Consider the following 57,671-nt stretch of genomic DNA (forward strand, 5'->3'; position numbering starts at 1 on the left):
TATTCTTGGCGGCATCGGCCCCGAAGTGGACAACCTCGTCTTCATGAAGCGGACCGCTGATCGCCTGTTTGGCGATGACTATCGCTGGTCGGTTCTGGGTGCAGGTGGTGCGCAGATGAGCCTAGCAACGACCGCAAGCCAGATGGGCGGCAATGTGCGCGTCGGGTTGGAGGACAGCCTCTTCCTCAGCCGCGGCAAGCTGGCGCAATCCAATGCCCAGCAGGTCGCCAAGATAAGACACATCATCGAAGATCTCGGTTGCGACGTCGCTACACCGGATGAGGCGAGAGAGATTCTGGGCCTCAAAGGAGCAGATCGGGTCAGCTTCTAACTTCGTTCGCGTCAGTCGATGCGCGGCAATGAAGGTTCGCACGAAAAAGGCAGCTCAAGGCTGCCTTTTTCGTTTTCTGTGAGACGATGCTTCACCCGAAAGCTTTCAAGCCGCTTTACGCATAGCGTCTGGCAGTGTTGGTGGAGACGTCTGGCGTGCCTCGTCCCATGCGCGCTACAACCGTTCGCAGCTGTTGACCTGCCGAGCCGAGCTGGAAGCGGGAGAGAAGATCGCTCAGTTTCTGGCTTTCCTGTGCAAGGCCCGCACCCGCGGCATTCATCTCTTCCACCATGGCAGCATTCTGCTGCGTTGCCTGGTCCATGTGGTTCACAGCGGTATTGACTTCCGCAAGCCCGGAAGACTGTTCCTGCGCCGCCGTTGCAATGGCATCCATATGGGCATTGACGACCTGCACAAGTTGCTCGATGGCAGACAGTCCCTCGCCGGTGTCACTCACAAGCTTCACGCCCTCCGACACCGCAAGCGTCGAATTGTTGATCAGCGACTTGATCTCCTTGGCCGCATTTGCCGAACGCTGTGCGAGTTCACGCACCTCCTGGGCAACGACCGCAAAGCCTTTGCCAGCTTCACCGGCTCTTGCAGCCTCGACACCGGCATTCAAAGCCAGCAGGTTCGTCTGGAAAGCAATCTCGTCGATGACCGAGATGATCTGGTTGATCTGGCGCGACGATTCTTCAATCCGCTGCATGGCTGTTACGGCATCGCGCACCACAGCGCCCGATTTGTCGGCGTGGCTGCGTGCATCCCGCACGATATCGCGTGCTTCCGCCGTGCGCTTGGACGTCGCCACAACGTTGGCGGTGATCTCTTCCAGCGCTGCTGCGGTCTCCTCCAACGAAGCCGCCTGCTGTTCGGTGCGCTTGGCCAGATTGTCGGATGCGTCAGAAATCTCCTTCGAGCCGCCGGTGACGGTCGAGACCGAATTTTCGACAGAGACAAGAGCCTCACGCAGATGACGAACGGATGTGTTGAAATCGGACCGCAGCGCCTCGAACTGGGCTGTCATCGGCGTGTCGATCTCGCATTGCATGTCACCCTGTGCAAGCCGACGCAGGTTCGCCGCAAAGGTCCGCGTGGTCTCGTTCAGCCGCTCCTCGGCTTCCGCCTCGGCACGCGCCTGCATTTCAGCCCGCTCCGATTCCGCACGGTTGCGGATCACCACGGCTTCCGCCTCAAGCTCGGCATTGCGAATGGCCGACTGGCGGAACACTTCGACGGCACTGGCCATCTCGCCGATCTCGTCCTTGCGTCCAAGATGCGGAATGCTGCTGTCCTTGTCGCCATCGGCCAATGCGCCCATGCGGTTCGAAATGCCTCGAATAGCCGACGAGAGAGCTTTGAAGACGGAGACGGACAATGCAATCGTCAGCACAATCAAAAGGCCCATGCTGACCAGCATGATCGTGAGCTGGCGGCTGGCGGCATCGATCTTCGTCTGTGCCAATTGATTGAGATTGTCAGCCGTTGCCTTCAACATGGTGCCAAAGGCGTCGCGGCGTGCGTTCATTGCTGCATTCCACGCGCCAAGATCATTCGGTGCGGGCGTATAGGTGACGTTGTTGGCCATATTGTCGACGGTCTTTTCAATCAACTGCCCATCAGGCAACTGCCAGAAACGACTGTAGTCGGCCATCAGATTGGCGGGAACGAATTCCTGCATGGTCTTCACCGAATTCGTGATCAGCCCCTTGCCGTTGAAAAGGTGCTTCAGGTCTTCGATGGCAATGCTGCCTGCCTGCGAATATTTCCGACCCAGCGTGAGGAAAATCAGGTAACCGTTGTTGGTCTGAAGAAAAGCGTAATAGCCACGGATACCGCGGGACAGTTCCGCATCCTCGACGAGATTGCCTGCCCGACCGGCTATATCCAAGCCCACGGAAGAGATGGGCTGCAGATATTTCAACGGAAGGAGCGGATCGGGATCATTGGCATCGACCTTGCTGCGATACTCGGCAAGGTTGGAGAAATTCTGCACCAACTTCGTCTTCAGCCCCGCCAGGAGCGGATCTTCTTTCCCTGCCGGAAACGCCACATCATAGGTGCGCAGCAGCTCGGCATAATCCTGATCGGTCTCCCGTCGCGACGCCGACCTGTCTGCGGCTGTTGCGCCGGCTTCTGCCGGCATGGAGCGCTGAAGCGCCGCACCTGCCCTGGCCACACGCACCAGTTCGACGGCCTTCTGCATCGCCAGGAAATGGCCATAGGCGCTTTGGCTTGCCATGGCACCAAGAATAACGGTTGCAAGCAACGGTACGATGGCCAGCATCGTCAACTGCGTGCGGAACGAAAACACTTTCACAAAACCAAACATTACAATTCCCCTGAACTCCCGGTGACAACCGAGATCCCTTACCCACGAAAATTACTCTCAATTATAGAAATATATATTACGAATAAGCTAAAATTTTCGAAATTAATCGAAACGGCAGAGTTTTAGTGGATCATCATATATGTACGCCTCGGACGTGGCCTTAGGTTTGGCGTTAGCGATTAGAAAAAATCAATAGAATGCGTCTGCTGGAATAAACTTCTACCCTTGGCCTCCTTCATCGAATGGCGTTTCCCAATCGCCCTCGCGCGGGCACTCGGCGGTCTGGCTTCATCGATGAGCTCCGATATTGTCTGGAGGTCTTCGCATGGCTTAGCGGCCGGGCGACTGGACCACCCGGCCCCGAAATATTCAGCATGACAATCAGGATGACGGCATGAGCGGCGCGAATGAATTTCTCTGGTACATCCCAAACGATACAAAGGCGGGCCACCGGGGAGATACGGCCTCTACAGATCACAACAGCCTCGCGACGCTGACATCCCACGCCAAGGCGCTGGAGAAAAACGGCTGGAAAGGCGCATTGATCGGCACCGGATGGGGACGCCCGGACACCTTTACGGTGGCCACCGCGATTGCCGCCCAGACTTCGACCTTTGAGCCACTCGCCGCCATTCGCCCCGGCTACTGGCAACCCGCCCATTTTGCTTCCGCTGCTGCCACCCTCGATCAACTCTCAGAGGGACGACTGCGCATCAACATCGTCTCGGGACGGGATGATCTCGCAGCCTATGGAGACAGCGAGGGTGATCAGACTGAGCGATATTCCCGCACGAAGGAATTCATGAGGTTGGTCCGCAGGCTCTGGACCGAAGAGGATGTGAGTTTTCAAGGGGAGCATTTCCAGGTCAGGCAGTCGACTGCACAGCCCCGAATCCAGCGTCGGGACGACAGGCTCCATCCGAAACTCTACTTCGGTGGCGCATCGGAGGCCGCCGAACGCGTTGCCGCAACGGAAGCGGATATCCAGCTATTCTGGGGCGAGCCGCTGCAATCCATAGAGGAGCGAATCTCGAGATTGAAGGATTTGAGCAAACGGCTCGACCGTGACCTGCCTCCTCTGGAATTCGGGCTGCGCATCACCACACTCGTCAGAAGTTCGACCGCCGAAGCGTGGAGGGATGCCGAAAGCAAGGTGGCCGAGATGGCAAAAGGCAGCGGCACGCGGTGGAATGATCACCTTCAGTCCGTTGCCGTAGGCCAGCAGCGATTGTTCGACCTTCAGAAACAGGGCGACGTACTGGATGACAACCTTTACACCGCCCCGGGACGCGTGGGCGGTGGCGGCGCAGGCACGACCTGGCTCGTCGGATCGGCAGAAGATGTCGCTGCATCACTGCGCAAATATCGGGAACTCGGCATAACGAAATTCATCTTGTCAGACACGCCTTATCTCGCGGAGATCGAGCGACAGGGGCAACAACTGCTTCCACTGCTCAAAGATTAATTTGGTCCGTGGCTCGCGAGCCGATGGACGTCTGTGAGGCGCTCTATCAGGAGGCGTGCGCGAAAACGGCCGAAGCTGGAATGAAATTCTATTAATTCACTAGAAATAGAATGACCGGTCTTCCTTGTTATTGCCTGGGCACCGTAGAGTTTCGGCCACCAGAGACTTCATCTCTGGCTCACTCCTCCCGGGAAGGCGATCAAGACAGATGCCACGCTATGTAATTATTGGAGCCGGTGCGGTTGGCGCAAGCTTGGCGGCGCAATTTGCCTTAACCGGCATCGACTACGTTCTGATAGGACGTGGCGCCCAGGTGAACCATATCAGGCAGCATGGGCTGACCTTCCAGAGACCCGGTGGCTCACGCCAGATCGCGCTGGAAGCGTTCGATGTCGCGGATGCGCCGGAATTGCATTCCGATGACGTTCTGCTGCTCACCGTCAAATCGCAGGATGCCGCAAGCGCGCTGGCTTTCTGGTCCTGGCGGAACGTTTCAGGGACGGATGCGCCGGCAGCAACGGCTGTTCCCATCGTCACGTTTCAAAATGGGCTTGCAACGGAAGCCGCTGCACTGCGAACCTTCGCCAGGGTGTATGGCGCAAGCATTTTGACGCCCGCAAGATTTACGCAGACCGGAACCGTGGTCGCCGCTGGCGAGCCCGAACTGGGAATCGTAACGGTGGGGCGCTTTCCATCAGGAGACGACAAAACCAGCAAGCAGATAGCCACCGACTTGAAAAGAGCTGGTTATCTCGCCGAGGTGACGAATGACATTCGTCGCTGGAAGGCTGCCAAGCTTTTGCACAATGTGGGCAATGTGCTCGAACTGTTCGACGGTGCGGAAACGTTACGCGAGATCGTTGGTGCGGCCATCATCGAGGAAGCCCGGCAGGCGCTCGCGGCAGCGGGCTACACCTTCGCCTCCCCCTCGGAGCGAACAGTCGATATCAGCAACTGGCGTGTCGCACCCGACAGCGGAATCGTGCGCGGTCAGCAATCGACCTGGCAAAGCTTTACGCGCGGCGCCTCGAGCGAGGTCGATTTCCTCAATGGTGAGATCGTTCTTCTCGGTCGTCTCCATGGCATTGCCACGCCCTACAACGAGGTCGTGCAGGCTCTCGCCGGAGAACTTGCCCAGCGCGGCACATTCACAGCACCCCTGCCCCTGGAAGCGATCATCTCACGTCTGGATGGCGTTGATCCGTCACCGCCCGCGCTGGCTGTCGGAACATGATGGAGCTAGCCACCCAATGAATTTCATCCGACAGTTCGAAGCGGAACAATGAGAGAAGCCATATCAGACCACATCATCGCCGCAGCCGGCACCCTTTTCTACCGAGAAGGAATCCGGGCCGTTGGCATCGACAGGATCATCGAAGAAGCAAGGGTCGCCAAGGCAACGCTTTACCGGCACTTCCCCTCGAAGGACCATCTCGTCGCCGCCTATCTGGAAGCGCGCCATGAACGGGTGATCCAGTCTCTGCAGGAGGTACTCTCCAACGCGACGTCCCCAAGAGAGCAGATCAACTCGATCTTCGAGCAACTCTACGAGAAAGCCAGCAGCCCGGATTTCCGCGGTTGCGCCTTCGCACTTGCCGTTGCCGAGCACTGGGATTCCGAAAAAGTCTCATCCGTTGCCCGCACTCACAAAGTCGTGGTGCGAGAACTCTTTGCGACTGTTCTGGCGAAAGCGGGCGGCACGACCGATCTGGCCGCTGCCCATCTTGCACTTCTTTATGAAGGCGCTCTGGCGACGGTCGCTGTCGGGCGGGATGCAAAGGCCGTGCTTGTTGCGCGGGACTGTGCGTTGTCCGTGTTTGACGCAGCCGCCACCTTCCATCACCCCAACCGAAAGCAAGCATAAATGACAAAGACCATCGATTACTTCTTCAGCATCGGTTCACCGTGGGCCTTCATCGGGCTCGAGGCGTTTTCAGCACTAGCGGGCCAGTATGGCGCAGCGATAAAGCCCCATGTCATCCCGTTGATCGAGGAAAATGGCGGCATCTATTCACGCAACCGTCCCGAAATTCGGCGTGCCTACTGGATGAAGGATCTCAAGCGCTGGGCGTCGGTGCGAGGCAAGGTCTTGAACTTCGACAACCGCGCAAGCCTGTCCGATCCGGCACCGGCAGGTGCGCTGGTCGCCGCAGCCATCGAGCGCGGTGACGACTGGCTCGCATTGACCCTTGCGCTTCAGGAGGCGTTCTGGGTTCGCGGCGAAGACATTGGCAAGCTGGATGTTCGCCTGTCGATTGCCGGTGCGGCGGGGTTAGACGGCACGGCATTGGAAGAGCACGCTCAAAGCGAGGCTGCGCAGGCATTTCGCACATCCAGTTACGACGTGGCAAAGACCGCAGGCGTGTTCGGCGTGCCCACCTATCGCTACGAGGGTGAGCTTTATTGGGGGCAAGACAGCCTTCCATTCCTCGAACGCCATCTGAAGGGCGAGAAGCTTGCCGCTTAGCCGCCGACGTGATGAGTCAGGTAGCACGACCGCCTGCCTCATCCGCATGGATGCGTTTGCATCAGAGCCTTCATAATGCTCGCCGCAACAGCACATTCGAACACAGGCGATGGTGAGGACCGAGATGACGTCTTTCAAACCCCACAGTTCTCATTGGGGCGCTTTTTCCGGTCGTGTTGAAAATGGCCGGCTGGAAATCAGGCCGCACGACAATGATCCCTACCCTTCGCCATTGCTCGGCAACCTGCCGGCTGTGGCAGACAGCCCGGTCCGCGTCAGGCGTCCTGCCGTCAGGCGCGGGTGGCTGGAAGCAGCGCATGACCACGCACAGCGGCGCGGCGGGGACGAGTTCGTCGAAATATCCTGGGACGAAGCCGAAGCACTGGTCGCCGCAGAACTGCGCCGGGTCTATCAGACGCATGGGCCGCAATCCGTGTTCGGCGGTTCATACGGCTGGGCGAGCGCCGGCCGGTTTCACCATGCCCAAAGTCAAATCCACCGGTTTCTCAACGTTCTCGGCGGCTATGTGCGCTCCGTCAACACCTATAGTTCGGGGGCGGCGATGGTCATCATCCCGCATGCCCTTGGACCTTACGACAATTTCGACCGCAAGAGCGTTACCTGGGACGCCATTGAACGCAGCACCGAACTCGTATTGGCGTTCGGCGGCATGGCGATCAAGAACGCCGATGTCCATGGCGGCGGTATCAGCACACACACGGTTCGGCAAAAACTGGGCGGGGCCGGACAGCGAGGCGCGCACTTCATCTCCGTCAGTCCGTTGAGAGACGATTTTCCCGCAGAGTTGAGCGCCGAGTGGCTGCCACTCAAACCCGGTACGGACGTGGCACTGATGCTGGGGCTCGCTTACGCCCTTGTCAGTGAACGACTGCACGATCAGGCGTTTCTACGCCGCTACACCGTGGGGTATGACAGGTTCGAGACATATCTGCTCGGCGAAGCCGATGGCGAACCGAAGAGTCCGGAATGGGCCGCATCGATCTGCGGTATCGATCCCGACACAATCCGCAGTCTTGCGCGAAAAATGGCAGGCAGCAGAACCCTGATCACTGTCAGCCACTCCCTCCAGCGGGCCGATTATGGCGAACAGCCGGTCTGGATGGGAATTGTGCTCGCTTCGATGCTCGGCCAGATCGGGCTTGATGGCGGAGGGTTTTCCTATTCTCTCGGCGCGCTCGGCAATATCGGCAATAACCTACTGGCCGTCCCCCTGCCGACGCTTGGCCAGTTTAAAAATCCCGTATCGGACTATATTCCCTGCGCCCGAATTGCGGACATGTTGCTCAATCCCGGCGGCACATTCGAGTACAACGGACATTCACTTCGCTACCCCCACATTCGCCTTGTCTATTGGGCTGGCGGCAACCCTTTTCATCACCATCAGGATATCAACCGGCTGAGGGCAGCCTTCAAACGCCCGGAGACGATCATCGTCCACGAATCCGCCTGGACCTCCACCGCGCGCCACGCCGACATTGTGCTTCCTGCAACGACCACGCTTGAGCGTGACGATATCGGTGCCGCCGATCGCGACCCACTGATGATCGCGATGAAGCGCCTTATAGAGCCTGTCGGCGAAGCGCGTGACGACTTTGACATTTTCGCTGGTATTGCATGCCAACTCGGCCTGGAGGAGCCATTTACAGAGGGGCGCAGCAGCAGAGAATGGCTGGCCTACCTGTATGAAACGACGCGTACTGCACTTGCGTCTCAGGGGCATGATGCGCCCGACTTCGAGACTTTCTGGCAGAGGGGCGAACTCCCGCTTCCAACGAAGGAAGATCAGGGTGGCCCGGCACGGTCGTTTCGACTGGACCCGACTGCCAACCGCCTGCCAACGCCCTCCGGCAAGATCGAAATCTTTTCGGAGACGGTGGAGGGCTTCGGCTATGACGATTGCAAGGGACACCCGCGCTGGTTCCCAGCAAAAAGCGAAGTCTCAGATGAGGTCGCGCTTTACCCGTTCCATCTCGTCTGCAACCAGCCCCACCAACGGCTGCACAGTCAATTGGACTATGGGGCGTTCAGCCGCTCGAAAAAGATCAGGGATCGTGAGCCCGTTCGCATCAACCCGAAAGACGCGCATGCGCGAGGAATTTCTGACGGCGATATCGTCAGGCTGTCCAATGACCGCGGCAGTTGCCTTGCAGCCGCGACCCTGAGCGATCAGCTCATGCCGGGCGTTTTGCAACTCGCAACGGGAGCATGGTTCGAGCCGCAGGATGCCACTGCAGAGAAAACCATGTGCGTTCACGGCAATCCCAATATCCTGACGCGAGATATCGGCACCTCGAAGCTTGCGCAAGGATGCACCGGCCAAATCACAAGGGTTCAACTTGAACGATATGTCGGACCCGTCCCGCCGGTCCATATTTTCGATGCCCCGAAGTTCGGATCTCGGTGAGTGCCAACCCAACATGCCAGGGCAAAATGTCAACGGCGTGCGTCAGTTCGACAAGGCTGAAACACCAATCCAACCAGCAGCGAAAATGGCGATAAATTAATCCCCTAATTCCATAGAAAAAGAACAACCAGTCTTTCTCTCTTTCACGTCGCTGCTAATGTGTTGGCACGATGAACATCTCACAGCAGGGGACTGCGTCATGACTGTAATATGTAGAAGCGGGCGCGCTGCGAGAACTGGCAAGCAACGCTAAACGCGCCAGCCGCAGCAGCACCCGTCAATTCCACATCATCAGGCTTTTGGTCCGCATCGCAAAGATGACGCGGAAGCGGGATGTCGCACGCTTTTTTGCGACCCTTCACAAGCCAGCACATGTTCAAATTCGTCTCCTATCAGGATTGCATATGACCCGAATTCTTCCTCTATTGTCCGTTTCCCGACGTAAACTGCTTGTTACGGCTTCGATTGCGGCATCTGCCGCGCTTTTCCTGTCTGCGAGCGGCCCTTTGACCGCGCAGGCGGCAGACACTCCGCGCGACGGCGGCGACATCACTTTTCTGATCGACAGCCTCGGCGACACCTGGATTCCCAACAACAGCGCCATATCGAGCTTTCAGGGACATATCTGGGGGCATGTTGCAGACAAGCTGCTTTACGTGGATGCCGAGGGCAAGGTCAGCCCATGGATTGCCGAGAAATGGGAGCAAAACGACACGGCGACGGAGTTCACCCTTCATCTGAAAAGCGGCGTAACCTTCTCCGATGGCGAGCCGCTGGATGCAAAGGCGGTAATTGCCAACCTGGACATCTGGTACGCAGGCCGGAAGAACGAGGGCATCAACCCGATCGGTCTTTTCCCGAAAACCTATGATCGTGCCGAGGCAATCGATGCCACGACGGTCAAGGTCTTCTTCAAAAAACCGACCCTTGGTTTCATTCCAACGCTCGGCTACCACGGCTCCATCCTGATCTCTCCCAAGACGATCGCGCAACCTGCAAGCGTGCAGGCAGACCTCAGCAAGACGGCAGGAAGCGGCCCCTATGTCGTCGAATCCTGGAAAGAGGGCGACCATGTCACCCTCGTCAAACGCAAGGACTACAACTGGGGTCCGGCGGCAGTCGGCCATACGGGCCCGGCCTATCTCGACACCATCACCTACAAGCTGGTGACCGAGCCATCATTGCGTGTTGCATCGATCCAGTCCGGTCAGGCCGATGTTGCCTATAACGCTTCGCCCCAAGAGCTGAAATCGCTCAAGGAAGAAGGTTTTACGGTAGCAACCCCGCGCTATCTCGGCTTCGTCAACGGCTGGGCCGTCAACACCAAGCTGCCGCCCTATGACGACGTGAAAGTACGTCAGGCCTTGCAGACGGGCATCAACCGGCAGGAGATCATCGACACCGTCTACACGCCCGACTGGAAGCTGGCGACGTCCTTCATCCAGAGCAACGTGCCGGGCGCGACAGATCACAGTGATCTGCTGGCTTACAGCCCCGACAGGTCGGAAAAGCTTCTTGAAGACGCTGGATGGGTCAAAGGCTCGAATGGCATCCGCGTAAAAGACGGCAAACCCCTGGAGCTGACCATCCATTCCAACCCCTATCTCGCGACGTCGAAATCGGTCGACGAGCTGATTGCGCAACAGCTCGGAAAGCTCGGGTGGAAGGTGAATATCCGGACGTACGACGTGGTGACATTCGGTGAGAAGGTGAAGTTCGGCGGAGCGGCTATTCCGACCTACGAAGTAACGCGCAGCTTCATCGATGCCGGTACGGTGGCAAGCATTCTGACCAATGCCAATAATGGCGAGAACTGGTTTGCGCTGGACGAGCGGGACTCAACGATCAACGACCTGCGAGACAAGATTGCCGGTGCTGGCTCCGTCGAGGAGCGCAAGCCTCTGTTGGACAATCTGCAGAAATACGTGCTGGAGCAAGGCTACTTCATCCCGCGCACGCAGATCGTTCAGCGCATCTATGTGCAGGCTCCAAACCTCAAGGGCGAAGTCTACAATGGCGTGGCTTATGCCAGCTATTACACGGCCTACCTCGCCGAATAGGACTTGAACCCGATAGCAACGTCAAGGAGGTGACGGCATGAGCAATGCCTACCTAACCTACGCCGCAAAGCGGCTCGGCCAGGCGATCGTCGTCATCCTTCTGGCCTATGTCTTCACCTTCGTGGTCGTCAGCATTCTGCCTGGCGACCCGATAACCAGCGTGCTGCGCAATCCTCAGAACGGCTTTTCGGAACAGGAGATTGCCGAAATCATCGCCGCGCAGGGGCTGGACAAGCCGATCATCGTGCAGCTGTGGAACTCGCTTTCGGCGTTTCTGACCGGCGATCTCGGAATGTCGATGCGCTCCAGCCGGCCGGTTGCGACGATGATTGCGGAGGTCTTGCCGTCGACGCTCATTCTGGCGGCATCAGGCCTTGCCGTCGCGCTCTTTCTGGCGTTCGCCGTTGCCTATGGGACGCAGGTCTTGCCTAGAAAATACGGCCAAGGGCTGCTTCGCGCCTTCCCCTCCCTCTTTCTTTCGACACCGAACTTCGTCATCGGCCTGTTCCTCATCCATCTCTTCGGTTTTCAGCTCCGACTGTTCCGCGTGATAGAGCCGGACAGCTTCTGGGCGACCTTCTTTGCCGCCATCACCATCGGCATTCCGTTTTCGGCGCAGATCGCCGAAGTGCTCATCGCCAATCTCGATCACGAGGCAGAGCAGGATTATGCCACGGTTGCTCGCAGCCGGGGCATCGGCCCAAGACGCCTGTTCACGACACATCTTCTGAAACCCGCATCGCTTCCGGTCGTCACCGTCATCGCCCTTACGGTTGGTGAGCTTCTCGGCAACTCGCTCATCACGGAAACCGTATTTGGGCGTACCGGGATCGGCAGTCTGGTGCAGCGGTCCGTCAGCACGCAGGACCTGCCGGTTCTCCAGGCTATCGTCTCTCTCGGTGCCGTCGTCTTCGTCGTGGTCAATCTTATCGCCGATCTTCTCTACCCACTGCTCGACCCGCGGGTAAAGATCATCGTCGATCGCAAACGCCGTCCGTCCGTTGCCGATGATGCACATCTTTCCTTGGAAACGGGAGCAAAGCCATGAGCCTCGTCTCAAATCCAGTCTCCCATGACGGCATCTTCGACAAGATCAGACATCTGAACATCACGCCGACGGTCGCGATTGCCTTTGTCGTCATTGCCATCGTCATCGCATGGTCGATCGCGCCGCAAGTCTTCACCAGCCAAAGCCCTGTCAATGGTGTTCCCGCCGACAAGCTGCTTGCGCCAAGCCTTTCGCATTGGTTCGGGACAGATCACCTTGGGCGCGACCTTTACACGCGCGTCGTCTACGGGACGGCCTCATCGGTATCGAGCGCTTTGGTTGCCGTGGTGATCGGCGTCGTCATCGGTGGTTTGATCGGCCTTCTTGCCGGATTTTTCGGTGGCTGGGTGGATGTCGTCTTTGCCCGTTTCGTCGATGTTCTCCTGTCGATCCCGAAATTCCTGCTTGCGGTTATCATCGTCACCGCCATCGGCTTCGAGACGATCAATGCGGCAATCGCAACAGGCATCTCGGCCATTGCCTTCTTCGCACGCGTTGCACGCTCCGAAGTCATCAAGACGCGTCAGGCCACCTTTGTGGAAGCCGCATTTCTGCTCGGCGGCTCACGCAGCTTCATCGTGCTGCGTCACGTCCTGCCCAATGCGTCGCGGTCTATGTTGCCGCTTGCCGTGCTGCAATTCGGTGAGTCCATCCTCATCATCGCAAGCCTGGCGTTTCTCGGCTACGGCGACCCGCCACCTTCATCCGACTGGGGCCTGCTGATCTCGATCGGCAAGGACTATCTCAAATGGCCCTGGCTCGTTTATGCGCCCGCGTTCGTTACGATCGTGACCGTCCTCTCTGTCAACAGGATCAGCCGATGGCTTCGCAAATCGCACTGAAAAAAGCGCCCACCCAGACACTCTTCGCCATACCCTCCCCCAGTGCGGCGATCCCACTCCTGCGCGTCCAGAACCTTGCCGTCTCCTACGGTCGGCAAGAGGTGGTCCATGATGTGGGTTTCGAGATCGGGCGTGGCGAGAGCCTTGCCCTGATCGGTGAATCCGGTTCGGGCAAATCCACCATCGCCAAGGCGGTTCTGCGGCTTTTGCCCAATGGGGCGACAGCGAGCGGTCAAATCATATTCGACAAGCAGGACGTCCTTGGCCTGTCGGAAAGACGGTTCCGACCGTTTCGTGGCCGGGAAATAGGCTTCGTTCCGCAGGACCCGGGAAATGCTCTCAACCCCGTAAGGACGATCGGTTCGCAGGCTCTAGAGGCCGCAGCCCTCACCGATGAGCGCAATCCGGCCCTGCACCCAGCACTTATTCTCGAAACGTTCGCCAAAGTCGGCCTCGACAACCCGCAACGCGTCTACGATTCCTATCCACATCAGCTTTCCGGTGGAATGTTGCAGCGTGTTCTCATTGCGCTTGCCATCCTGCCACGCCCTTCGCTTCTGGTGGCGGACGAACCGACCTCCGCCCTCGACGTGACCATCCAAAAGCGTATTCTGGACCTGCTGTCGCGCTTGCAGCAGGAATTGGATATCAGCCTGCTTCTCATCACCCACGATCTTGCCATCGCGGCAGAGCGGGCCAACAGGCTGGTGGTTCTCAAAAACGGCGCCGTTCAGGAGGCAGGCCGGACGTCTACCGTCTTTTCCTCACCCTCCTCCACATACGCGAAAAAGCTTCATGGCGACGTCCCGGCGCTCAATCCGAACCGGTACGCCGGACTTCGCGACCCTGGCTTCAGCCGCTCCGGAGACGAGGCAGTTGCAAAAATTTCGGTCAAAGACGTCACCAAACGCTTTGCAGTCGATGGGAAAGTCTTGACCGCGGTCGATGGCATCTCGTTCTCGGTGGCCGCCGGCACGACCCACGCGCTTGTCGGCGAATCCGGCTCCGGCAAGACGACGACGATCCGGCTGCTACTGGGTCTCGAGGAGCCCGAAGCCGGGTCGATCCGGGTCGCAGGCGACACGGTTACCAGCAAGAGCCATTCGTCTCTGATATCCGTCTGGCGGCATCTCCAACTTGTCTATCAGAACCCCTTCACCTCGCTTGATCCCTCATGGAAGGTCGAACAGCTCATTCGCGAGCCTCTCGACCGGTTCAAGATCGGCACGCCCGCGGAGCGCACAGATGCGGTGCGGGAAGCACTTGCAAATGTCGGCCTTGGAGACCACCTTCTGCGCCGCAAACCCTCTGCTCTTTCGGGTGGGCAACGTCAGCGCGTGGCCATCGCACGCGCACTGGTTTTGAAGCCCGACGTCATCGTTCTGGACGAGCCGACATCCGCTCTCGATGTCAGCGTCCAAGCCGATATCGTCGAGGTTCTGCTGTCGCTTCAGGCAAGATTGGGTCTGACCTACGTCTTCGTGTCCCACGACCTCGCCCTAGTTCGACAACTGGCGCACACCGTGTCGGTCATGCAGCGGGGCCGGATCGTCGAGCATGGAAGCGTGACAGAGGTCTTTGCCGCGCCCAAGCATGACTACACGGCCTCACTTCTTGCTTCCATACCCTCGGGCATTGCAGAGACGCGGGAAGCTCCGGTGTCGATCCTGCAACGCGTGCAGCGCAAGGAACATGTCGGGTGAATATTGCGGCACCATCCCCAGACCTTTCAGCGGCGTTTCGGCCCAAGCTGCGGCTCGGTTTCAACACGCGTGTTTCGTTCAACGATGACGATGGGCCTGCCCGCGGGCTGCGAGAGGGAATCGCACTGTTTAAGGAAGCCGAGCGGCTCGGCTATCAATCTGGCTGGGCCTATCAGCGACACTTCGACCATTATCTCTCGTCGCCGCTGCCATTCTTTGCCGCTGCGGGCCAGCATACGCACCATATCACGCTCGGCTCGGCCGTCATTCCGATGCGATACCAGGACCCTATCCTGCTGGCGGAAGCGGCTAGCACGACCGACCTTCTGATCGATGGAAGGCTGGAGCTTGCTCTGTCGACAGGTGCGAACGGGGCTTTTGACGCGGTTTTCGGTGGCGTCGAAACGGACGCACGCACGGAGGCCAAGCGCCGGCAGGCACGTTTTCTCTCTGCTATTGCAGGCGAGGTTCTGCACAGGGTGACCGAACAGGATCGTGGCGCTCCGCTGGGTGCGGAGCTGCGCGTTACGCCGCACAGCCCGACCCTTCGCAGTCGCATCCGGCAGGGATCGGCAAGCCTGGAGTCTGCCATTCAGGCGGCGGAACTGGGTATCGGCCTCATTTCCGGAACGGTTCTGCACGACCACGACGACGGTGAGAGCTTCGGCGAATATCAGGCGCGCATCATCTCGGCATATCGGAACCACTGGCGTCGCCTGTGGAACACTGAGCCGCCGCCGGTGGCCGTCGCCGCATCCGTTCTTGTCGGGACGACCGCTGAGCTGCTGGAAAAATATGCGGCCTATGATCTAGAACGCCGCACCGCGGGTATTGCCGCCTCGCGTCCCAAGGGTGCGCTCGCGCCGGCCAGCGCGCCGCCCGGCGCCCAGATTTCTCCCGTGTTTCAGGGCACACCTGATCAGGTCATCCGTGCCGTGCTGTCCGACCCGGGCCTTGCAGCAGCCGATGAACTCGTGCTCTTCCTGCCTCCAGCGTTCGGACTGACCGACAACATTCGCCTGCTTAGCGATCTGGTAACGGAAGTTGCACCGTCCCTCGGATGGAAGCCTGCGCCTCACATTCCCGAACCAACACAACGCGACCTCTCGGGTTCTCGTTCACGTCCATAGTCAGGCAATATTTTCTACAATATCCATAGAAATAGAAAGACCTGTCTTCCTCGTCAGCCAGCTGGGCTTTAGCTTTCAACCACGATCTCAGAAACACCAAGGAGCTCCCATGGCTGCGGAATTTATCAGTGTCAGCTTTCCCAACGCATCCAACGACCTAACCCCTGTCCCCGATGCTCCGGTCGATCCGCTTTTTCTGGAACGTTATGCGCGCGCGCTGGACGATTACGGCTTCAACTATACGCTTATCCCTTATTCCTCCTCTTCATTCGATCCGTTCACGCTTGGCGCGACCGTGCTGGCACATACCAAGCACATCAAGATCATCGTCGCGCTTCGGCCAAACACAGTCTATCCAACGGTTGCTGCAAAATCGCTTGCGACGCTTGATCAATTGAGTGGCGGGCGCGTTGTCGTCCACTTTATCGCAGGCGGCAGTGACGACGAGCAGGCGCGAGAAGGCGACTTCCTCACCAAGGAAGAACGTTACGAGCGGCAGGAAGAATATATCCGCATTCTTCGCCTGGCCTGGACATCGACAGAGCCATTCGATTTCGACGGAAAATATTATCAGTTCAAGCAGTTCCGTAGCGCCGTTCGTCCGACGAAGGGTCTTATCCCGATTTCGCTGGGCGGTTCGTCCGATGCTGCCTATCGCATCGGCGGCGCCCTGTGCGACATTTTCGGCCTCTGGGGTGAGCCGCTGAAAGAAACCAAGGAGCAGATCGACCGCATCTACGCCGAGGCAGCAAAAGCAGGACGGACGGATCGCCCGCGCATCTGGGTCACCTTCCGCCCGATCGTTGCCGAAACGGATGAGCTTGCCTGGGAGAAGGCACATCGTGTTCTCGACCAGTTGAATGCAAACCGGCAGAAAGGGCTTTCGCGCGCTCCGGTCAATGCAGCGGCACCGGCCAATGTCGGGTCTCAACGTCTTCTCGATATTGCAAAGCGCGGCGATGTCCATGACCGGGCACTCTGGTACCCAACGGTCACAGCCACCAATGCAAGCGGTGCCACAACAGCGCTGGTCGGATCGCCCCGTACCATTGCCGACTCCATCCTCGATTACATCGATCTTGGCTGTGACCTGATTTCTATTCGAGGCTACGACAACTTCAATGATGCCGTCGATTACGGACGATACGTGCTGCCGCTCGTTCGCGAGGGTATCCGCGAACGCGAAGAGGCAAAAAGGAAGGCCGCAGCCTGACGCCCGCCGCCCGGCCTCACGCCGGGCGAGCCTTATATCTTATTTTCAAAAACCGAGACTCTCAGCACATGTGAGCTCGGTTCCGTCATCTGGAAGGTCGTTACCTGCATGTCCTATGATCCCACCGCACTCGACGCAGCCGTGCGTATCGTTGCAGAGGCCGCACCAGAGGCAGATCAGACCGGTCAGTTTCCCTGGACGGGCATTCGCGCCGTCCATCAGGCCGGCCTTCTCGAAAGTACCGTAGCAACACGTTATGGTGGACAGGGCGGCACACTCAGCACGGCAGCGCATATTCTCGCAGCGCTTGGCCGCGGCGATCCGTCCGTGGCACTCATCAGTGCCATGACGATCTTCAACCACCTCGCTCAGGCGACGAAAGCGCATTGGCCGGAAGACCTCTACCGCGAGCTTCTGTCCCAGGCCCGAGACCGGCCCCTGCTGCTGAACGCGGCTCGCGTGGAGCCGGAGCTCGGTTCGCCCGCCCGTGGTGGACTGCCCGCAACGCGCGCGCGCCGGACAGCAGACGGCTGGGCGATTTCCGGCCAAAAGCGCTTCGTAACGGGAGCGCATGGCCTCACCCATTTTCTCGTCTGGGCACACACGGATGAAGTCCAGTCACGCGTTGGAACCTTTATCGTACCGAACGGCTCACCCGGGATCACCATCATCGAAAACTGGAAAAGCCTGGGAATGCGGGCGACAGGTTCGCATGACGTCGAGTTCACCGATGTCGTGGTGCCTACCGAGCACGTGCTGGAGCTTGTCGATCCATCTGTCGCCCAGCAGGACAATCGCAGCCACGCCGCACTTAATCTCGCTTTGACTGCGATCTATCTGGGCGCTGCCGAGGCGTCGCAGGAGGCTTTCATTCGTTTTGCGCACGAGCGTGTTCCCGCAAATCTTGGCCACTCCATCGCAAAGACGGAACGTTTCGTCACACTGTCAGGGGAAATCGACCTTCTGGTGTCGGGCGCCCGCCAGATCATCTTCGGCGCTCTGGATGGTGATCTCGGCAACGCAGAGAAACTGATCCGGGCGAGGCTTCTGGCAGGCAGACAAATCCGCGAGGCCGCTCAGATGGCAGTACGGGGAATCGGCAACCCCGGCCTCAACGCAGATCTCGGTCTCGAGCGGCATTTCCGCGACATCCAGTCTGTCCTTGTCCACGCACCCCAGGAAGACACCTCCGTCTCCATTCTGGGACGCGCAGCATTCGAGCGCTGGAACAGGGTCGAAAGCGAGCGGGCACAGACACCGACTATCGCTATTCGCAAGACCGCTTGAAACACGCAGCGCGCATCCGGTACCGGATCACCTCAAGGATTTTCAATGAGCAACAATTTGATCGTCGGCTTCTCCGGCAACACGACGCGCCCCTCGAGCACGAAGCGTTTCGTCCAAAGCGTCACCGAGACGCTTGCAAGGCAAGTGGGCCTCGAACATCAAGTCTTCGACGTCGAGGATATGGGGACTTCACTTGCGTCCGCACGCTCGGTGGCCGACCTCGATGCCGAGGGACGCCGCGTGCTCGAGACGATCATACATGCAGAAGCGCTGGTCATAGGCTCCCCCACATATAAGGGCAGTTACACGGGGCTTTTCAAACACGTCATAGATCTTCTCGATCCAGCAGACCTGCGCGGCAAGCCGATCATCATAACGGCGACGGGTGGCGGCGATCGCCATTCCCTCGTGGTCGAGCATCAGCTTCGCCCACTGTTCGCCTTTTTCGAGGCTTTCGTCACGCCGACGGCGATCTATGCAACCGGTCGGGACTTTGTCGAAGGGGACCTCTCGCCTGCGATCAGCGCCCGGGTTCGGCAAGCCGTCAATGAGGCGTCTCTTCTCCTCCAACGTCGATCCGACACTCTCGCGATTGCAGCGGAATAGATTCAAAACATTTGCAAAGCCGAGTACACGGACATCGCACACGACGCCGATGACTCTCACAGGCGTGCCGAAAAACTGGCTCTGGCATTATCTTCGGCGGATCTTCTTCTCAAGCGGATGCAGGTAATGCAGCCAGCGCGCAAGTGCCCCGCCAGCGCCCTGTCGCAAAAGGACTGACGGATCGAGGAGATTCTTTTTGCGCTTTCCCGAGAGCCGGTCCTGCCTATGGTCTCCGAACTGAGGCTCGAACTCCCTTACGAATTTGCGGCTGAAGACTATCGTCAAATCATCGATGACTTCTCCCGCGCCGTGCCTGCATTGTCTTTACGGCGATCACCGAACGCTGCCTGATGGCTTGAGGAACAACCATAAAGAGATTTATAGTTTGAAATTGGCACTTAATTTCAAATTTTCGTTCTTTGGTTGTTTTCGACCGAATTATTTTTATTCTCAGAAAAATATAAAATTCCGTTTCTTTGTCCTCCGATATTTTCTTGGCACGTTACCCATCACACACAAAGCGTCGCAACTGCGGTGACGGATGTGTGATGGGTTTGATCGCTGCAGGGACGATGTCGAAGAACACGACTTCTGGGGCAAGCAAGGGGATTGGGAACGTGTCCAAAACTATATCGATTGCATCCGCTCTGACCGGGCTGTTTCTATCGGTCGCATCGGTCAGCACAGCCAGCGCTTCCGACGCGCTGGTGACGGCGGATTGGCTGAAGCAAAACCTTGAAAATCCCAAGGTGAAAATTTTCGAAGTCAGCGTCGACACCGGCGTCTATGAAAGAGGCCACATTCCCGGAGCGGCCAATCTGAACTGGCATACGGATCTGGTGGACAAGGAGCGCCGTGACATTGCATCTAGGGATAACTTCCAGGCTCTGCTTCAAAAGGCTGGTGTTAGCGACGATACGACCATCGTGCTTTATGGCGATAACAACAATTGGTTTGCCGCATGGGGTGCATGGATTTTCGAAACCTACGGTCTTGGCAGCAATGTGAAGCTTCTCGACGGTGGCCGTAAGCTGTGGGAAGCAGAAGGACTGCCACTGGACACCACAGTTCAGTCCGCCAAACAAACAAAGCTTGATCTCGCAGAGCGTGACCCATCGGTCCGTGCGCGCTTCGTTGACGTCGTCGCCGTCGCAGAAGGCAAGCATAACATCAAGCTGATTGATATCCGGTCTGCCGACGAATATTCCGGCAAGATATTCGCCCCGGATGGCGTCAAGGAACTCTCCGTTCGCGCTGGCCACATTCCGGGTGCGGTCAACGTGCCGTGGGGTACAATCGTCAACAAGGACGGAACCTTCAAATCGGCGGAAGACATCAAGAAAATCTATGCGGAAAAGGGCATCGACGGTTCTGCGCCCATCATCACCTATTGCCGTATCGGCGAAAGGTCGAGCCACACCTGGTTCGCGTTGAAGAAAATCCTCGGTTACGACGTGCGTAACTATGACGGTTCATGGACCGAATATGGAAATGCGGTCGGCGTTCCCATCAGCAACCCGACCGGAACGGTGTGGACCGGAAAATAAGCAACCCTATTGAAATGGCGTCAGCGCATCGAACCGGTGCGCTGAAACCCGTGTTTATTGCCGACCGGTGAATCGATGACACTGACATATGGACGTTACGCAGCCGCACTGATTGTAGGAGTGCTGATTGCGTCAAGCTATTGGCTGGCCGCTCAGGACAACGGGCGACAGCTTGCTTTCTCTTTGGCTGCGGGTGCCGCCTTTGGCATCGTGCTCCAGCGTGGTCGCTTCTGCTTTCTCTGCAACCTTCGTGACCTTGTGGAAGGCAGAATGTCAGATGGCGTTCTGTCCATTTTGGTCGCTCTGTTGGCGGGTGTCGTTTTCTACCAGGTCGTCATGATGGCATGGGTGCCGGTGCCTCAGCCGGATCGTTTGCCACCCAATGCGCATATCGGTCCCGTAGGTTGGGTATTGGCGGTAGCATCATTGGTTTTCGGTTTTGGAGCCGCGCTCTCAGGCTCATGCCTCTCCGGACATTTTTATCGGTTGGGCGAAGGTGCGTTTGGCTCAATCATCGCAATCATCGGCGCGGGGTTCGGCTTTTTGCTCGCCTTTTTCAGCTGGAATTTTCTTTACACGCTCACCGTTTTTGATGACGTGCCGATCTGGCTGCCGCATTATCTGGGATACGGTCCTACGCTGGCGTTGTCGTGCCTCTTGCTTTTCGGCCTCATGTTTCTTGTCCTGTCTCTAGACCAATCAAAACCGGCAGTGCCGCCAGCAACTGATGGAAACCATCTCGGCCATAGTTTATCCCGCATCTTCACGAACCGCTGGTCACCAGTCGTCACAGGCCTCCTCGTTGCAGCCGTCAGTGCATTTTCCTATTTTCGCGTCGCACCGCTGGGCGTGACCGCAGAGCTCGGCAGCATTGCCAGAACCTTCGGTACAAGCCAGGGGCTGATACCAGAAACGCTGGCCGGGCTTGATACGGTGCGCGGCTGCATCAGCGCTATCAAGACGACGATCCTTTCGACCAACGGTGTTTTCGTCACCGGTCTGATCGTCGCGAGCTTTGCCTCGGCTCTTGTCGCGAAGCAATTCACGCCATCATGGCCAACATCAGGTGGCATCATCTCGCGGCTGGTTGGAGGCGTGTTGATGGGCTGGGGAGGAATGACGGCACTGGGCTGTACCGTTGGCGTTCTTCTGTCTGGTATCCACGCAGGCGCCCTGTCCGGCTGGGTCTTTCTGGCATTTTGCGCAATGGGAGCGTTCTTTGGCCTGTATCTCAAGCGACGTTTTGCCTGGCCGTGATCTTTGCCGTGCCATGGTGCATCGCGTTACCCAACCCTTAAAAACAGGAAATAGATATTTTCCGTTCGCACGCAAACGTAGAACGAACATCCTTTATTAGTTTACTAAATCCATAGACTAATTATGCATCGGCAATGGACGAGGTCACGATGTACAGTCTCAGTCTCTTGGATAAGAGCCCCATCCCTGAAGGGCAGAACGCCTCCAGCGCTTTCCGCGACACGGTCAATCTTGCAAAACGGGCTGAAGAATTGGGTTATCGTCGCTTCTGGGTGGCGGAGCATCACAACTCGCCTGAACTGGGTGGTTCTGCTCCCGAGGCTCTGGTTGCGTGGATTCTGGCAAAGACCTCGCATATCCGGGTCGGCTCCGGCGGCGTCATGCTTCAGCATTACAGCCCCTATAAGGTGGCTGAAGTCTTCAACGTGCTGGCGTCACTGGCCCCTGGACGGGTCGATCTGGGCATTGGCAAGACACCGGGTGGCCTGCCTCTAGCGACCTCGGCGTTGCAGCAGGCTTACGACCCCACCCGCAAACCTGATTTCGAAACCGCGTTCGCGCAACTCGAAGGGTTCCTATCCGGTCCTGCGCCGGATGAGGAGCAGCGCGCTGGCTTGGCAGCAACACCAAAGCCACCAGTGGCTGCTGAAAAATTTTTGCTCGGTGCCAGTCCAGAAAGCGCGAGGCTTGCGGCCGTAAATGGCTGGAATTTTGTTTTTGCAGGTCATCTGAATGGTGATCCAGAGGTTCTTCGCAACAGTCTGGAGACTTTCAGAACCGTAAGCGGAGGGAAATCCGCCATTCTGGCCCTGTCTGCGCTGGCTGCAAACGACCCTGCGCAGGCTGCAGCGCAGGTAGCCCATCAGCGAATTTTTCGCGTGTTTCTCAGCAATGGCAAGGCGTTCAATCTCGGTCGTCGCGAACAGGCGGAAGAATTCGCCCGCCAGTCTGGCGATACGGATTATCGCATCGAAGAGCGCAAACCGAATGTGCTGCACGGCACGGCGGCGGATATCCACGCGCGGCTTCATAGCTTCGCCAGCGAATACGGGATCGAGGAATTCATCATCGAGCCGCCGCATGTGGGTGCGGATCAAAGGCTTGCGTCAATCGAATTGCTGGCAACGCATCGCCTTTCGGCAGCGGCCTAACAGGTGGCAGGAGACAGTGAAATGACGAAGAAGAAAATCCGTTTTGGTGTCATGCTTCAAGGTCCCGGCGGCCATATGAATGCCTGGCGTCACCCCAAGAGCCCGGTCGATGCCAGCGTCAATCTCAAATTTTTCAAGCACCACGCACTGAAGGCGGAAGCGGCGGGCATCGCCTTTGCTTTCGTGGCAGACGGGCTCTACATCAACGACAAATCCATCCCGCATTTCCTCAACCGCTTCGAGCCACTGACGATCTTGTCGGCGCTGGCCGCGGTAACCTCGAAGATCGGTCTGGCCGGAACGGTCTCCACATCCTACAGCGACCCTTTCACCATTGCCCGGCAATTTGCCTCTCTCGACCTCATCAGCGGTGGCAGAGCCGGATGGAATGCGGTGACGACGCCGTTGGAAGGTACGGCCAAGAATTACAGCCGCAATCACCCAGAGCATGCGCTCCGCTATGAGATCGCCGATGAATATCTTGAAGTCATCAAGGGGCTTTGGGATAGCTGGGATGACGACGCCTTCACGCGCAATCGCGAGACCGGTCAGTTCTTCGACAAGGCAAAGCTGCACACGCTGGGTCACAAAGGCCGCTTCTTCTCGGTCGAAGGCCCGCTCAACATTCAGCGTTCAGCGCAGGGACAGCCGGTCATTTTCCAGGCGGGGTCGTCGGATGCCGGTATCGGCCTTGCGGGCAAGCACGCAGACGCCGTCTTCACCAATTCCGCGTCTCTGGAAGAAAATCAGACCTTCCTCAAACGGGTCAAGCAAAGCGCCGTCGCGCAGGGGCGCTCCGCATCCGACGTGAAGATATTCCCCGGCATTGGCCCCATCGTTGCAGAAACGCAGGAGGCGGCGGAAGAGAAATACGATATCATCCGCAATCTCATCACCATCGATGATGCGCTGGCCTATCTCGGCCGCTTCTTCGATCATCATGATTTCAGCGTCTATCCGCTGGACGAGCCTTTCCCTGAACTGGGTGACATCGGCAAGAACAGCTTCCGCTCAACCACGGACCGCATCAAGCAGCGCGCCAGAGACAGGAACCAGACCTTGCGCGAGGCGGCGCTTGAAGCGGCAACGCCACGAGAAGGCTTCATCGGCACGCCGGACAAGGTAGCAGACGAGATCATCCGCTGGGTGGAAAACGATGCCGCCGACGGCTTCATTCTCGGCTTCCCCGTCATTGCCGAGGGGCTGGATGACTTCATTCGTCTGGTCATTCCGGTTCTGCAACAGCGAGGCTATTTCGAGCCGCATCTGGATGGCCAGACCCTGCGCGATCATCTGGGACTGCCGTTCCGCGAAAGCGTCTATGCCGGCGGATCGACGGCTGCAGATAAGGCCATCGCATAAGACTGACTGATTATGGAAGGTGCGTGGCGCGTCACTGCCATGCAGGAGGTCTAAAACCATGAATATCCACACCAACGGCGCGCGTCACAGCGACGACGCCGAACGGGGAATCCTTGCCTATCTGGACGAGAGCATCGCCATAAGGCGTGATCTTCACCGGCACCCCGAACTGTCGCTGAAGGAAAAGCGCACCTCCAGTGTCGTTGCGCGCTACCTTCTGTCCTATGGTTATGAGGTCACCGAAGGAGTGGGCGGGCATGGCGTTGTCGCCACCCTGAAACGCAGCAAGGGTGACAAGCGCATAGGCATTCGCGCCGATATCGATGCGCTGCCGATTATCGAGGAAACCGGCCTGCCCTATGCGAGCGAGCATCAGGGCGTGATGCATGCCTGCGGGCATGATGGCCATACGACGATCCTTTTGACGGCTGCACGCTACCTTGCCGAACAGTCGAATTTTTCGGGCACGCTGACCCTGATTTTCCAGCCTGCGGAGGAAATCGGCGCGGGTGCAAGAGCCATGATTGCCGACCGGTTGTTCGAGCGTTTTCCGGTCGATGCGGTTTTTGGATTGCACAATTGGCCGGGCGTCAACGCCGGGCAATTCGGCTTCGTCGAAGGACCTGCCATGGCCTCCGTCGATAAGGCCACCGTTCGCATCATCGGCAAGGGTGGCCACGGTGCCGAACCGCATGAGACGGTCGATCCCGTGCTGGCATCAGCCGGTTTCATCACCGCCTTGCAAAGCATCGTGTCGCGCAATGTCGATCCGCGCCAGATGGCGGTGCTGACCGTTGGCTCCATTCATGGCGGCAATGCCTCGAACGTCATTCCCGAAAGCGTGGAGCTGAAACTCACTGCTCGCGCTTATTCTGAAGCCGTGCGCGAAAAGCTGGAGCATCGCCTTGTTGCGCTGGCAAAGGCGCAGGCCGAAAGCTTCGGCGCGAAAGCCGAGGTGGATTTCCATCGCGGCTTTCCACCGGTGCTGAACCATGTGGCGGAAACGGTTTTTGCCCGCACTGTCGCACTACGGCATTTCCCGGCAACGCAGATTGCAGAAGATTTTCAGCCCCGCACGGCCAGCGAAGACTTCGCCTTCATGCTGCAGGAGCGCCCCGGCAGCTATCTCTTCGTCGGCAATGGCGACAGCGCATCGCTTCACAGCCCGCATTACGATTTCAACGACGCCATCATCGCGCCTGCCGCCCATTACTGGGTGCGGCTGGCCGAAACCTATCTTTCCTGACCCTCACCGAAAGCAACATCATGAGCGACAGTTTTCTTTACACATCTGTTCTCGATCCGCGGGCAAAGCCGCTGCTGGACGAATTGCTGTTCGAATATGACAGCCGTTACGGCACGTTTTTCAATGCCGAAGGCGCAAAGGCGGAATTGAGCAAATATCCGCCGGAAGCCTTCAGCCCGCCGCATGGCAATTTTCTGCTGCTGCTGCGGGATGGCAAAGCCATCGGCGGCGGGGCTTTCATGCGCCACGATGACGAAACAGCCGAGTTCAAACGCGTCTGGACACATTCCGCCCATCGCCGTCAGGGGCTGGCAAAAAAAGTGCTGGTCGAGCTTGAGCGCCAGGCCATCCGCCAGGGATATTCCCGCATCTATTTGACCACCGGTTTTCGCCAGCCGGAAGCCGTCGGCCTTTATCTGACCAATGGGTATCGCGCCCTGTTCGATACTGCGGGCGATCTGGAAGCCATCAAATCCCTGCCCTTCGAAAAATGGCTTTCCGTCGCGTCACCGCTGACCTTCGAAAGCCCGGTCGAAACACATGCCGTGAGCCATCACGCTTAGACAGCCACGAAAGGCTTTCCCCATGACGATCGTGTCAGATTTTCAGCACGTTGCAGAGACCAAGCGAAAGGCGGAGCCTATAAAGGGCGACTATTCACATTTTCGCATCGTTCCCGCCCGTTATCCGCTTCGCACCTTCGGCACCGTTCTTTCGGTCGTCATCATCGCCGCGATCTTAAATTCCGTCTTCGGCAATCCGCGCTGGGGCTGGGATGTCTTTGCGGAATGGTTCTTCGCCGAACCGGTTCTCGTCGGTCTCGGCAGAACACTGCTTTTAACGGTGCTGGGCGCCTTCTTCGGCTTTGTTCTGGGAACCGTGCTGGCACTGGCACGCGTGTCCGGTTCACCGCTGCTGGTGGCTATTTCCTGGACCTATATCTGGATCTTCCGGTCCATTCCGCTCATCGTCCTGCTGCTGATCCTCAACAATCTTGGTTATCTCTATGAAACCATCACGATTGGCGTGCCTTATACCGGCATCAATTTCTTCAGCTGGAACACGACGCAGCTGATGACGCCATTTGCGGCAGCGATCATCGGGCTCACCTTGAACGCCGGCGCCTTCTCGTCGGAAATCGTGCGCGGCGGTATTCTCTCGGTCGAACAGGGCCAGCTGGAAGCGGCCGCGTCGCTGGGTCTTCCGCGTCGCAGGCAGTTCTCCAAGATCATTCTGCCACAGGCCATGCGCACCATTTTGCCCAATGGTTTCAACGAGATCATTCTGATGGCGAAGGGGACCTCACAGGTTTACATCCTTGCTTTGCCGGAACTCTTCTACACCATCCAGATCATCTACCGCCGAAATCTCGAAGTCATTCCACTCTTGATGGTGGCGACCGTCTGGTACCTCATCATCCTCACCGTGCTGTCGATTATCCAGCATCATATCGAACGGCATTTTTCTCGCGGTGCGCTGCGCAATCCGCCACCATCTTTCTTCAACACGCTCTATCGCACGGTCTGGCCACGCAAGACGCCCACCGCGGCAAGCGACGTGACACCGGATGTGGTGGAGCGGCCTGTGCCCGTGCGTGCCGGAAGCTTCCAGCTCGGCAATCGCGGTGGCAATGTCACCATCCACAATGTGTCCAAGTCCTTCGGCGCGCTGAAGGTTTTGGACGACGTGACGCTGACGGTGCCAGCGGGCAGTGTTACCGCCATTCTCGGCCAGTCCGGCTCCGGCAAATCCACGCTGCTACGGTCGATCAATCATCTGGAACGCGTGGATGATGGTTTCATCGCTGTCGATGGTGAACTGGTCGGTTACCACCAGAAGGGCGACACGCTTTATGAGTTGAAGGAAAAGGACATCCTCAAGCGCCGCGTCGAAGTGGGCATGGTGTTTCAGAGCTTCAACCTCTTTCCGCATCTGACCGTTCTGGAAAACATCATCGAAGCGCCCGTGACGGTGCGTGGCATTTCCAGACCTCAGGCGGAAGCGGAAGCGCGCGATCTGCTGGCCCGCGTTGGCCTGGCCGAAAAAGCGGGTGCCTATCCTCGCCAGCTCTCTGGCGGCCAGCAACAGCGCGTGGCCATTGCCCGTGCGCTGGCCTTACGCCCGAAGGTTCTTCTTTTTGATGAACCGACATCGGCGCTTGATCCCGAACTCGTCAATGAAGTGCTCGATGTCATCAAGGAACTCGCCCGTTCCGGCGTCACGCTTATCATCGTCACCCACGAAATCGGCTTTGCCCGCGAAGTGGCCGATACGGTCGTCTTCATGGAGCAGGGCAGAATTCTGGAAATAGGCACGCCAGCGAAGGTTTTGACCAAACCGGACCATCCGCGCACAGCCGAATTTCTCGCAAAAGTCCTCTAAATTCCAACGAACAAGGAAACACTCGATGTCCAAATCGAAATGGTTGTCCGCCATCAGCGGCGGTTTGCTCACGGCATTTTTCTCCCTCGGTGCGCATGCGCAGGAGGTCGATCTCTCCCCAGAACAAAAAGGCCGTATCCGCGTCGAAAAAGTGGAAGCCGCGGCCAAGCTTATTCCCGCCGACTATAAATTCGTCACGCCCGGAAAGCTGACGGTTGCGACCAACCCGAACCGTCTCCCGCTGGGCGATTATGCCAGCGACGCAAAGACGCCAATCGGCAGCGAACCGGATGTGGCCCAGCTGGTTGCCGATAGCCTTGGTCTTGAACTGCAACTGGTGCCGGTGGCCTGGGCAGACTGGCCGCTGGGTCTGGCATCCGGCAAATACGACGCCGTGATTTCCAATGTTACGGTGACCGAAGCGCGCAAGGAGAAGTTCGATTTTTCCAGCTATCGCAACGATCTTCTGGGTCTTTACGTCGCCAGCAACAGCAAGATCGGCAGCATTACCAAGCCGGAAGACATTGCGGGCCTGAAGGTCATCGTCAGTGCCGCCACCAATCAGGAGCAAATCCTGTTGAAGTGGATCGAGCAGAACAAGGCCAAGGGTCTGGCACCGACCGATGTGCAATATTACGACGATCAGGCCGTGCTTGATCTCGCGCTGCAATCCGGCCGCGCCGATGTCTATCTTGGCCCTAACGCCACATCCGCTTATCAGGCTGCAAAGGTGAAGAAAACCAAGCTTGTCGGCACTTTCTCGGGTGGCTGGCCTGAAGCGGCAGAAATTGCGGTTGCGACCAAAAAAGGATCCGGCATTGCAGATGCCCTGACGGCGGCGGTGAACGCACAGATCAAAAACGGCAATTACACCAAGGTTCTCGCCCGCTGGAATTTGGCCTCCGAAGCCATTACCGAAGCGCGCACCAACCCGCCCGGTTTGCCCAAAAGCTGAGTTGAAACGCAAATCACTCAGCCGGTGGCGCGAGCATCCTCCCAGCCGCGCCACCGCTTTTTTCATCGCACAGAAAGTGCCGTCATGACCTTCAAATCAGCTTTTCGCAGGGTGTTCGCCAGTTTTCTTCTGGTATCGGCCAGCGCCTGCATCGCCTCCGCAGCCAGCGATTTTTTCGATCTCTCACCAGAGCAGTCGGGCCGCATCCGGGTCGCAAAGGATGAAAAGGCCATCGCCGCCATCCCCAAGGACTTCCCATTGGTGGAGCCGGGCAAGTTCACCGTTGCGGTTTCGCCCGGCGGGCCGCCGCTCGCGACCTATGCCACGGATGCGAAGACGGTGGTGGGTGCCGATCCGGACTATGCATCGGCCATTGCGGACAGTCTCGGTCTTGAACTGCAACTGGTCCCGGTCGCCTGGGCGGATTGGCCGCTGGGACTGGTATCCGGCAAATATGATGCCGTGATTTCCAATGTCGGTGTAACGGAGCAGCGAAAGGAAAAATTCGATTTCTCCACCTATCGCCAGGGCCTGCACGGCTTCTTCGTCAAGGCAGATAGTGGCATCACCTCCATCAAGGAACCCAAAGACGCCGCTGGCCTTCGCATCATCGTGGGTGCCGGCACCAATCAGGAGCGCATCTTGCTGAAATGGAGCGACGAGAACGTCGCCGCCGGTTTGAATCCAATCGAGCTGCAATATTACGATGATCAGGCAACGCAACTGGTTGCCCTTGCCGCAGGTAGAGCCGACGTGATCGTGCAGCCGCATGCTCAGCTGGTTTTCATCGCAGCACGTGACAAGAATATCAAAAGGGTCGGTACGCTCTCGGCCGGTTGGCCGGAGAGGTCTGACGTCGCTATTACCACGCGCAAGGGATCCGGTCTCGCTGACGCATTGACGATTGCCACCAATGACCTGATCAAAAACGGGAACTACGCAAAGATTCTGGCGCAGTGGCACCTATCGGAAGAAGCCCTGCCGGAATCGAAGACCAATCCGCCCGGTCTGCCGAAAAGCTAGCGCATAGTCGCCAGAGCCATGGCCTCAGGCTTTTACAGATGGGGCGCGAACCGATGCACGCCTTTGGGTTTGAAGGACAGGGTTTCCTCTTGCGCGAGGAGTTTTGCGCATAGCCAGATAATGGAAAGCCACATCTCCGTCCCCTGCAGCCCCGGTTCGTGGCCATCGCAAAACGCGTAGCCCTTATTCTCGACCCAGCGGCCATCAAGTCTTTTGAGGACATCCGTGGCGATCTGGCGCACCTCGTCTTTCCGGTGGTCTGTCTGAAGGCCGCAAAGAAGGAGCGGATGGATCGTATCCAGCAGGTTGCAGGCATTGAAAGCTGTGCCGTGAAATCCGTCATAGTTCCCGTAGTTCAACAGAACCGAATCGATCGAGGCCTGCGGATGGGGAACAGGCAGGCCAAACTGGGCATATGTGCCTCTGGTCAAACGGTAGAAGCCGTTAACGGGCTGGAGAAGTCCCTCCTGCGGCGTTGCATCGCCCCATAAACCAGACCGTGCATCTATTTTCAGCGTTAGCCAACCCATCAGCACAGTCAGATTTTTCCCAAGTCCAAAGTAGCGCTGGTTGAAATAGAGCGCAGTACCGATGGCATCGACGGTTGCGCCGCAATGCCAGGCGCGCTCCCGCCACGGGAGATCGTCCAGCCACTTGACCAGCGCATCTGCATCCAAGTCCTCGACGAAAGAGATGGGGTGGAGCGGTGCTGCATCGAAACATTCAAGAGCATAGACAGCACAAAGGATATTATACAGCGCCGACGGATCACGCTCGGATGGGTTTTGATATTGCCTCCCGGGCTCGATAAACAGGCCTGTCGAGCGGCTCTGCCATGCCTGCAACTGCTCGATGACCGACTTGGCTTCGAACAGGTTGCGCTGGTGTCCAAAAGCCGATGCGATTTCGATCGCGTCGCAAAGATGTCTGATCTTGCCGTCCGTGGTCCCGGAAGCGTCCGGTGAGAGAAACCGTTCATCGAAGCGGTAGTGCTCTATCGCCTGTTGCCAATTGGAGGATAGCTGCGCATCCAGTCGGGCGAGCAGTTCGCCCACATCGCCCGGCTTAGGCCCGTGCGGGAGCGGCTTTCGGCTTCCAATGACCCGTGCCGGGACGCCGCCAACGATGGCATAGTCAGGCACCTTTCCTTTCACGACTGCGCCAGCAGCGACGATCACGCCCTTGCCGACGGTCGCACCATCCAGCACGACGGCGTTGGCACCAATCCAGACATCATCGCCTATGTCTATGCCGATGCTCGTCAGCGGTTGGCGATAGATGGGGATTTCGACACTCTCAAACCCATGATTGAAGCCGACGACACTGACATGAGAGGCGATGCGTGTGTCGTTGCCAATGCGGACTTTCCCCGAAATGCACGCATAGGGATTGATCGAGACATTCTTGCCGAGTTCCACATCACCGCGAACGATGGCATGACCTGCAATCCATGAATTGTCACCTATGCTCACACGGTCGGTGTGGACTTGCGCATCTTCGGCGATATAGACGCTCCTGCCGAAAGTGGCACCAGCATAGTCGACAAGCCTTTGCAGCCGCGCCTGATGATCATCGTCATCGATGTCGCTTTGCGTCCGCTCCCAGGGCATGATGTTTAGCCTGGCTCGTCGTTGCTTCATGCCGGTATCAGAGGCCATGATCTCATCCCAGCGCCGTATGTTTCAGGTCGAAGGCCGCGACACGTTTTCCTTTTGCTTCGAACAAAGCCCGAAGCTTTTCGATATCTGGGCGAATGGGTGGGGCATTGAGAGCGGCTTCCGCATCGGGGCCTGCTGGCAACGCCATCGCAGCCGTAACAATAACCTTTTCACCTGCAGCAATCGTGGCTCTCAACTGCGGAACGAGCGTGCGTCCGTGAATGAGATTGGTGTTGGCGATTGCCTGATGGGCCACGCCCTGCCTTTCCACCTGTGCCGAAAGATCAAGGATCGCGCTGACATCATCCGTTCCGAAACACACCGCACGTAACGCGCCCACGTCGACCTTGTCCTGGTTGAAATCTACCCGGGGGATGGCAAAACCACCCTCGGAGCTTTGCAGAGACCGTGGCGAGGTGATGCGGTGAACTCTGACGTGCCAAGGATTTTGTGGGATCAGCCATGTCTCGATGACGACATCGCTCCACGGGCGCCAACGGGAATAGAGGCAGTCTTCTGCAATCAGCGCCTCCTCCATCGTCTCGCGCGTGCGAAAATGAACGCCGTCGTCCGATAGTCCGAGCATGCCGTCGAAGCTGGCCGAGGCAAAGTGACGGTCATCTGCCTCCATGTTGAAGGCATAGCGGGTGGAATAGACGAATTTGGAATATTTCTCCTGCGCGCCGCGCATCTTGTCATGCTGCTGACCTGAGGCGAGAAGAACGACATTTCCGGGCGTGTGGAACGCGACCATTCCAGGCTTTGACAAGGGCACCGGCTCGGAGAACATTTCCCCTGCGTCGTCGTCCTCCTCAGCCTGCCAGAATGGATGTTCTGGAGGCAGCGCAAGCGGCAGGAAGAACTTCAGCGCCCAGTAGGGCGAACAGGGTGAATTGTAGCTCTCGCTCATCAGCAGATTGGGGTAGCCGTAGCCGATCGACAGGACACCGTCTCGATCGCAAATCGGGCGCTTCGACCACCATCTGATGTGGCGCATATAGTAACCCTTCACGGTCGCCCATGGCAGAGCTTCCAGGTCAGCGAAGGCGAGTGCTCCCCAAAAGCCTCCGGCCGCGAAGCGGTAGGTCTGGCTTCTCCCGAATGCGACCGATGCGCCATCCGGGCCGAACCAGTGACGTATATCTGCCGTGAAGCGTTGCGACCGTGCGCGAAGGCGCGTCTTGCGCGCATCATCCCCGTTTGCGAGCGCGGTATAGATCAGCCCGTAAAAATGCATGGCAAATGGAATATAGTGATCGACGCGGCGCACGGGGCCATCGCGATACCATCCATCTCCTATGTCGAAAGCTTCCAACTCATCCAGATAATCTTGCGTTTTCTGGCTGTCGAAAGCGACGCCGACCCGTTCCAGCCCGAGATCAATCAGCACCCGGAAGAATTTCCAGTTGTTGTCGACGAACTCCCGCTCCCGCGCTGCCAGCAGATAGGCGCCGACATTGCTTTTGTCTCGCTCGCTCAACGGCTCCCATATGTGCTGGGGAACCATGGCGAGCGCGAAACCAATGGCGGCGAGTTCGACAAGCCGCTGGTTTCTGTCGGTAACATCGCCCCAATATTCCTCATGCGAGGGATCGGTGCCGCTTGCCAGACCACGTCGATACAGCGCCCAATGCGGAAAGTCGTAACCACCCGCCGCAAGCGGTACGAGACCCCATAGAGGCCTTGCAAAACCTTCCAGTTCAGCGGCAGGATAATCGAAAACAGCCCCCGTCGCACTCAAGCGGACCCGCGCTCCGCCTTCGGAAAAATACGGCAGCAAGGGGTTGAACAAGTCGAGCACAGCCTTGGCCAGATCGTCTCTCGTTAAAAGCGGATTGTGATAAAGCGGGTTGGCGCTGGCGGTCTGGTGATGCACGGTCTTGGGTCTTTCGGTACGGGAGCGGTTTGGCCGCCGCGACCATGTCGCGACGACCAGTCGTCGTTACTTGATGGCCTTGACGCCTTCGTCCATCTCCTTAAGGCCATCGTCTACGGAGATATTGTCGGTCATCAACGCATCATGGACGCGGTTCAGGACGACCTCGATGCGGGCCGCGTTTGGATTAACCGCCATTTCAAGATAGGCCTTACCGGCCTTCAAGGCTTCCTTGCTGTTTTCGTCCTGCGGGAAGCCGGGCAGCGCCGCGATCTTTTCCGCAACGTCATCCGATCTCAATGCCGGGAACGTACCCGTGGCAGCGACGATGGCAGCACCTTCCGGTCCGGTTGCAAACTTGATGAAATCGAGTGCTGCTTCCTTATGTCCGGAGTTCTTGTTGACCGAAAGGCCGGAAATCTGGGCTGCCGTCGTGCCTGCCGCCACGCCTTCCGGGTGCGGGAACTTTACAATGCCCCAGTTGGCACTCTTCGATTCCCCGGATGCCACCTTGGCGATCTGCGTTCCGACAAACCACGTCCCCATTGGCAGCATTCCGATGGTGCCATTGAAAAACAATGCCGAGTAATGCGTGTTGGATGTTTTCAGCGAGGCGTAGGACGGGATGGCACCGCTCTTTTGCAGCGCCAGCGCTCTCTCGTACCAAGGCTTCAGAAACTCGTAATTTCCATCGACCAACGTGTGCTTACCATCCTGGATACCGGGCAATTGCACCGTGGAACGCCAGGTGTGCAACAAGGCACCATAGGTACGATTGACACCCATGCCGCCTTTGAGCTTGCCCGCGATCTCGTCGAACTGGGCCCAGGTCATGTCGTTTGTTGGATAGGGTACGCCTGCCTTGTCGAAAATATCCTTGTTATAATAGACCACCCAGAAGTCCGATCGGAACGGAAGGGCATAAATCTTACCGTCAATCGTCATTTCTTCGATCAATCCGCCATAGGACGCGGCATCGATTTTCTGATCTTTCATGAAGCCGGTAAGATCATCGATGTTGCCCGCCCGAACAAGGTTGGCATAGCCCGGCACATCCTTGATCGTTACGATGTCGATGTCCTTGGAGCCACCCGTGAGCTGGGTGGAAATCATCTGCGTATAGTCCTGTGATCCGAGATCGACCGCCTCGAACTTCACATTGGGATGCTTGTTTTGATAGGCATCCATCAGCGGCTTGAAATAGGCTCCCTTGTCCAAATCCCACAAGGCCCATTTAAGGGTAACCGGAGCGTCGCTTTGTGCAAATGCGGCCCCGCCGAAGCCCGCCGCTACCGTCATTGACGCCGTCGCGAGAGCAAAGGCGCGTCTTGTTATTTGAAGTCTCATCGTAGGTCTCCTCCCTAAGTAGATCATCTGGAATTGTTGATTATTGACGAGAAAGCGGTTCCTTTGCCTCATTCTGCGAGACACCGGCGCCACGGGCGGCAAAGCAGAGCGCAAACATGCCGAGCGAGAAATTGATGGTCGCAGGCATGAAGACCGATACAGGGTAGAAAAGAATATGCGCGAGCCACAGTGTTGCGACGAAAGCCAATGCCGTGATCATCGGCAGCGGTCTTGCCAGAGCAGCCAAAGCTGCCTGCTTCAGGCTGCCGCTCACGCTCGAATTCCGGCTTCCCAGGAACACGAATGCATAAGCGGTCACGATCGCCAGATAGAGAGTTACAACAATGCTGACGGCAAGAGGGAGGCTGTAGATCAGCTGCGAACGCGCGGCCGAGGCATAGCTGATCGTGGCGTAGAGCGCTCCACCCGTCGCCGTAAAGCAGACCGCGAAGAGGGCGGTCGCCCGCAGCGCATGCGTTTTCAGTGCCGCGAGAAAGTCTCGCAGGAGGTAGACGTTTTCATCCGCAGCGAAACTGCGTGAAACGCGCGCCATTGCCACCAGCGCTGCCGGGATGGTGACGACGAAGAGGCTTGCGATGATGAAGAGGAGATTGAGTTTGACCACCTCCCACCATTCGCGCTTCAGAATATCGAAGAACAGGGCCATGCCTGTCGGCTGCGGAGCATCCTTCGCGATGCCAGCGCCTTCTTTCACCCACATGTCCGCAAGCCACTGCATCATTCCGTCCTCAATAAAGAATGGATCGTTCGGTTTCCGGGTCGAAAAGCTGACAATTGGTTAAATCGGCAACAAGCTCGATCTCATCGCCGATCTTCGACCGGAAACGCGGCGACACTTTTGCGACCATGCCGATGCCTCCTGCCAACAGATTGAGATGAACCTCCGAGCCCATGGGTTCGGCAAGCTCTACGGTTGCCCGAAACGGTGACGTGTTCGCTGCATCGATATCTGCCGGTGCAAATTCGTGGAAATTTTCAGGCCTTATGCCGAGAACGACATTCCTGTTTTCGTAAGGTTGAAGCCGCGTCTGATCGATGGAGCGCGGCAGAACCATCTTCGCTCCCGAAAAATCTGCGAGAAACACATCTCCCTGCCGCCGCAGGACCACTGGTAGCATGTTCATCTGCGGCGCGCCGATGAAGCCGGCGACGAACATATTGATCGGCCTGTCATAGAGATTTTGCGGCGTATCGACCTGCTGGATATAGCCATCCTTCATCACCACGATACGATCCGCCATCGTCATGGCTTCGATCTGGTCATGCGTGACATAGATGAATGTTGCATCGAGCCGCTTGTGGAGCTTGCTGATTTCGGATCGCATCGTGCCGCGCAGCTTCGCATCCAGATTGGACAAAGGCTCGTCCAGAAGAAACACCTCGGGATTGCGCACCATGGCGCGACCAAGCGCAACACGTTGCCTCTGCCCGCCAGAAAGAGCCTTGGGCTTTCGGTTCAGCAGGTGGGTGATATCGAGGATTTGTGCCGCTTCCTTCACCTTGTTGTCGATGAAGTCACGTGGTGCCTTTCGAAGCTCAAGGCCGAAAGCCATGTTCTTGTAGACCGTCATATGCGGATAAAGCGCGTAGTTTTGAAAGACCATGGCGATGTCACGGTCCTTCGAGGGCACATCGTTCATCACATCATTGCCGATAAGAAGTTCCCCGCCGGAAATCTCTTCCAGCCCGGCAATCATACGCAGCGTCGTCGACTTGCCACACCCGGAGGGGCCGACGAGAATAATGAATTCTTTATCGGCAATTTCCAGATCGATATCGTGGACGACCTTGAGGGCGCCGAATGTCTTGTTGAGTTTTTTCAGGGAAATGCTGGCCATTTTATCCTCGTGCCCTCACCAGTATGAAGACCAGCGGCGGGACAGCCGAATGAGTGCTTCCATGTAATAATAATCGCCCCAGGCTACACACTCATCCACACCCTCACCCCGGCAGGTATTGTGCGGGGTCTTCTTGGAATAGGTGCCGTGCAGAAGCTGTCCGTTGGAAATGTCGGGGTCTTTTACCGAATAGACATCGACCAGGCTCTTCACGATACGCCGAGCGAGCTGTCGGTATTCTTCAGCCTTTTCCGGCGTTTCCAGATCGGCCATTTCAAGCAGCCCGCAGGCGACGATTGCTGCAGCTGAACTGTCCCTCGGCTCGCGATCCTTCTCAGAAAAGACGAGATCCCAATAGGGAACGAGATCCGTTGGCAGACGGTCGAGATAAAACTTCAGCAGCCGCTCGAATGTATCGCGATAGGCCGCAAGTCGCTCATAACGGTAGGAGAAAGCCATTCCGGCGATACCCCACGCCTGCCCCCTCGCCCAGAAGCTTTCGTCGCTATATCCCTGCTTGGTCACGCCGCGCACGGGCGCACCGGTTTCCGGGTCCATATAAAAGGTGTGATAGGTCGAATCGTCGGACCGAACGGAATGGGCAAGGGTGGTGCGCGCATGGGCAAGCGCCACCTCGCGATAATCTTCACGACCGGTTTCCTCACTTGCCCAATAGAGGAGCGGCAGGTTCAGCAGGCAGTCGATGATATAGCGATATTCGTTGGCATTGCCTTTGCGGCCCCAGGCCTGAATGAACTGCCCGACTGGTTGATAACGCTCCATCAACTGATCGGCAGCCAGCAACGCAGCCTTTCTACCATCTTCATCGCCCACAAGCTTCCAGGCTGCGATGCAGGATGGCGAATAGAGAAAGCCCATGTCGTGATGGTCGGTCTCGATGCGGTTCTCGATGCGGTGAAGGAAACTCTGCACCTGAATTTGCGCCGCGTAACGAAACGTCTTGTCGGCTGAATGCTCGTAAGCAAGCCAGATCTGCCCCGGCCAGAAACCCGCCGTCCACTGGTCGTTCGCGACGGAGGGATAGACATTATCGACACTCGAATGGTTCTGCGCACGGTAGGTGAATGCAGGCAAATTCCGCCGCACCTGCGCCACCGCGACCTCAAGCGCGTCTGCCACGCCCTGATCGGTGATCGGTTCCGGTCCCGTTGTTACGACATCAAGCATGAGATCAACCTTTTATGCCGGAAGACGCAACGCCCTCCACGAAGAAGCGCTGGAGCGCAAGAAAAACAATCAGAACAGGGATGAGCGCGACGACCGAGGCAGCCATGATCAACCCGTATTCCGCGGAATATTGTGAGATGAACATGCGCAGCCCGATCTGGATCGTCTTGAGCTCCGTCTTGGTCAGATAGATCATCGGGCCGAGGAAATCGTTCCAGGTCGTAACGAATGTGAAGATGGTGAGCGTCGAAAGGGCTGGCTTGGACAAGGGCAGCATGATCTTCGCCCATATCTGATATTCGTTCATGCCGTCGATGCGGGCGGCCTCGCACAGTTCATTGGGAATGGACATATAGAACTGCCGCATGAGAAAGACACCGAAGGCGGTGAAAGCCTGCAGCAGGATCAGCGCCAGATGCGTGTTGTTGAGCCCGAGCTCACGCATCAGCAGGAACTGCGGCACCATGTAGACCTGCCACGGCATGGCGATAGTGGCGATATAGCCAAGGAACAGTGTGTTCTTGTAGGGGAAGTGGAGCTTGGCGAAAGCGTATGCCGCAAAGCTCGACGTCAAAAGCTGAAGCAGTGTGACGATGATGGTCAGCTTCGACGTGTTGTAGATGAAGAGCGCAAGCGGAATCTTCGTCCATATCTCCGTGTAGTTCTCCCATCTTGGTTGCGACGGAATCCATTCGATCGGGAAAACGAAGACATCACGGCTGAGCTTCAAAGATGCCGAAAGCATCCATGCGAAGGGCAGCAGCATGATCAGCGTTATGGAGATCACCGCAACATAGACGGCAATCGTCTGGACGGAAACCTTGCGACCCATGACACGCATCGCTCAATCCTCCCGCTGACGCTTGAACTGAATGACGGTGACGGCGAGCACGAGGAAAAACAGCACGAGCGCAATCATGCTCGAATAGCCCAGATCCCAGGAAATGAAGGCTTCGTTGTAGATGTGGTAGACCAGAACGAGCGTCGATGTGCCCGGGCCGCCCTGCGTGATCATGTAGACCTGATCGAAAACCTTGAAAGACTGGATCGTCAGCATGACGGTGACAAAGAAAGTCGTCGGCCCAAGTTGCGGCAGCGTGACGTGGATAAACTTCTGCCAGGCATTTGCACCATCAAGACCGGCAGCCTCATAAAGCTCGGAATTGATCCCCTGAAGCCCGGCCAGATAGATCACCATATAGTAACCCATGCTTTTCCAGACGCCGAAAAGAATGACCGTGACCATGGCCCAGTGCCTGTCTGCGGCCCAGCCGGGCATATCGGCGGGATCGAGACCAAGCGTGTAGAGCAGCATGTTGACTGGCCCCATCTCCGGATTGAAGATCATGTTCCAGACGACGGCTACGGCAACGAGCGAAGCGACGTAGGGAAAGAACATCGCTGTGCGGAAGAAATTACGCCCCCAGATTTTCTGGTTGAGCAGAATGGCAAGCCCGAGAGCGCAAGCAAGCGTCGCGGGCACGGAAACCACCGTATAGATAACCGTATTCCAGAAGGCGGCGATAAAGGCGCGGTCTTCGAACAGCCTCCAGAAATTGTCGAGCCCGGCAAAACGCATGGGGTTCGAACCGTCCCAATGCATGAAAGCAAGGACGAAGGCGAAGAGAATGGGGCCGAGCGTGAAAATCGCAAAGCCGAGAAAATTCGGCGCGATGAAGGAATAGGCAATCAGCGCGTTTTCGATCTTGCGCCTGCGCTTTGAGACAATTCGCACCTTCTTCTTGCGAAGAGGCGACGCCTGTTCTTCGGATACGCTCGCATTCGCAATCGCCACCGACACCTCCCAAGGACTTAACCACTCATGACGCAATGACGCGCCATCCACCACGGCCATGACCAAGTGTCAGACCGCCTCCTTGCATTTTGATAACACAAAACACACACTGGTCAAACAACTTTGCATATGATCATACAAATTTGTAGTTTTGTAAAAATCCGTATGATAGATGTTACGTCATTCGCGGGAAACAAAGAGAAGCGACGATAGTGTTCACGGGCTTGATAGAGGCGTTTCCGAAGCGGTTGACGCAGTTTGGCGGCGATATCGACGCCAGGCGCTTGCGTGAGCTTGCCTCTGCTGAAACACGCAGCGAGATCATCAGAGCGGCAGATGAGGCGGCGGCGAAACCCTGGCCGCTTCTTCTCGCAAGCCACTATCGAGACTACACGCTGACGGGAAACCGGACCCGCTTCGAAGACCTCTATTTTTCACGCCGCCTGCAGCTGAACGCGCTTGTGCTCGGCGAGTGCCTGGAGGGCGCGGGGCGCTACCTCGACGCCATCGTGGATGGGCTATGGCTCATCTGCGAGGAAAGTGGCTGGCAGTTACCGGCGCACAACGCCCAGATTCGCGGAGGAGCACGCGCGCCGCTACCGGGCACGGACCATCCGGTCATTGACCTTTTTGCGGCCGAGACAGGCGCGAACCTGGCGCTTTGCCTTCATCTTCTGTCCGGCCAAATAGAAGGCGTAGCTCCGGTAGTGACGGAACGTGTACGCCATGAAATCGACAGAAGAATCACCCGCCCCTACCTGACGCAGCATTTCTGGTGGATGGGTAACGGTGACGAACGGATGAACAACTGGACGGCCTGGATTACCCAGAATGTCCTTCTGTCGACGTTTCTGCTGCCGCAGGACGAGACCACGAAATACGAAGTCGCCTGCAAGGCGCTGAAAAGCCTGGATGCCTTTCAAAAAGACTACGGCGAAGACGGAGCCTGCGAAGAGGGCGTTCTTTACTACGGCCACGCATCTCTCTGCCTCTTCGGAGCCATGACGATACTCGACAGGGTATCGGGTGGGGCGCTGACACCTCTTTTCAGCACGCCGAAACTTCGCAACATGGCGGAGTTCATCGTGCATATGCATGTGTCCGGCAGCCGATATTTCAACTTCGCGGACGCACCGGCAACGTATGAAACAACGGGCATTCGGGAATATCTGTTTGGGGCAGCAGTTGGCTCCAAGGAGCTACAGGCCTTTGCAGTCGAACGCTGGAAAGCCTCCGCGGATCGGTTGATGACGTCGGAATGGAACCTCTGGTACCGCATTCTCGCAATACTGACGGCGACGACAATGATGGAAGGCGAGGCTGCCCGAGACAAGACCGACGCGCTCTACCCAAGCATCGGCCTCTTCATTGCACGAGATGCCATCTTCGATCTCGCCGTAAAGGCTGGCACGAATGGTGAAAGCCACAATCACAACGACGTTGGCAGCTTCATCATCTACAAAAATGGCAAGCCACTCTTCATAGATGTCGGCGTGGGCAGCTACACCGCAAAGACCTTTTCGCCATCTCGCTACGAGATCTGGACGATGCAATCCGGCTACCACAATCTGCCTGTCATCGGCGGCGCGATGCAAGGCGCAGGAACCGACTATGGCGCGCAGGATTTTTCTGCGGACTTTCAGGACGCCGGCGCGCGCGTTTCGTTCGACATGTCCGGCGCCTATCCGGCACCCGTATCTTCCCACCGCTACCGCCGGACGGTGGAGTTGTTCAGAAACAGCCATATCGAGATCCGGGACAGCTATGACGGCGATGACGATATTCAGCTTGTGTTGATGAGCGTCGAAGTCCCTGTTTTCGAAGCAGGAATCCTGCGCCTCGCCGACCTCGCGGAGATCGGGCTGGAAGGCATCGGCGCGCCCTCGATCGAGGCGATCCCCATTGACGACGCCCGGCTCAGGCAATCCTGGCCCGAAAAGATTTACCGCATTGTGCTGAAAGCGCATGAAAGGCGCTTCTGCCTGACCATCCGATGAATGAGGACGCCAATGGAATTGACGATCAAAATCATCAACGCCCAAGGATCGGTGTTGGCACATGCGCGGGCTTGTGAAGAGGTTTTTCTGGTCTACAGGCAGGAATATGCTGCCGGCGATATCATTGAGCTGGAAGCATCGGAGCCGGGTTTTGTAGAGCTCGCTCTCGATGCTGCTCTACAGCCCGTCACGATTTACACGACTGGCGGGACCTTTGCCTTTCCGGTTCCTGCAGCAAAACGGGAATCCTATCCGCCGCAGTCTTTCAGCGGCAACCTGCACCGCCTGTCGGTACGCCGCGCGCTCCCAGTCGAGATGGATGGTCGGCGCAATCTTGCCCTTAATCCGTTCGATCACCATGGCAATGAAACCCTATTCCCGCATGCATCCGCAAATGTGGAAACAAGGGGAGAAGCAGCATTTGCCGCAAGAAACGCGATCGATGGCGAGAAGGCGAATGATAATCACGGCTTCTGGCCTTACACGAGCTGGGGCATCAACAAGGATCCGGCAGCGGCGCTGACGGTCAGCTTCGGTCGCGAGGTGATCATCGACGAGATCAGATTGTATTTGCGCGCGGATTTTCCCCACGACGCGTGGTGGCAAAAGGCGTTCGTCAGCCTTTCAAATGGGGAAACGTTCTCGCTCGACCTGCGCAAAACGGGCTCCGCGCAGGCCTTTCCCATCAGCGAGAGGAAGATCGAATGGATCAGGCTGCATGACCTGGAAAAGGCGGAAGACCCATCACCGTTTCCCGCCCTGACACAAATCGAGGTCTGGGGACGCGACCGCCCCTTCACGCCTTGACAGGCGAGCCTCAATTCGAGGCAATACCACGTAGATCGCGCATCATATCGCGGTAACGTTGCTGGCTTCCTCGCAGGTGTTCCTGCATGGCAAGCTTTGCTGCCTGTTCGTTTCTGTCGGAAATTGCCACGACAATGGCTTCATGCTCCCGGTGAATAAGCCGCCTGTAGGCAGTCTGATCCGCCTGATCGCTGCCGGGAACGACTTTGGACTGCGGAATGGCGGCGGGACCATGTAGCTCAAGGAATTGCGTGAAAAGCGGATTGTTGGTGCCGGCGGCAATGGCAAGATGAAGCGCAAGATCTGCATCACGAATGGATTGCTGCTGCTCGATGCAGCGGTATACCCTCGCATGACAGTCCAGAATAGCCTCTTCCTGCGATGGCGAGCGACGCATCGCAGCCAACCCCGCCGCCTCGATTTCAAGCGGTGTGCGGATTTCCAGCACCTCTAGATCCGACGAAATGCGGGCCTTTTCCCCTTTCACATCGGCTGGCTGGACTTCCGGCTTACGCAGGACAAAAATACCCGCCCCTTGGCGAACCTCGACAAGACCGTCACACCGCAGCGCCGTCACCGCCTCCCGAACAACGGTTCGACTGACTCCATGTGCTTCCGTCAACTCCACCTCGCTGGGAAGCCGCTGGCCGGGTCCGTATTTACCGGACAGTATGTCTTCCCGAAGCAACCCGCTCACCTGACTGACGAGTGAGCCGCCACTTTTGGAGCGGACTTTTTCTTGAGAAGCCATATCGAGTTGGAATCCACAATAAAGAAAGAGGAATAGATGACGTAAAGGTATGATGAATTTCATCGAAATTCAATATCTATTAAATTCTGTCTGATGTATTTCCACTCGCTTGATGAGTGATTGAAACTTGACCCAATCAAAGCGACGTGCGGGATTGACCCTGCACCCTTTTGAGGACTGTGGGTAATCCCTCCTCCACAGGCATCGTCAGTTTTCCGACAGCTTGACGATGTAAAATCGGCACACCCCGGACCTGCCAAGGCAGAATATGATTTTCCGACCCGCGACGCATTGCAACGACGCCATCTTGTCGTCTTATGGATATGGCGACATGAGCGTCAAAAAGCATGACACTTGAAAAGAGGAAGCGGCTGTTTGCGGTTACTGTTGGTTGAAGATGACAAGGACCTGGCGCTTTGGCTTCAGCGATCCCTGCAACAGCGCGGCCTTTTCGTAGAATGGGAAGAGGACGGGATGCAGGCAGATCGCCGGATCGCAGCCGAAACCTTCGACGCTATCATTCTTGACCTTGGTCTGCCTTTGCTGACCGGCCAGCGCCTGCTCGACAAGATAAGGGACCGTGGTGATGCGACGCCGCTCATCGTGGTGACCGCCAAGGACGATCTGCCTGACCGCATCGCCTTGCTTCACGCAGGTGCGGACGACTTTCTCGCCAAGCCGTTTTCGGTGGCGGAACTGGAAGCACGCCTTGTCGCCCTCGTGCGGCGAAGCCGTGGACACGGTCGGGGAATTTACGAATGCGGCTCGTTGAGCTTCAACCAGTCGCAGCAGCTTTTCACCCTAAAGGGCGCGCGCCTGACGCTGACGGCTCGGGAACATGCGGTGCTGGCGATCCTTATCCAGCGCATCGGCGAGCCGGTATCCAAGCAGCAGATACTTGATCGCTTGATCAGTTCGGACGAGGAAATGCAGCTGGAGTCAGTGGAAGTGATGATGTACCGGCTGCGAAAGCGACTGGAAAATTCCGATGTCCACATCATAACGTTGAGAGGGCTTGGTTATTTTCTCGAGGCGCTCGATGGCCAGTCCTGAAAGGGGTTCCGGGCGCTCTTTGTTGCTGACGGTAGCGATCTGGGTCGCCCCTGCCCTCATAGCATTGGTCGCCGGAACCGCATTCGTGACCGGCTCGACTGCGACGAGCCTTGCAGATAGCGCTTACGACCGCTCCATCGCCGGCGCATTGCGTGCGATCGATCTGAACATCTCGACGCAGAGCGGTGGCATCGGCATCGAGTTGCCCTACCCTCTGTTCGAGGCATTCGAGGCAACGGCGTCGGGGGCAGTTTACTTTCGCGTGGCGACGGAAGACGGTCTGGTGGAAATCGGCGACAGTTTTCTGCCCCAACCCCGTGCGTTTTCCGGCGAAGGGTATCATTTCTACAATGCCGTCTTTCTCGACAAACCCGTCCGCATGGGCATTTTCAAACGGACACTGCAAAAGCCTTTGTACGGTGCAGCCAAACCGCAGACCATCATCATACAGGTGGCGGAAAGCATGCAGTCCCGTGACGAGTTTCGCTTTGAGATCATCAAAAGCACCGCCGCGCTCAACCTCGTCTGCGTGATTGCGGTCGTTGCCTTGCTGCTCGCCGGTCTTTCACGCGCCCTCTCACCGCTTTCAGCACTTCGCGAGGGTTTCGAACAGCGTGAGCCGAACGACCTGTCACCCATCGACGCCAAGGCCCTGCCACGAGAAATCCATCCGCTCGTCGATACGTTCAACCGTCTGCTTTCACGACATGCCGCACAGGCAGAGGCACAGCGCCATCTTCTGGATGACGCCTCCCATCAGTTGCGTACACCCATCGCCGTTTTGCGGACCCAGATCGATTATGCAATAGACAGCCGTTCAGCCGACGAGCGTCTTTCTGTCCTGCAGGCGATGCGGGCCATCGTCGAGCGCGCCGCGCGCACCACCACCCATTTCCTGTCGATGGCGCGTGTGCGAAACTTCGCCAATGACATTCTTCCCGACGCAACATTGCCCGTCGATGTCAATGCGCTGCTGACGGAACTGGCGCGCATTCGGCTTGCAGACGCGCGCCGGAACCGCGTCGATCTCAATATCGACGCACCAGATGAACCCATACTTGCAAGCGGTTCGGAAACCCTCATTTTCGAAGCACTCAGCAACCTGCTCGACAACGCCATACGGCACTCACCCAAATACGGAAGCATAACGATGCAGATCGATGCTGCCAGCGGGCTTGTGCATGTCAGGTTCTCGGATCAAGGTCCGGGAATGGACGAGGCGATGATAGACAAAATCGGCGCACGCCATCTCGACCAGACAGGCAATCGTGATGGCGCAGGCCTTGGACTTGCCGTAGTCGTCGAGGTTGCACGTGCACACGGCGGCGATCTCACTCTGAGAAATCGCGAAGATGGCGGACTGGAGGCTACACTCACCCTTTCTCAACACGTCCAGCACGCAAAATCTGGTTTGACAGCTTCCTGACAGCCAAGTTGCGTTATCTGTCCCGGCTAACGTGGGTTTTCGATCGAAAACGCTGTTGGAGGATTGGGTCCATATTATCGCACACCGACTGGTGGCGGATATTGAACGGCCAGCGTTCTTTGGGAGGAACGTGTGAGTATAAGATATTTCTTCATAGTGCTTGCGGCACTGCTCTGTTCAAGCGGCAGCATGGCGAGCCCGGCCAACCCGACATGTGTCATTCCGTCAGAGCGGGATGGCGGCTTCCAGTTGACCTGCGAGATAGCGCAGAAGGCATTGGCACTCACGACTGCATTGAACCAGCCGCTGGCCATAGAACATCTGCCGGGCGGCGTCGGCGCCATCGCATTCAACGCATTTACAAGCACCCGTCGTGCGGAAGCCGGTAGCCTCGTCGCATTTTCCGAGGGCTCGCTGTTCAATCTTGCCCGTGGAAAATTCGGTGCGCATGACTGGACCGACGTTCGCTGGGTCGCTGTCCTTGGCCTCGATTATGGTGCGGTCGCCGTCAGCAACCAGTCGCCGTGGCACTCTTTGCAGGATCTGGTCGCCGCGATTGCGCAGGCACCCCAGTCGATCGTTATCGCGGGAGCTGGCACCATCAACGGACGCGACTGGATGCGTGCGGCAAGCCTTGCCAAGGCGGCAGGCGTGGATTTCCGCAAAATGCGCTTCGTCGCGTTCGAAAGTGGCGGCGACTGCATGACTGCGCTTATTGGCGGGCACGTTCAGGTCTGCATGAACGATGCGGCAACGTCGCAGGCCCGGATCGATGCTGGTGACCAGGCCCGTCTGCTCGCCATCTACTCCGATAAGAGACTGGAAGGAAAATTGGGATCGGTTCCAACGGCGCGGGAACAGGGTTTCGACATCGTCTGGCCCGTTGTTCGCGGCGTCTATATGGGACCTGACGTCAGCGATGCGGATTATGCCTTCTGGTCGGAAACGTTCAAAACCGCCATGTCACAACCTGCCTACAGCAAAATTCTCACTCAAAATTATTTACAGCCATTTCCGCTTGTCGGCGAAGAACTCACAAAATTCGTCAGCGACCACGCTGCCAAGGCGACCAAAGAGCGGGAGCCGCTCTGACGACCTGAGACGATAACGGGTTTTTTCACCGACATATTTCGACAACCCACAAAAGCGACGAAGCATCCGACATTCTGCCGGGTGCGACAGGAGGTCTTTTGCTTACACTTCTTGCATATTCGATGATCGCGACCTTCATGGCCTTGATCATGACAAACCGCATGTCGGCGTTGATAGCGCTGATTACCGTGCCGATCCTGTTTGCGATCATTGGTGGCTTTGGTCCGCAAATTCCTGACATGGCGATGGCCGGCGTCAAGAGCATCGCGCCGACTGCGGTGCTTCTGCTGTTTGCCATTCTCTACTTCGGGCTGATGATCGATCTGGGCCTTTTCGACCCGCTGATCCGTTTCGTCGTGCGCGTGTGTCACGGCGACCCACTGCGGATCATCGTCGGAACGACAATTCTCTCTGCCGTCATTTCACTCGATGGAGATGGTTCGACAACGTTTCTGCTTGTTGTCAGCGCCATGATGCCGCTTCATCGCCGCATGGGTATCAACCCGCTGATCCTGCCCGCCGTTACGGTTTTGCCGAATGCAATCGTCAACATCGCCCCATGGGGTGGCCCGACGGCGCGCGTCATGGCTTCGCTGAAAGTGGATGCCAGCCAGGTTTTCCTCCCGCTCATCCCTGCCATCATGATGGCGATCGCTGGCGCTGTTCTCGTTGCCGTCTATTTCGGCCTCAAGGAACGTCGCAGACTTGGCGTCATCACGATGAATGGCGAAAGCGACGAAGAAGCACGCATAGCCGCTGATGCTGCGGGCCAGGGCGTCGTCAGCCGCTCGCCCGCGCTTCAACTCTTCAATGGCCTGCTGACGGTGACCATTCTGGTCATGCTCATCATGGACGTGCTGCCGCTCGCCCTGATCTTCATGGTCGGTTTCGCTCTGGCCCTGACCATAAACTTCCCCGGCATCGCCGCCCAGCGAGAGCGCATCGAATCGCATGCCGGAAGCGTTCTCATGGTCGTTTCCGTCGTCTTCGGCGCAGGCGTCTTTACCGGCATCATGTCGGGGACCGGCATGACCACCGCGCTTGCCGAAAGCGTCGTCAACGTTATCCCTACCTCCGCAGGTGAGTACATACCGCTGATCACCGCCCTGCTGAGCGGGCCGTTCACGTTCTTTCTGTCAAACGACGCCTTTTATTTCGGCGTTGTGCCGGTTCTTGCCCATGCTGCGGCAGCCTATGGCATTCCGCCCGAGGTCATCGCCCGCGCATCGCTCATCGGCCAGCCGGTCCATATGTTGAGCCCTCTTGTGCCTGCCGCATATGTTTTGACGGGGCTGTCCAAGGTCGAGTTTGGTGCACATCAGAGGTTTACGTTGAAGTGGGCCGCACTGCTGGCGGTCGTCATGCTGTTCGGCGCGATCATCACCGGTGCGGTTCCGGTGTTCTGATCCATCGCCAAAAACAATAGTCGGACGGCCTTGGAGACCGAGGCCGTCCGACACGCCACCTGTCAGAGGCAGGTAAAACAAAAAATATTGCGCTTATGTTGTTAAACCGGAGCCGACGTCTTACCCCTCTCCCACAGGACCAATATCAGGCTGGCAGCGGCGATGAAAATTGCCCCGACGAAGACGTTTATTGCGGGAATATCTGCCCAGATGATGTAGCCGTAGAGAAAAGCCCAGATGAGGCCGGTATATTCGACGGGTGCCAGTGCCGAGGCGGGGGCGTAGCGGAAACCTTCATAGAGAAGATATTGGCCGATCGTCGCCACTAGACCGAGTGCCACCATCAGCGCCCATTCCATAGCATCAGGCGTCTTCCATATCCACGGAAACGAAAGAGCGCAGGCTATTCCAAACAGCAGGCTCGTCGCCCACATCTGCGTCAGGGTGGTTTCAGTCCGGCTGACTAGACGCACCAGAATGGTGCTCCAAGCCCAGCAGAAACCCGCAATGAGGCACATGGCAGCGGGAATGAGACTTGGAGAATGGCTGGGGTTGGCCGCAACAACGACGCCGATGAAACCAACCGCACATGCGATCCAGCGGCCGGTGCCGACACTTTCCTTCAGAACGAGAATCGACAGGAAGACCACGATTATCGGCGCCGAGAAATAGAGCGTCGTGAGTTCCGCAAGCCCCAGAAACCGTGCTGCATTGTAAAACAGAAGCCACGCGACGAGCATCAGTGCGGCACGCAACACCAGCGTTCCGCGATATCGGCTTTTCAAGATAGAAGGATGCCGAAAATATGCCGCAAGCGTGGCGGTTATCAAGACGATGACGAGGCTTCGGACAAACAGGATTTGCGGCACCGCGTAATCCGTCACCAGCCATTTCACGATTGCATCCTGTAGCGCGAAACAGCCGTAGCCGCCCGATGCAAGGGCAATGCCCAGCATGGGCCTGTCATTGTGATCAGTTGTTTTCATCGCGCCGCCAGGCCTCATTGCTACCGCGCCATGTAGTACGAGATGAAGATGGCTTGCCAGTGCTAATAAAGGCCTGTCGGCGAATTTGCGATTTTCCCTTCCGTATACCAGCGACTACAGAGACAAGCCCGACGCCCTGTCGAAGACGTGGACGCGATCCCGGCTGATGTTGGCCGCAAAAGGCGTGTTGATGCGAACCAGTTGCTCACCATCCACCACAGCCGTGACGTGATGCCCCGCCAGATCGAAAATGACATGTGTTTGTGCGCCGGTCGGCTCGACCAGAAGCGTCTTGCCCGTTACCGCTACGTCGCCGCTACCGTCCATGGCGAAATGTTCGGGGCGAAGGCCGATGGTGACGGACTGGCCGCGTTTGACCTTGCGGTCTGGTGAGATGCGGATGGCCGTGCCGTCATCCAGACGGGCTGCGGGTGCGCCCTCTTCTCCATCAACGATGCATTCGATGAGGTTCATGGCGGGGGAACCAATGAAGGCGGCGACGAAGAGATTTGCGGGTGTCTTGTAGAGTTCCAGCGGTGTGCCTTGCTGCTCAATGCGGCCCTGGTTGAGAACGACCACGCGGTCGGCCAAGGTCATGGCTTCGATCTGGTCATGGGTGACATAGATAGACGTCGTGCCGACCTTCTGATGCAAAGTCTTGATTTCGCTGCGCATCTGCACGCGCAGCTTGGCATCGAGGTTGGACAATGGCTCATCGAACAGGAAGACGGCGGGATTGCGCACCACGGCGCGGCCCATGGCCACGCGCTGGCGCTGGCCGCCGGAAAGCTGCGATGGCTTGCGCTCGAGAAGGCTGGCCAGATCCAGCATGCGGGCGGCCTCGGCCACGCGCTCATCGATCACGGCTTTCGGCTGGCCTGCGATCTTGAGGTTGAAGCCCATATTTTCAGCCACGGTCATATGCGGATAGAGTGCATAGGACTGAAACACCATGGCGATGTTGCGTTCCCGCGGGGTCATCTCGTTGACGACGTTGCCGCCAATCATGATGTCTCCATCGGTGATTTCTTCCAACCCTGCAATCATGCGCAGCAGCGTGGACTTGCCGCAGCCGGAGGGGCCGACGAGCGCGATGAATTCGCCATCGGCAATATCCAGCGAAATGCCGTGAATGACACCAAGCGAGCCATAGGACTTGCGGATATCTTTAAGTTCGACGGATGCCATGTTCTGCTCCTGATCAGGACTTGACGGCGCCAGCCGTCAGACCCGCAATGATGTGTTTCTGTGCAAGGAAAAAGACGATGATGGTTGGCAGGATCGTCATGGTGATGAAGGCCAGAACCAGCTGCCATTCCGTGCCGAATTCGCCGCGATAGACCATGATGCCGAGCGGCCACGGGTACTTCGATTCCGAATTGAGCATGATGAGCGGCAGGATATAGCTGTTCCAGCTTCCTACGAAGGAGACGATGCCAACCGTTGCGATGATGGGGCGCGAGAGCGGCATGGAAATGTACCAGAAGAATTTCAGATAACCGCAGCCATCCACGAAGGCCGCCTGAAACAGCTCATCCGGCAGGTTTCTGAAATAGTTGCGAAACAGCAGGATGCTCATGCCGAGGCCAAATGCCACCTGCGGCAGCACGACGCCCCAATAGGTATCTAGCAGGCCAAGATCGCGGATGCGGATGAAGAGCGGCAGAATGGCCGTGGCGGCTGGGAACATCAGCCCCAGCAGGAAGTAATTCAGCAGGAAATTGGAGCCAAAGAACTTCACATGCGCGAAGGTAAAGGCCGCCATGGCGGAAACGACGAGCGTGAGGAATACGGTGAGAACGGCGATGACCAGCGAATTGAAGATTTGCAGCCAGTAACGCTTACCGAAAAGAATATCGCCGTAATTGGACCATTGCCATTCAGCCGGAAGGCCGAAGGGGTTCACGCGCAGATCCCCCAGCGTCTTGAAGCCGCCCAGCGCCGTGGTCAAAAGTGGCACCAGCACGATGGCTGCGATGAGGCCGAGCGATACATAAAGATAGAGCTTCGTTTGCGTGCTCACGCGGATGGATGTGGATGTATCAGTCATGGCGCATGAAAATCCTTTTGTAACCAAAGGCGAGCGTGACGCAAATGACGAAGAGCACCACGCCGACCGCACTGCCAAGACCGACCTGCATGCGCATGACGCCGTAGGTATAAAGGAAGGTCACCATGGTTTGCGTGGAGTTGGACGGACCGCCACCGGTGAGCGGCATGATCATGTCGAAAAGTTGCAGCGAACCGATCACGGCAAAGAAGATGGAAAGACGCACGGTGGAGCCGAGCATGGGCAGCGTGACATAGCGGAACTTTTGCCAGCCGGTCGCGCCATCGATTTCCGCCGCTTCCAGCACGTTCTTGTCGACCGATTGCAGGCCGGCGATGAACAGCATCATGTGGAAACCGAAATATTTCCAGACGATAACGGCCAGCACCGCATAGATCGCCACATCCTTGTCGGCCAGCACATAAGGATTGGCGAAACCGAAGAAGTTGGAAATCGCGGCGAAGAGGCCGTAGTCACCATCATAGACGAAGCGCCAGATCAGGCCTGCGGCGACATCAGCCAGAACATAGGGCAGGAAGAAGACAAGGCGAAAAGCGACGACGCCCGGAATTTTATGCGCCAGCATCGTTGCCAGCCAGATGGCCAGCGGGATCTGGATACAGATCGAAATCACGATGATCAGGGCATTGTTGATCAGCGCCTGCGAAAAGGCAGCATTGCCGAACAGAACCTGAAAGTTCTTCAGCCCGATGAAATCGGTGGGCGTGCCGTAACCGTTCCAGCGATAGAGACTGTACCACGCCGCCTCGCCCATCGGCAGGATGACGAAGAGGGTAAAGAGAAGAAGTGCAGGCGGCAGGAAGATCAGCAGCGTCAAGGCACGGTCATGCGCGACCGAGCTTTGTTTGCGCTTCAACTTCGTCAGTGGTTTGGCCAATGCAGGTGCTGCATTGATGGAAATATTCGACATCATGTCCGCTTTCGGTTTCACGCGGGGCGAAGGACGCCGCAGTTACTAGGCGGCGTCCTGTCGTTCAGGCGGGATCAGCGAAGCTCGAAGGCATCCTGAATCTGCTGCGCGCCTTCTTCGGGCGTCATCTGGCCCGAAACGATTTCGACGGAGACGTCATTGACGACGCGGCCAACGGCGGCACCGAGCGTCTGGTCGAAGAAGTTCTGGTGCCAGGTGGACTCGGAAAGCTGCTTTGCAGAACCAGCCATCAGCGGGTTGGTCACAGCCTCACTGGCACCAACGGCGACAGGCAGGATCATGCCAGCCTTGGCCATTTTCTTTTCATTCTCGGCATTGGTCAGGAAGGTCGCGAATTCGATGGCTTCCTTGGAAGCATTCTTGGTGACAGCCCAGCCGTTCAGACCGCCGAGCGTATCGGTTGCCTTGCCAGCACCACCTTCGACGGCTGGAAAGGCGAAGCGGCCGAGATTTTCGGGCGCGAGACCTTTGCCGTCACCCGCATTCTTGCGCTGGTTGGCTTCTGTATTGTCGAAACCGAGGATCATCGCGGCCTTGCCATCCCCAAACACGCCAAGCGCCTGCGGCCATGTGGAGCCGAGATAGCCGGGCTGGAAAGGTTCGAGCTTGCCGAATTCTGCCAGCTGCTCCCCAGCCTTGATGATGGACGGGTCCATGAAGCCTTCGCCCTCACCCTTGCGAGCTGCATCGAACACTGCCTGCCCGCCATTGCGCATGACGAGATAGCTCCAGTAGAAATGGATCGGCCATTTTTCACCGCCGCCACCGGCAATCGGCACGATGCCCGCAGCCTTGATGGTTTTGACGGCGTTGCCGAGATCGTCCCAGGTCTTGATATCTTCCGCCTTCACGCCCGCCTTGGCGAAAAGCTCTTTGTTGTAGAAAAAGCTGACGAGGCTGACGCGGTACGGTACCGCCCAGACTTTGCCATCAAAGGACAGACCTTCAATGGATGCCGGGTTATAGCCCTTGCGGATTTTGCCGCCATCGGCATCGAACACTTCCGTCAGGTCTTTCAGAGCGCCGGTTTTGGACTGCTCCTCCAACACACCACCGCCCCAGCTATAAAAAAAGTCGGGAACGTCGTTGGATTGCAAAAGCGTCGGCAGTTTTGCCTTGAAGGCTTCATTTTCAAGGAATTGAAGCTGAACATCGACATCCGGATGCTTGGATTCAAAATCCTTGGCAATTTCCTCCCAGACAGCCACGGACTTCGGATCGAGTTCCACATGCATCCATTTGACCACCGTCGCGGCAGATGCCGCCGCGGTGCCTAACATGAATGTGATGGCTGTGGTTGCGGCAAACGACATCCACTTGCCGCTCAGGCTTGCGCCTGCGTGCTTATTCGTCATGATGGTAATCCTCCCGGGGACGTTCCTCACCAATTATTCCCCAATGCGGATTAATTCATATAAGGATGCGCTCATTGTCAAGGCATATTGCTGTTATTTTCAGCTTTGCGCTTGACACACCCCTAGCTGACCCGGTTATTTAATCCGCAATCCGATATAAATACCGCCTTACACGTTGGCTTGATCGCGACTGGAAATCATGAAGACCGCAGACCCGGAACTGATGCGCGCGATCAATCGCCTGAACGTCCTTGATACCGTGCGTCGTCACGGGCCGATTTCACGGGTGGAGATCAGCGAAAGAACGCAGCTTTCCACGACAACCGTCTCGGCGATTACGGCTTCCTTGCTGGATGACGGGCTAATTCTCTCGCGGCATCTTGGCGACATCAGAACAGAAGGCGCGCGTGGGCGTCCCCGGGTGATGCTGGAACTCAATCCGGATGCGGCGCGTGTGGTGGGTGCGAAGATCGCGGCCAGCGGCATGGTGTTCGTGGTCACGGATTTCTGCGGCAATGTGCTGTCCACGCTTGCGCTTCCCATCCGCATCGACCGCCAGCCGATTGGTGTCATTGCCGATCTGATCGAGGATGGCGTGCGACGCTGCGTGGTGGATGCCGGTCTGTCGCTGGAAGATGTCGATATGGTCTGCCTCGGCCTGCCGGGCGTGATCGAGCATCGAACGGGAAAAATCCGCTCCAGCCCGGTGTTGCGCGAAGTGAATATCGACTTTGCCGGTGAGATGACAGCGCGTTTCGGCACGCCGACCATCATAGAAAGCGATGCCCATGCCGTGACACTCGGCCACCACTGGTTCGGCAAGGCGCGAGACTTGGAAGACATGGTGCTGATCTCGCTGGAGCAGACTTTGGGTCTGGGCGTGCTGCACAGGAACGATCTGTTTCGCGGTGCCGGTGGCCTCAGCCACAATCTCGGCGATCTTGTTCTCGTGGCAAGCCCGCAAGGGACGGTTCGGTTGGCCAGTCAGGCGGGAGAGAATGCCATTTTGGGATCACGTCCCGCTGACGGACGTTTTGCGGAGGCCATTCGTCTTGGCCGCGGCATGCAGCATGCACAAACGCTGGTGCTGGCGCAGGACAACGACCTCATTGCCGCCGCCGAGCGGGCGGGGGCGGCAATCGGGCTGACGCTGGCCAATATCGTCACGCTGTTTGCGCCGCCGCGGGTCATCATAGTCGGGTCCAGTCTGGAACTCGGCGCACCCTTCATCGACAGCATCCGCACCGCCTACGAGACCTCCGTGCCGCCTTCCCTGCAAGGCGTGGCGGAACTGGTTTTCGACAAATCGAGCGATGAATTGTGGGCGCAGGGGGCTGCTGCCGTAGCGCTTTACGAGCTTTACGAATCGCCGTGGAACACCACGGGTCCGGCTCTCTGAGGAGGGAGCGGGTTCACATCATGACGGGAGAGAGAACATGAAAAAAGTCGGCATAGGCATCATCGGATGCGGCAATATTTCCGGTGCTTATCTGAAAGCGATGACATCCTTTCCCATTCTGGACATTCTCGGCGTGGCCGACATGAATGCGGATATGGCAAAGGCCAAGGCCGAGGAATTCAACCTGACGTCCCGGACGGTGGATGAGCTGTTTGTCGACCCGGACATCGAGATCATCGTCAATCTGACGATCCCCAAGGCGCATGTCGAGGTGGCGTTGCGGGCGCTGGAGGCGGGCAAGCACACCTATTCCGAAAAGCCGCTCGGCATCAATTTCGCGGAAGGCAAGAAGCTGGCCGAAGCCGCGAAGGCCAAAAACTTGCGCATCGGCGCTGCCCCCGACACATTCCTTGGCGGAGGTCATCAAACGGCACGTACGCTGATCGACCAAGGCGTTCTTGGCATGCCCGTTGGCGGCACGGCCACCTTCATGTGCCCCGGCCACGAGCGCTGGCACCCCAACCCCGCCTTCTATTACGAAGTTGGCGGCGGGCCGATGCTGGATATGGGACCGTATTACATCACCGATCTCGTCAACCTGTTCGGCCCCGTTGCCAAGGTCGCGGGCTTTGCCTTCTCGCCACGCACGGAGCGGGTGATTACCAGCGAACCGCGCAATGGCGAAAAGATACCGGTGCAGATTGCCACCCATGTGGCCGGTGCTTTGGCGTTTCAGAACGGCGCTGTCGTACAGGTCGGCATGAGCTTCGATGTGGCCGGACACAAGCATGTGCCGCTGGAACTCTACGGCACCGAAGGCACGCTTATTGTGCCTGACCCCAACTATTTCGGTGGCGAGGTGCAATTGCTGAAAAAAGGTGGCCAGTTTGAAAATCAGGAGCTGTCATCGCCCTATGCGGATGGCAATTACCGCTCCATCGGCGTGGCGGATATGGCCCATGCCATCCGCTCCAACCGGCAGCATCGCGCCAATGGCGATCTCGCCTTGCATGTGCTGGAGGTGATGGAAGCGTTCCAGACCGCATCCGACACCGGCACGACCATCACCATCACCACTGCCGTCGACCGTCCGGCACCGCTGGCGGAATCGCTGGTTGACGGCCAGATCGGCAAATAATTTCAAGGAGGAATGAAATGCGTGAAGCACTGATAGTCTGGGGCGGATGGAGCGGTCACGAACCGCAGGAATGCTCTGTCATCATCAAGGATCTTCTGGAGGAGGAAGGTTTCAAGGTCTATGTCGAGCACAGCACCGAGGCTTTTGCGGACCCATCCGTGCATGATCTGAGCCTCGTGGTGCCGATTGTCACCATGTCCAAGATCGAGAAAGAAGAGATCAAGAACCTTGCCGCTGCCGTCGAAAACGGTGTGGGCATTGCAGGTTACCACGGTGGCGCGGGTGACAGTTTCCGCGAATGCGTGGAATACCAGTTCATGATCGGCGGCCAATGGGTCGCCCACCCCGGCAACATCATCGATTACAAGGTCAATATCACCAAGCCGGATGATCCGATCATGGAAGGGATCACCGACTTTCCCTACACGTCGGAACAGTATTATATGCATGTCGATCCATCCAACGAGGTGCTGGCAACGACCACCTTTACCGGTGATCATGCGTGGTGGATCAACGGTGTGGTGATGCCAGTGGCGTGGAAGCGGAACTACGGCAAAGGCCGCGTGTTCTATTCGGCGCTCGGCCATGTCGCGAAAGAGTTCGAGGTCCCGCAGATGCGGGAAATCTTCCGTCGCGGCGCAAACTGGGCCGCGCGGTAACGAAATCGGGACGGAATGATGCCGTCCCATACGGGGAGGTATCATGACAGGTCGCAACATCGTGCTGGTCGATCCGCTGCCGCGGACCCTTGAACTGATCATGGAGCCCGATGTTCGCGCCCGGCTGGAAAAGCTGGGTGAACTTGTCATTTCGGAAGATCGGCAGATGCCTGCGGAACAGGTGGATGCCCTTCTTCCCGATACCGTCCTGATCTTCGGCCAGACCGATATGCCGAAAGAGAGGCTGGATCGCGCGCCGAAACTCAAGGCGATCATCAATGTCGAATCCAACTTCCTGCCGAATATCGATTATCAGGCCTGCGTCGAGCGCGGCATCTGGGTCATTACACCCGCCTCGGCCTTTTCATCGCCCGTTGCGGAAGCTTCGCTCGGCATGGCGCTCGATCTGGCACGCGGCATAACAATGGCCGACCGCCAGTTTCGCGATGGTACCGAGGAATACGGCCTTGCCGGAAACGTCGATACGTTCCGCTATGCCGGTGTGCCCATCGGCATCATCGGCTTCGGGGACCTGGGGCGCGAATTGCGCGAGCTGACCCGCCCTTTCAAAAACACGGTTCATGTCTACGATCCATGGCTACCGCCGGAAATCATCGAACGTTTGGACTGTATTCCGAGCACGCTGGACGAGGTCTTTTCTAAATCCCGCGTCGTTTATGTCTTTGCCAGCGTAACCAGCGAAAACCAGGGCTTTATTGGAAAACGCCAGTTCGATGCCATGCAGCCGGGCTCTGCCTTCCTGCTGATGAGCCGTGCTGCGGTGGTGGATTTCCCTGCGATGCTAGAGGCCGTCAAATCCGGCCACATTCGCGCTGCGACCGATGTCTTTCCTGATGAGCCCGTCGCGGCGGATGATCCTGTCCGCTCGATCCCCGGCCTGCTGCTTTCCGCACACCGCACTGGCGGCACGCTCGATGCGTTCTACAGACTGGGCTCCATGGCAGTCGCTGATGCCGAACTGATCATGAAGGGCCTGCCACCGCAGCTTTGCCGACGCGCAGATCCTGCCACGGCCAGCAGACTT

General features: G+C 57.6%; 48 protein-coding genes and 1 pseudogene (2 of these 49 cut by a window edge). 34 read left to right on the forward strand and 15 right to left on the reverse strand.

The annotated features are described in order from the left end of the window. A protein-coding gene (locus ASF29_RS12945; protein ID WP_062451286.1) for a 3-keto-5-aminohexanoate cleavage protein crosses the window boundary here: on the forward strand, positions 1-331 show its end. It extends 602 nt beyond the left edge of the window; 331 of the gene's 933 nt are visible here — the last part of the coding sequence; its start codon lies beyond the left edge, outside the window; it ends in the stop codon at positions 329-331. Positions 332-446: 115 nt separating this feature from the next. Here the strand turns inward: ASF29_RS12945 and ASF29_RS12950 are convergent, their stop codons facing one another. Then, a complete protein-coding gene (locus tag ASF29_RS12950) occupies positions 447-2,663 on the reverse strand; it encodes a methyl-accepting chemotaxis protein (RefSeq protein ID WP_062451094.1) in 2,217 nt (738 codons plus the stop codon). Between the two features lie 394 nt (positions 2,664-3,057). Between ASF29_RS12950 and ASF29_RS12955 the strand changes: the two genes are divergently transcribed. The 23 genes and pseudogenes from ASF29_RS12955 (at position 3,058) to ASF29_RS13070 (ending at position 29,832) form a co-directional block, all read left to right on the forward strand. Next, a complete protein-coding gene (locus ASF29_RS12955; RefSeq protein WP_062451095.1) occupies positions 3,058-4,128 on the forward strand; it encodes an LLM class flavin-dependent oxidoreductase in 1,071 nt (356 codons plus the stop codon). Between the two features lie 208 nt (positions 4,129-4,336). Further along, positions 4,337-5,362, forward strand: a complete 1,026-nt coding sequence (locus ASF29_RS12960; protein ID WP_062451096.1) for a 2-dehydropantoate 2-reductase N-terminal domain-containing protein — start codon at positions 4,337-4,339, stop codon at positions 5,360-5,362. A 48-nt stretch (positions 5,363-5,410) separates the two neighbouring features. Next, the gene (locus ASF29_RS12965; RefSeq protein WP_062451097.1) at positions 5,411-5,992 is read left to right on the forward strand and encodes a TetR/AcrR family transcriptional regulator; all 582 of its coding nucleotides are present in this window, start codon (positions 5,411-5,413) and stop codon (positions 5,990-5,992) included. Beyond that, a complete protein-coding gene (locus ASF29_RS12970) occupies positions 5,993-6,595 on the forward strand; it encodes a DsbA family protein (RefSeq protein ID WP_062451098.1) in 603 nt (200 codons plus the stop codon). Between the two features lie 124 nt (positions 6,596-6,719). After that, on the forward strand, positions 6,720-9,020 hold the full coding sequence (locus tag ASF29_RS12975; RefSeq protein ID WP_062451099.1) for a molybdopterin guanine dinucleotide-containing S/N-oxide reductase: 2,301 nt from the start codon (positions 6,720-6,722) through the stop codon (positions 9,018-9,020). 404 nt (positions 9,021-9,424) lie between these two features. Next, positions 9,425-11,080 carry an ABC transporter substrate-binding protein gene (locus ASF29_RS12980; protein WP_062451100.1) on the forward strand — a complete coding sequence of 552 codons (1,656 nt, stop codon included), beginning with the start codon at positions 9,425-9,427 and terminating at the stop codon, positions 11,078-11,080. Between the two features lie 37 nt (positions 11,081-11,117). Further along, positions 11,118-12,128 (forward strand): ABC transporter permease, encoded by a 1,011-nt coding sequence (locus tag ASF29_RS12985; RefSeq protein WP_062451101.1) that lies wholly within the window; start codon positions 11,118-11,120, stop codon positions 12,126-12,128. Further along, positions 12,125-12,970, forward strand: coding sequence for an ABC transporter permease (locus ASF29_RS12990; RefSeq protein ID WP_062451102.1), 846 nt, complete (start codon positions 12,125-12,127; stop codon positions 12,968-12,970). Before ASF29_RS12985 ends, ASF29_RS12990 begins: the two co-directional genes overlap by 4 nt. Then, positions 12,949-14,673 (forward strand): ABC transporter ATP-binding protein, encoded by a 1,725-nt coding sequence (locus ASF29_RS12995; RefSeq protein WP_062451103.1) that lies wholly within the window; start codon positions 12,949-12,951, stop codon positions 14,671-14,673. Before ASF29_RS12990 ends, ASF29_RS12995 begins: the two co-directional genes overlap by 22 nt. Next, positions 14,670-15,803 (forward strand): LLM class flavin-dependent oxidoreductase, encoded by a 1,134-nt coding sequence (locus tag ASF29_RS13000; RefSeq protein ID WP_062451104.1) that lies wholly within the window; start codon positions 14,670-14,672, stop codon positions 15,801-15,803. Before ASF29_RS12995 ends, ASF29_RS13000 begins: the two co-directional genes overlap by 4 nt. A gap of 109 nt (positions 15,804-15,912) precedes the next feature. Further along, a complete protein-coding gene (locus ASF29_RS13005; RefSeq protein ID WP_062451105.1) occupies positions 15,913-17,016 on the forward strand; it encodes an LLM class flavin-dependent oxidoreductase in 1,104 nt (367 codons plus the stop codon). Positions 17,017-17,124: 108 nt separating this feature from the next. After that, a complete protein-coding gene (locus ASF29_RS13010; protein WP_062451106.1) occupies positions 17,125-18,303 on the forward strand; it encodes an acyl-CoA dehydrogenase family protein in 1,179 nt (392 codons plus the stop codon). Between the two features lie 45 nt (positions 18,304-18,348). Further along, positions 18,349-18,909, forward strand: coding sequence for an FMN reductase (gene msuE, locus ASF29_RS13015; RefSeq protein ID WP_062451107.1), 561 nt, complete (start codon positions 18,349-18,351; stop codon positions 18,907-18,909). 6 nt (positions 18,910-18,915) lie between these two features. Beyond that, positions 18,916-19,260, forward strand: a pseudogene (locus ASF29_RS24925) (hypothetical protein); the annotation flags it as partial. A 266-nt stretch (positions 19,261-19,526) separates the two neighbouring features. Continuing rightward, positions 19,527-20,456 (forward strand): sulfurtransferase, encoded by a 930-nt coding sequence (locus ASF29_RS13025; RefSeq protein WP_062451287.1) that lies wholly within the window; start codon positions 19,527-19,529, stop codon positions 20,454-20,456. A gap of 75 nt (positions 20,457-20,531) precedes the next feature. Next, positions 20,532-21,713, forward strand: coding sequence for a YeeE/YedE family protein (locus ASF29_RS13030; protein WP_062451288.1), 1,182 nt, complete (start codon positions 20,532-20,534; stop codon positions 21,711-21,713). A 149-nt stretch (positions 21,714-21,862) separates the two neighbouring features. After that, positions 21,863-22,864, forward strand: coding sequence for an MsnO8 family LLM class oxidoreductase (locus ASF29_RS13035; RefSeq protein WP_062451109.1), 1,002 nt, complete (start codon positions 21,863-21,865; stop codon positions 22,862-22,864). A 21-nt stretch (positions 22,865-22,885) separates the two neighbouring features. Continuing rightward, positions 22,886-24,226 (forward strand): LLM class flavin-dependent oxidoreductase, encoded by a 1,341-nt coding sequence (locus ASF29_RS13040; protein WP_062451110.1) that lies wholly within the window; start codon positions 22,886-22,888, stop codon positions 24,224-24,226. A gap of 58 nt (positions 24,227-24,284) precedes the next feature. Beyond that, positions 24,285-25,472 carry a M20 aminoacylase family protein gene (locus tag ASF29_RS13045; RefSeq protein ID WP_062451111.1) on the forward strand — a complete coding sequence of 396 codons (1,188 nt, stop codon included), beginning with the start codon at positions 24,285-24,287 and terminating at the stop codon, positions 25,470-25,472. A 20-nt stretch (positions 25,473-25,492) separates the two neighbouring features. Further along, positions 25,493-26,035: a GNAT family N-acetyltransferase gene (locus ASF29_RS13050; RefSeq protein WP_062451112.1), complete on the forward strand. Its 543-nt coding sequence runs from the start codon at positions 25,493-25,495 to the stop codon at positions 26,033-26,035. Between the two features lie 22 nt (positions 26,036-26,057). After that, complete coding sequence (locus tag ASF29_RS25050) at positions 26,058-27,854, forward strand: amino acid ABC transporter permease/ATP-binding protein (protein ID WP_082453496.1); 1,797 nt, start codon at positions 26,058-26,060, stop codon at positions 27,852-27,854. Positions 27,855-27,879: 25 nt separating this feature from the next. Continuing rightward, complete coding sequence (locus ASF29_RS13065) at positions 27,880-28,809, forward strand: ABC transporter substrate-binding protein (RefSeq protein ID WP_062451113.1); 930 nt, start codon at positions 27,880-27,882, stop codon at positions 28,807-28,809. A gap of 84 nt (positions 28,810-28,893) precedes the next feature. Next, positions 28,894-29,832, forward strand: coding sequence for an ABC transporter substrate-binding protein (locus tag ASF29_RS13070; protein WP_062451290.1), 939 nt, complete (start codon positions 28,894-28,896; stop codon positions 29,830-29,832). A 32-nt stretch (positions 29,833-29,864) separates the two neighbouring features. Here ASF29_RS13070 and ASF29_RS13075 read toward each other — a convergent pair whose 3' ends face one another. The 8 genes from ASF29_RS13075 to ASF29_RS13110 form a co-directional block, all read right to left on the reverse strand. Further along, positions 29,865-31,490, reverse strand: a complete 1,626-nt coding sequence (locus tag ASF29_RS13075; RefSeq protein WP_062451114.1) for an acyltransferase — start codon at positions 31,488-31,490, stop codon at positions 29,865-29,867. A 4-nt stretch (positions 31,491-31,494) separates the two neighbouring features. After that, positions 31,495-33,366, reverse strand: coding sequence for a DUF2264 domain-containing protein (locus ASF29_RS13080; RefSeq protein ID WP_062451115.1), 1,872 nt, complete (start codon positions 33,364-33,366; stop codon positions 31,495-31,497). A 66-nt stretch (positions 33,367-33,432) separates the two neighbouring features. Further along, a complete protein-coding gene (locus ASF29_RS13085) occupies positions 33,433-34,713 on the reverse strand; it encodes a sugar ABC transporter substrate-binding protein (RefSeq protein WP_062451116.1) in 1,281 nt (426 codons plus the stop codon). A 40-nt stretch (positions 34,714-34,753) separates the two neighbouring features. Next, positions 34,754-35,452, reverse strand: a complete 699-nt coding sequence (locus ASF29_RS13090; RefSeq protein ID WP_062451291.1) for a DUF624 domain-containing protein — start codon at positions 35,450-35,452, stop codon at positions 34,754-34,756. Between the two features lie 10 nt (positions 35,453-35,462). Continuing rightward, a complete protein-coding gene (locus ASF29_RS13095) occupies positions 35,463-36,572 on the reverse strand; it encodes an ABC transporter ATP-binding protein (protein WP_062451117.1) in 1,110 nt (369 codons plus the stop codon). Between the two features lie 15 nt (positions 36,573-36,587). Then, positions 36,588-37,760 carry a glycoside hydrolase family 88 protein gene (locus ASF29_RS13100; RefSeq protein WP_062451118.1) on the reverse strand — a complete coding sequence of 391 codons (1,173 nt, stop codon included), beginning with the start codon at positions 37,758-37,760 and terminating at the stop codon, positions 36,588-36,590. A 4-nt stretch (positions 37,761-37,764) separates the two neighbouring features. Beyond that, entirely contained in the window at positions 37,765-38,601 is an 837-nt protein-coding gene (locus tag ASF29_RS13105; protein WP_062451119.1) for a carbohydrate ABC transporter permease, read from the reverse strand. A 3-nt stretch (positions 38,602-38,604) separates the two neighbouring features. After that, positions 38,605-39,555: a sugar ABC transporter permease gene (locus ASF29_RS13110; protein ID WP_062451120.1), complete on the reverse strand. Its 951-nt coding sequence runs from the start codon at positions 39,553-39,555 to the stop codon at positions 38,605-38,607. A gap of 212 nt (positions 39,556-39,767) precedes the next feature. On the opposite strand from ASF29_RS13110, the gene ASF29_RS13115 reads away from it, so the two are divergent. Both ASF29_RS13115 and ASF29_RS13120 read left to right on the forward strand, forming a co-directional pair. Further along, positions 39,768-41,552: a heparinase II/III family protein gene (locus ASF29_RS13115; RefSeq protein ID WP_062451121.1), complete on the forward strand. Its 1,785-nt coding sequence runs from the start codon at positions 39,768-39,770 to the stop codon at positions 41,550-41,552. Positions 41,553-41,564: 12 nt separating this feature from the next. Next, the gene (locus tag ASF29_RS13120) at positions 41,565-42,359 is read left to right on the forward strand and encodes a hypothetical protein (RefSeq protein WP_062451122.1); all 795 of its coding nucleotides are present in this window, start codon (positions 41,565-41,567) and stop codon (positions 42,357-42,359) included. 10 nt (positions 42,360-42,369) lie between these two features. On the opposite strand, the gene ASF29_RS13125 is transcribed toward ASF29_RS13120, so the two are convergent. After that, on the reverse strand, positions 42,370-43,110 hold the full coding sequence (locus ASF29_RS13125) for a FadR/GntR family transcriptional regulator (RefSeq protein ID WP_082453513.1): 741 nt from the start codon (positions 43,108-43,110) through the stop codon (positions 42,370-42,372). A 375-nt stretch (positions 43,111-43,485) separates the two neighbouring features. Here ASF29_RS13125 and ASF29_RS13130 point away from each other — a divergent pair, with 375 nt between their 5' ends. The 4 genes from ASF29_RS13130 (at position 43,486) to ASF29_RS13145 (ending at position 48,087) form a co-directional block, all read left to right on the forward strand. Beyond that, positions 43,486-44,163, forward strand: a complete 678-nt coding sequence (locus ASF29_RS13130; protein ID WP_062451123.1) for a response regulator — start codon at positions 43,486-43,488, stop codon at positions 44,161-44,163. Next, positions 44,150-45,589 carry a sensor histidine kinase gene (locus ASF29_RS13135; protein WP_062451124.1) on the forward strand — a complete coding sequence of 480 codons (1,440 nt, stop codon included), beginning with the start codon at positions 44,150-44,152 and terminating at the stop codon, positions 45,587-45,589. The genes ASF29_RS13130 and ASF29_RS13135 overlap by 14 nt, the downstream gene beginning before the upstream one ends. Positions 45,590-45,721: 132 nt before the next feature. Beyond that, positions 45,722-46,681 (forward strand): tripartite tricarboxylate transporter substrate-binding protein, encoded by a 960-nt coding sequence (locus ASF29_RS13140; RefSeq protein WP_062451125.1) that lies wholly within the window; start codon positions 45,722-45,724, stop codon positions 46,679-46,681. A 98-nt stretch (positions 46,682-46,779) separates the two neighbouring features. Then, positions 46,780-48,087, forward strand: coding sequence for a citrate:proton symporter (locus ASF29_RS13145; RefSeq protein WP_062451126.1), 1,308 nt, complete (start codon positions 46,780-46,782; stop codon positions 48,085-48,087). Between the two features lie 101 nt (positions 48,088-48,188). Here the strand turns inward: ASF29_RS13145 and ASF29_RS13150 are convergent, their stop codons facing one another. From ASF29_RS13150 to ASF29_RS13170, 5 genes are all read right to left on the reverse strand, one after another. Then, positions 48,189-49,073, reverse strand: a complete 885-nt coding sequence (locus tag ASF29_RS13150; RefSeq protein WP_062451127.1) for a DMT family transporter — start codon at positions 49,071-49,073, stop codon at positions 48,189-48,191. 114 nt (positions 49,074-49,187) lie between these two features. Then, the gene (gene ugpC, locus ASF29_RS13155) at positions 49,188-50,261 is read right to left on the reverse strand and encodes a sn-glycerol-3-phosphate ABC transporter ATP-binding protein UgpC (protein ID WP_062451128.1); all 1,074 of its coding nucleotides are present in this window, start codon (positions 50,259-50,261) and stop codon (positions 49,188-49,190) included. 13 nt (positions 50,262-50,274) lie between these two features. Further along, positions 50,275-51,123: a carbohydrate ABC transporter permease gene (locus tag ASF29_RS13160; protein ID WP_062451129.1), complete on the reverse strand. Its 849-nt coding sequence runs from the start codon at positions 51,121-51,123 to the stop codon at positions 50,275-50,277. Continuing rightward, positions 51,116-52,054, reverse strand: a complete 939-nt coding sequence (locus ASF29_RS13165; protein ID WP_062451293.1) for a sugar ABC transporter permease — start codon at positions 52,052-52,054, stop codon at positions 51,116-51,118. Before ASF29_RS13165 ends, ASF29_RS13160 begins: the two co-directional genes overlap by 8 nt. Positions 52,055-52,128: 74 nt before the next feature. Beyond that, positions 52,129-53,388 (reverse strand): extracellular solute-binding protein, encoded by a 1,260-nt coding sequence (locus ASF29_RS13170; RefSeq protein WP_244473557.1) that lies wholly within the window; start codon positions 53,386-53,388, stop codon positions 52,129-52,131. A gap of 241 nt (positions 53,389-53,629) precedes the next feature. Here ASF29_RS13170 and ASF29_RS13175 point away from each other — a divergent pair, with 241 nt between their 5' ends. The 4 genes in view from ASF29_RS13175 to ASF29_RS13190 are tightly spaced (at most 43 nt apart) and all read left to right on the forward strand, a layout consistent with a single transcriptional unit that may run on beyond the window. Then, entirely contained in the window at positions 53,630-54,829 is a 1,200-nt protein-coding gene (locus ASF29_RS13175; RefSeq protein ID WP_062451131.1) for an ROK family transcriptional regulator, read from the forward strand. Between the two features lie 37 nt (positions 54,830-54,866). After that, entirely contained in the window at positions 54,867-55,967 is a 1,101-nt protein-coding gene (locus ASF29_RS13180) for a Gfo/Idh/MocA family oxidoreductase (protein WP_062451132.1), read from the forward strand. A 17-nt stretch (positions 55,968-55,984) separates the two neighbouring features. Continuing rightward, on the forward strand, positions 55,985-56,626 hold the full coding sequence (locus ASF29_RS13185; RefSeq protein WP_062451133.1) for a ThuA domain-containing protein: 642 nt from the start codon (positions 55,985-55,987) through the stop codon (positions 56,624-56,626). A 43-nt stretch (positions 56,627-56,669) separates the two neighbouring features. Next, a protein-coding gene (locus tag ASF29_RS13190) for a hydroxyacid dehydrogenase (protein WP_062451134.1) crosses the window boundary here: on the forward strand, positions 56,670-57,671 show its 5' portion. The gene runs 27 nt beyond the window's last position; the window shows 1,002 of its 1,029 coding nt (coding positions 1-1,002); its start codon is at positions 56,670-56,672; the stop codon falls past the right edge of the window.

It is taken from the genome of Rhizobium sp. Leaf262 (genome assembly GCF_001422245.1).
Taxonomy (GTDB): Bacteria; Pseudomonadota; Alphaproteobacteria; order Rhizobiales; family Rhizobiaceae; genus Agrobacterium.

What these genes read in the sequence shown, in the direction of transcription:
- ASF29_RS13135 (WP_062451124.1), top strand. Translation starts at nt 44,150, where the DNA reads ATGGCCAGTCCTGAAAGGGGTTCCGGGCGCTCTTTGTTGCTGACGGTA.
- ASF29_RS13185 (WP_062451133.1), top strand. Translation starts at nt 55,985, where the DNA reads ATGCGTGAAGCACTGATAGTCTGGGGCGGATGGAGCGGTCACGAACCG.
- ASF29_RS13030 (WP_062451288.1), top strand. Translation starts at nt 20,532, where the DNA reads ATGACACTGACATATGGACGTTACGCAGCCGCACTGATTGTAGGAGTG.
- ASF29_RS13175 (WP_062451131.1), top strand. Translation starts at nt 53,630, where the DNA reads ATGAAGACCGCAGACCCGGAACTGATGCGCGCGATCAATCGCCTGAAC.
- ASF29_RS13065 (WP_062451113.1), top strand. Translation starts at nt 27,880, where the DNA reads ATGTCCAAATCGAAATGGTTGTCCGCCATCAGCGGCGGTTTGCTCACG.
- ASF29_RS13150 (WP_062451127.1), bottom strand. Translation starts at nt 49,073, where the DNA reads ATGAAAACAACTGATCACAATGACAGGCCCATGCTGGGCATTGCCCTT.
- ASF29_RS12950 (WP_062451094.1), bottom strand. Translation starts at nt 2,663, where the DNA reads ATGTTTGGTTTTGTGAAAGTGTTTTCGTTCCGCACGCAGTTGACGATG.
- ASF29_RS12985 (WP_062451101.1), top strand. Translation starts at nt 11,118, where the DNA reads ATGAGCAATGCCTACCTAACCTACGCCGCAAAGCGGCTCGGCCAGGCG.
- ASF29_RS13165 (WP_062451293.1), bottom strand. Translation starts at nt 52,054, where the DNA reads ATGTCGAATATTTCCATCAATGCAGCACCTGCATTGGCCAAACCACTG.
- ASF29_RS13090 (WP_062451291.1), bottom strand. Translation starts at nt 35,452, where the DNA reads ATGCAGTGGCTTGCGGACATGTGGGTGAAAGAAGGCGCTGGCATCGCG.
- msuE (WP_062451107.1), top strand. Translation starts at nt 18,349, where the DNA reads ATGAGCAACAATTTGATCGTCGGCTTCTCCGGCAACACGACGCGCCCC.
- ASF29_RS13120 (WP_062451122.1), top strand. Translation starts at nt 41,565, where the DNA reads ATGGAATTGACGATCAAAATCATCAACGCCCAAGGATCGGTGTTGGCA.
- ASF29_RS13105 (WP_062451119.1), bottom strand. Translation starts at nt 38,601, where the DNA reads ATGCGTGTCATGGGTCGCAAGGTTTCCGTCCAGACGATTGCCGTCTAT.
- ASF29_RS13035 (WP_062451109.1), top strand. Translation starts at nt 21,863, where the DNA reads ATGTACAGTCTCAGTCTCTTGGATAAGAGCCCCATCCCTGAAGGGCAG.
- ASF29_RS13040 (WP_062451110.1), top strand. Translation starts at nt 22,886, where the DNA reads ATGACGAAGAAGAAAATCCGTTTTGGTGTCATGCTTCAAGGTCCCGGC.
- ASF29_RS12990 (WP_062451102.1), top strand. Translation starts at nt 12,125, where the DNA reads ATGAGCCTCGTCTCAAATCCAGTCTCCCATGACGGCATCTTCGACAAG.
- ASF29_RS12980 (WP_062451100.1), top strand. Translation starts at nt 9,425, where the DNA reads ATGACCCGAATTCTTCCTCTATTGTCCGTTTCCCGACGTAAACTGCTT.
- ASF29_RS13160 (WP_062451129.1), bottom strand. Translation starts at nt 51,123, where the DNA reads ATGACTGATACATCCACATCCATCCGCGTGAGCACGCAAACGAAGCTC.
- ASF29_RS13075 (WP_062451114.1), bottom strand. Translation starts at nt 31,490, where the DNA reads ATGGCCTCTGATACCGGCATGAAGCAACGACGAGCCAGGCTAAACATC.
- ASF29_RS12995 (WP_062451103.1), top strand. Translation starts at nt 12,949, where the DNA reads ATGGCTTCGCAAATCGCACTGAAAAAAGCGCCCACCCAGACACTCTTC.
- ASF29_RS13010 (WP_062451106.1), top strand. Translation starts at nt 17,125, where the DNA reads ATGTCCTATGATCCCACCGCACTCGACGCAGCCGTGCGTATCGTTGCA.
- ASF29_RS13005 (WP_062451105.1), top strand. Translation starts at nt 15,913, where the DNA reads ATGGCTGCGGAATTTATCAGTGTCAGCTTTCCCAACGCATCCAACGAC.
- ASF29_RS13085 (WP_062451116.1), bottom strand. Translation starts at nt 34,713, where the DNA reads ATGAGACTTCAAATAACAAGACGCGCCTTTGCTCTCGCGACGGCGTCA.
- ASF29_RS12975 (WP_062451099.1), top strand. Translation starts at nt 6,720, where the DNA reads ATGACGTCTTTCAAACCCCACAGTTCTCATTGGGGCGCTTTTTCCGGT.
- ASF29_RS13045 (WP_062451111.1), top strand. Translation starts at nt 24,285, where the DNA reads ATGAATATCCACACCAACGGCGCGCGTCACAGCGACGACGCCGAACGG.
- ASF29_RS13100 (WP_062451118.1), bottom strand. Translation starts at nt 37,760, where the DNA reads ATGCTTGATGTCGTAACAACGGGACCGGAACCGATCACCGATCAGGGC.
- ASF29_RS25050 (WP_082453496.1), top strand. Translation starts at nt 26,058, where the DNA reads ATGACGATCGTGTCAGATTTTCAGCACGTTGCAGAGACCAAGCGAAAG.
- ugpC (WP_062451128.1), bottom strand. Translation starts at nt 50,261, where the DNA reads ATGGCATCCGTCGAACTTAAAGATATCCGCAAGTCCTATGGCTCGCTT.
- ASF29_RS13070 (WP_062451290.1), top strand. Translation starts at nt 28,894, where the DNA reads ATGACCTTCAAATCAGCTTTTCGCAGGGTGTTCGCCAGTTTTCTTCTG.
- ASF29_RS13170 (WP_244473557.1), bottom strand. Translation starts at nt 53,388, where the DNA reads ATGTCGTTTGCCGCAACCACAGCCATCACATTCATGTTAGGCACCGCG.
- ASF29_RS13050 (WP_062451112.1), top strand. Translation starts at nt 25,493, where the DNA reads ATGAGCGACAGTTTTCTTTACACATCTGTTCTCGATCCGCGGGCAAAG.
- ASF29_RS12970 (WP_062451098.1), top strand. Translation starts at nt 5,993, where the DNA reads ATGACAAAGACCATCGATTACTTCTTCAGCATCGGTTCACCGTGGGCC.
- ASF29_RS13180 (WP_062451132.1), top strand. Translation starts at nt 54,867, where the DNA reads ATGAAAAAAGTCGGCATAGGCATCATCGGATGCGGCAATATTTCCGGT.
- ASF29_RS13125 (WP_082453513.1), bottom strand. Translation starts at nt 43,110, where the DNA reads ATGGCTTCTCAAGAAAAAGTCCGCTCCAAAAGTGGCGGCTCACTCGTC.
- ASF29_RS13095 (WP_062451117.1), bottom strand. Translation starts at nt 36,572, where the DNA reads ATGGCCAGCATTTCCCTGAAAAAACTCAACAAGACATTCGGCGCCCTC.
- ASF29_RS12965 (WP_062451097.1), top strand. Translation starts at nt 5,411, where the DNA reads ATGAGAGAAGCCATATCAGACCACATCATCGCCGCAGCCGGCACCCTT.
- ASF29_RS12960 (WP_062451096.1), top strand. Translation starts at nt 4,337, where the DNA reads ATGCCACGCTATGTAATTATTGGAGCCGGTGCGGTTGGCGCAAGCTTG.
- ASF29_RS12955 (WP_062451095.1), top strand. Translation starts at nt 3,058, where the DNA reads ATGAGCGGCGCGAATGAATTTCTCTGGTACATCCCAAACGATACAAAG.